This is a genomic window from Nocardia sp. NPDC049707, from assembly GCF_040674855.1.
GTDB lineage: Bacteria > Actinomycetota > Actinomycetes > Mycobacteriales > Mycobacteriaceae > Nocardia.
On sequence record NZ_JBFANN010000018.1, the window covers coordinates 55,588 to 113,258 of the forward strand.

A 57,671-nucleotide genomic window follows, 5' to 3' on the forward strand; every position below is an offset into this window, starting at 1 on the left:
CCCGGTTTCGGCGTGAATGACACATTCGGAATTGCAACGGCGCTTCCACCGACGTTCAGCCCCGGCACCGGCGTCACCATTATTCCGACATTCGGCCCGATCGCTGCCGACATACCTATCGTGATGCCGTTGGAAACATCCACCTGGCAACCGATTTGGTAGCCGAAGGTCACGCTGCCCGCATTGACGGGAGCCTGCCCGTCCCCTGAGATATCGGCCACCGCTTTCAGACTGACGAACCCCTCGCGCGTGAACGGGGTCGCCGCCAGGTTCGGAACCGGGTCGAAGTTTTCCGCCGTCTTGGTGACCCGCAGCACCCAGCCGTCGTCGGTGGTCGTGTCTCGAGACTTGTCCGACAACGTGTCCGCTGCGGCTGGCCCAGCGGTCGAGACGAGAAATGCCGCTGCCGTCAGCGTGCACAGCAGAGCGGCCCTGTTGTAGTTCATCGAGTTCCTAAAGATGTCACGAGGTTGATCATTGAGCAGTTCCCGGTCTGGAACCACACCTGACGCTGCGCAAGGAATAGCGGCCGCGATCCCCGGCTCGGCCCGAATGATCCTGGACCGGACTGGGATTCGTCTACCGCACGGTGAGCATAACGTCGACTCCCGCATGCCCCACCGCCGCGATGACGCGGGGGCGGGCCGAGGGTGCGGCCAATGGGCGGAGATGCGAAGGCGAGGGCTTGCGTTGCCAACGAACATTCCATCCAATCAAGTGAATCATTCACCGCAGTGAACTATTTATGTATAGAACGATATATCGGTGATGGCATAAGAGCAAGCGAACGGGAAGCCCGGACCGCAGCGACCGGGCGGACCGCGAAGACGATTATCGGTACCGGGATTCGAGGCAGGGCTCACAGCGCGCGCAGGCGCGGAGCCAGGTCGCACTGGAACAGGGCGTGGAAGACCAGGTAGTTGAGGCCCGCGTCGATATGGGGCTTGATCTGGCGACCGCCTGATCGGGGTCGCTGGCGACGATCCAGCGCTTGGCGATCTGGTCGATCGGAAGGGCGTCGGCGGCGGCTTCCATTTCGATCGGGTCGGTGATGCTGTGCTTCTGCTCCGGGTGAGCGAGAGTGGGGCCCAGAAGCGGGTGTTCTCCAGCGCCGGTTCGGGATCGTGTCGTAGGAGATCTTGATCTCGATCATCCGATCGACGTCACCTACGGCGCGTCCCGCCTTCGCGGCGCCCTCGGCGAGCGCGGGCATCAGCTTCTCGATATAGAGTCCATGCCCTTGCCGGAGTTGCAGATGAAACCGTTGCCCGCGCGGCCCTCGTAACGCGCGACCAGGGACCGCCAGCCGCGTGGCCAGTGGTCGCATGCATCATGCGGCGGCGGACGCGTTGAACCACGCGGTGAGCAATCCTGGCTGATCAACGGCCACGTCGAGCGACTTTGTCGGGACTTGGTTGGAGTTGCAGCCAGACGGGTAGAAGTTCAAGGCGGTCGAAACCCGCCTCTACCTGGGAAATGGAGCCGCCTGGGGGAATCGAACCCCCGACCTTTTCATTACGAGTGAAGCGCTCTACCGACTGAGCTAAGGCGGCGTGCCTTTCGGCGTCGCGAGTCTATCGTCTCGGTGGTCGGATCGCGAAAACGGGAGGTCATCGCAGTGCGATCGGCAGGCTGGACGGCTGCGTCCGGTCTGAGTCGGCTGCATAACTCGCCAGTTGAGCATTGGGGCGGATCCCCCGACCTTTTCATTACGAGTGATGCGCGCGAAGTGTCGACGGTTGGGAATCGGCTACGCGGATTGGGCGGAGATGAGGGAGGCGACCATGGCGGCGAGGGCGAAGCGGGGTTTGACGTTGAGGTCGAGGGCCTCGCGGCAGGCGAGGACGGCTTCGATGGAGCGGAGCAGTCCCTCGGGGTGGACGCGGTCGGCGAGGTCGTGGATCTGGTCGGACATATCGGGGTGGGTGAGGGTGACACCGGAACCGTTGCGGGCGGCGCCGAAGCGGACGGCGAGCGCGTCGCGGTAGACGCCAGCGACGTCGATAAGGGCGCGGTCGAGGGCATCGCGGCCGGTGCGGGTAGCGCGGGATTTCTGTCTGCGCTCCAAGTCCTTGAGCACACCGGCGGAACCTCGGGTCGCGCCCGCGGCGCCCTTGCCGGTACCGCCAGCGCCGAGTGCGGTCGCCAATTCTTCGCGTTCACGTTCGTCGCGGGCCGCGCTCATCTGTTTGGCCTCGTCGTCGGCGGATTTCACCAATTCGTCCGCGGCCACAAAGGCGGCACCGGGCCGCGAAACCGCGCCAACCAACGCCAACGCCCGCTGCCGACGAGCACGCGCCTCCGCATCGGTGGCCAGCCGTCGAGCCCGGCCGACATGACCGCCACTCACCGATGCCGCCCAGGTTGCGGTCTTCTCATCGAGCTTGTCACGCTCCCGCAGCACATGCGCGATGGCGGGCACCGTGGGCGTCACCAGATGCACGTGCCGACAGCGCGAACGCAGCGTCACAGAGATGTCCTCCGGATCCACCGACGGCGCGCACAGCAGGAATACCGTCCGATCCGGCGGCTCCTCGACCACCTTCAACAGCACGTTGCCCGCCGCCTCGGTCAACCGATCGGCGTCCTCGATCAGCACCACCTGCCATCGACCGGTGCTCGGCCGCCGCGCGGCGATCTGCACGATCTCGCGCATCTCCTTGGTAGAGATACTCAGCCCCTCCGGAATCACCCGCCGCACATCGCCATGCGTGCCGGCCATCGTGGTCGTGCACGCGTGGCACCGACCACATCCGGGCGGACCCTCGTCCGTACACTGCAGCGCGGCCGCAAAGCACAGCGCCGCAACCGATCTCCCCGATCCGGGCGGCCCGGTGAACAGCCACGAATGCGTCATCGCACCATTGCCGGTCCCCCCGCGCGCGGCGACCGCGGCCGCCCGCAATTCGGACTCGACCGCATCCTGCCCAACCAGCCGATCGAAGACACCCGCCACGCCGTACACCCTAGCCGCCTCCACCGACAGCCTCGGCCCGGCTTTCGCGTCCGCGCGGCCATCGGCTGCGCGGGTCCGAGTCAGGCTCGCTGGTAGGTGGTGTTGGCGCCGTCGAGCGCCTCCCGGATGATGTCGGCATGCCCACTATGGTGGGCGATCTCGCGCAGCACGTGCAGCAGCGTGAAGCGCACTGTCCACCAAACGCGGTCGGGCGTCCACGGTGTCGTCGGAGTCGGGATGGACGTGCTCAGATCCGGCTCGCTGCGAATCAGCTTCGCGGTCGCCTCCGCCACCTCGTCCCAGGTGGCCAGCAGTCCCGCAACCGTATCGTCGGGCGCCATCACATATTCGCCCTCGAACTCGTCCAGTTCCTGCTTCGCCGTCTCATCACGCTCGACGATGACCTTTGTCCAGTGCCGCTCACAGTTGACGACATGATGCAACAGTCCACCGAGCGTCAACTCGCTGACCGTGGTGCGCTGCCGCGCCTGCTCCTCATCGATACCCCGCAGCGTGATGCGGAACAGCTCGCGCTGACTGGCAAGTACGAGGATGAGATCTTCACGTTCCTGATCGACGGCCATGGTCGTTCCCTTCCCGGTCGAGCTTCGATACCGGGGCGAGGCCACGGCATCGACGAAACCGTCAAGACTTCTTCGCGGCCGCCTTCTTTGCGGTGGTTTTCTTTGCGGCGGTCTTCTTGGCGGCGGTCTTCTTCGCCGCCGTCGCCTTCTTGGCCGGCGTCTTCTTGGCCGCCGCCTTCTTAGCGGTCTTCTTCACCGGACCACGCGCGCGCCGATCGGCGAGCAGTTCCGACGCCCGCTCATCGGTGATCGAATCGACCTCGTCGCCCTTGCGCAGGCTGGCATTGGTCTCACCATCGGTGACGTAGGGACCGAAGCGCCCGTCCTTGATCACCATCGGCTTACCGGTGGCCGAATCGTTCCCGAGCTCGCGCAGCGCCGCGGTACTGGCGGTCTGGCGTCCACGTCGCTTGGGCTCGGCGTAGATCTTGAGCGCCTCATCCAACGTCACGGTGAAGATCTGATCCTCGTTGAGCAGCGAACGGGAATCGGTACCCTTCTTCAGATACGGGCCGTAGCGCCCGTTCTGCGCGGTGATCTCCTCACCGGAGACCGGATCGGCACCGACAACGCGCGGCAGCGACAACAACTTCAGCGCATCGTCGAGCGTAATCGTGGCCAGATCCATACCTTTGAACAGCGATCCGGTCCGTGGCTTGGGCGCCGCAGCCTTTTTCGCGGTCTTCTTCGCCGGCCCTTCCTCGGCCGCGGGCTCCGGCAGGATCTCGGTGACGTACGGTCCGAAACGTCCTTCCTTGGCGACGATTTCGTGTCCGGTCGCCGGATCGACGCCCAGCGCACGTCCCTCCTGCGGTGTCGAGAAAAGGTTCTCGGCGACCTCGGGGGTCAGCTCATCCGGCGGCAGATCATCGGGCAGGTTCGCCCGCTGCGAAATCGAATCCCCTTCCGGGTCATCGGGATTGGTGACCATGCGCTCCAGATACGGTCCGAACCGGCCGACCCGGACCACAACGTCGCGACCCGCGCCGTCGACGAACAGCTTGATCGAATTGACCTCGCGGGCATCGATATCATCGAGCCGGTCGCCGACCATCCGCTTCAGACCGCCGGAGCGCGCGACCGAACCCTCGACACCGTGATCGCCACCGAAATAGAAGCTGGACAACCAATTTCCGCGCTGCTCACGCCCGCCCGCGATGGCATCGAGGTCGTCCTCCATCGCGGCGGTGAAGTCGAAATCGACCAGCCGACCGAAGTATGCCTCCAGCAGACCGACCACCGCGAAGGCGACCCACGACGGCACCAGCGCACTGCCGCGCTTGTACACATATCCGCGGTCGAGAATCGTCTTGATGATCGACGAATACGTCGAAGGCCGACCGATGCCGAGCTCCTCGAGCGTCTTGATCAACGAGGCTTCGGTATACCGCGCGGGCGGATTCGTGCTGTGCCCATCGGGATTCAGCTCCACCGCGGTAACGCGCTCACCCTCGTCGAGTGCGGGCAGCCGGGATTCGGCGTCATCGGACTGACCGCCCGCCTCCTCGTCGACACTCTCCACGTAGGCCTTGAGGAAGCCCGGGAAGGTGATGGTCCGACCGGAGGCCGAGAACACGCACTCTTCGCCGGTACCCGCGACACCGGTGATCCGCAGCGTCAGCGTGGTGCCCCTGGCATCGGCCATCTGCGAGGCGACCGTGCGCTGCCAGATCAGCTCGTAGAGCCGGAACTCGTCATTATCCAACCGCGCATGCAACTGGCCCGGGGTCGCGAAGGTATCGCCCGCCGGACGGATCGCCTCATGCGCCTCCTGCGCGTTCTTCACCTTGCGGGTGTACTGCCGGGGCGTCGGATGCACATACTCCGTGCCGTACAACTGGGTCGCCTGCGATCTGGCCGCGGCGATCGCCGACTCCGACAGCGTGGTCGAGTCGGTACGCATATAGGTGATGTAGCCGTTCTCGTACAGCCGCTGCGCGACCCGCATGGTGCGCTCGGCATTGAACCGCAGTTTGCGGCCCGCCTCCTGCTGCAACGTCGAGGTCATGAACGGCGCGTACGGCTTGCGCGTATACGGCTTGGCCTCCGCGGAGGAAACGACCAGATCGGCGCCCGCGAGCGCCTCGGCGAGGCGCCGGGCATAGGGCTCGTCGAGGACCACCACGCCATTGCCCTTGAGCTGCCCATCCGGTCCGAAGTCCCGACCGGTGGCAACCCTGGTCCCGTCGACGGTGACCAATCGCGCCCCGAAGGTCCGCGGATTGGTGGCGTCACCGTTGTCCCCGCCGGCATCCAACTTCGCCGCGATATCCCAGTACTCGGCAGAGCGGAATGCCATCCGCTCGCGCTCGCGCTGCACGATCACCCGGGTCGCGACCGACTGCACCCGGCCCGCCGACAATCGCGGCATGACCTTCTTCCACAGCACGGGACTGACCTCGTAGCCGTACAGCCGGTCCAGGATGCGCCGGGTTTCCTGCGCGTCGACCAGATCGTTATCCAGATCGCGGGTATCGGCGGCGGCGGCCAGAATGGCTGGCTCGGTGATCTCGTGGAACACCATGCGTCGCACCGGCACCTTTGGCTTCAACGTCTCCAACAGGTGCCAGGCGATGGCCTCGCCCTCACGGTCGGGGTCGGTGGCGAGGTAGAGCTCATCGGCGTCGGCCAACAAGGTCTTGAGTTCGGAGACCTTGGCCTTCTTATCCGGACTCACCACATAGATGGGCTCGAAATCGTTATCGACATCGACGCCCAGGCGCGCCCAGGACTGGCCCTTGTACTTGGCGGGGACGTCCGCCGCACCGCGCGGCAGGTCCCGGATATGACCGACCGACGCCTCGACCGTGTAATTGCGGCCCAGATAGGGCGCTATTTTGCGGGCCTTGGTCGGGGACTCGACGATCACGAGACGACGCAGGGGACGGCCCTGGTCGGCTGCACCGCGGTCTCGTGTTGCCACCGGCGAATACACCTTTCCTAATCGACCCGCGCGGCGCTTTTTCGCGCTGTGCGCGGCTGGGGCAAGCGGCAGCGACGGGGAGGACGTTGCCATCAGACACGTTTATACCTTGACGCGACGTGTGGCCGAGCGCTTGCGACTCGAACCACAGAGCGTACCTGCGTCGCTGGTGATCAGTATGCAGTGCCTGTCACGACGCAGCCGCACCGCAGCTCCGTCGGTTTTTGTCTTACCCCAGATATAGCTCGTCCCTCACCACCGTTACCGGTGGTGAGGGACGAGCGAATTGTTGCGTCGCTCAGCTGAGCGCGCGAACTCCGGTGGCCTGCGGGCCCTTGGTGCCCTGGCCAACCTCGAACTCGACCTTCTGGTTCTCCTCGAGGGTGCGGAAGCCCGACCCTTGGATCTCGGAGTAGTGGACGAAGACGTCAGCGGAGCCGTCCTCGGGCGCGATGAAGCCGAACCCCTTCTCCGCGTTGAACCACTTCACAGTTCCCTGTGCCATTCTGTTCCTTCTCTTTTCTTACCGGAACGGCGGACAAGTAGGTTCGCCCACCGGGTCCGTTCCGACCGCTGTACTGTTGGTTCCCCCTGCAGGAAAGCACCAAGCACACCGACCGCAACATCGATCCTGCTGACGGTTTGGACTTTGGATCCGTCCCTCGAACACAGAAGCTTGCGACCAGGAACTAGTGAACCATGTCTTCGAGCAATTCAACAGTCGAGTTACCGACAATTTGCAAAAAAGTTGATCTTGCGAATGCGCAGGTGAGGGACACAATGCCAGAATCCAGACTTGCGGTTCGTTTGCTTGCGGATAACCGAGTCAGCATCTGGCAAACAAGCTGTGACCCAGGTCGCTATTTGGTATCGAAATGGCAGGTAGGGCTTCCCAAGCACACACGTTTCACACTTTCTGCGCGTGTCGTGGAGCCCAAGCCGTGAATCCGAACGAACCGGTGACTCGACCACGCATCGGCAACGGCCGAAGCTACGGGGGATCGTTGCTGAATCGTGTCCTGAATGGGGCCGCAGACAACGACCCCCGCCTTACGCATGTCGTCGAGCTCGCCGCGCGGCCCGCGGCCACGACTACCTGGCCCGATTGGGCCGCACCCGATGTCGTTGCCACACTGCGGGCCGCCGGGGTCGAGGCGCCGTGGACACATCAGACCAGGACCGCGGACCTCGCCGCGAGCGGCCGAAACGTTGTCGTCAGCACCGGTACCGCATCCGGGAAGTCGCTCGGCTACCAACTGCCGGTGCTCACCGCATTGCGCGAAGATCCGCTCGCAACCGCCCTTTATCTGGCGCCCACGAAGGCATTGGGTGCTGATCAGCTGCGGGCAATGGCGGAATTGACGCACGAGGGGCCATTGCGGGATGTCCATCCGGCCACGTACGACGGCGACACACCGGCCGAGGTCCGGCAATGGGTGCGTGCGAATTCCCGCTTCATCCTCACCAATCCCGACATGCTGCACGTTGGCATGCTGCGCTCGCATCAGCGCTGGGCCAGGGTGCTGCGCCGACTGCGGTATGTGGTGGTCGACGAATGCCATGCCTACCGCGGCGTGTTCGGCTCGCATGTGGCGCTGGTGCTGCGCAGGTTGCGGCGCATCGCGGCCCATTACGGCGCGGACCCCGTATTCATACTGTGCTCGGCGACCACGGCCGAGCCCGCGGCCGCGGCATCCCGGCTGATCGGCGCGCCCTGCGTCGCGGTCACCGAAGATGGATCGCCACAGGGCTCGCGCACCATCGCGCTGTGGGAGCCGCCATTGTTGACCACGCTGACCGGCGAAAACGGTGCCCCGGTTCGGCGATCCGCGACCTCGGAGGCGGCCAGGATCATGGCCGATCTGGTGGTCGAGGGCGCGCGCACGCTCGCATTCGTCAGGTCGCGACGGGCCGCCGAGCTGACCGCGATCGAGGCCCGCAGACTGCTCGCCGATGTCGATCCGACGCTCGGCGAACGGGTCGCCGCCTATCGCGCGGGTTATCTCGCCGAGGATCGGCGTGAACTGGAGGCGGCGCTGTCGGATGGATCGCTGCTGGGGGCCGCAACGACGAATGCGCTGGAGCTCGGGGTCGATATCGCAGGGCTGGATGCGGTCGTGATCTCGGGTTTTCCAGGCACGGTCGCCTCGTTCTGGCAGCAGGCCGGGCGCGCGGGTCGACGCACACAGGGATCGCTGGTGCTGCTGGTAGCCAGGGACGATCCGCTGGACACCTACCTGGTCCACCACCCGGAGGCGCTGCTGGACAAGCCGATCGAGGCCACCATCACCGATCCACACAATCCCCATGTGTTGGGCCCGCAATTGTTGTGCGCGGCGCTGGAACTGCCACTCACCGACGCTGAGGTCGATGCGCTCGGCGCGCGTGAGGTGCTGACCGATCTCGCAGGTCAGGGGTTGGTTCGCCGCCGGAACCGCGCGGTGCGGGACGGCAGCGCGCGCTGGTTCGCCACGGCTGATGCGCAGCCGCACGATGCCGTCGATGTGCGCGGTGGCATCGGCACACCCATCGCCATCGTGGATGGCGAGACCGGCAGATTGCTCGGCACCGCCGATGCCGGGCGAGCCAGGGCGACGCTACACGAAGGTGCGGTTCACTTGCATCAAGGCGATATCTACCTGGTCGATGAGCTGGATCTCGATGGCGGCGTCGCCTTCGTGCGTGGTACCGATCCTGGCTGGACCACTAGTGCCAGACAGATCACCTCCATCGCCGTCGACGCGGTGGCCGAACAGCGTCGCCACGGCCGGGTGACGACCGCATTGGCGCAGGTCAGTGTCACCAGCCAGGTGATCGGTTATCTGCGGACGCTGCGTACGGGCGAAGTGTTGGACCTGGTCGAGCTGGATATGCCGGAGCAGACGCTGCCGACCCGTGCGGTGCTGTACACGGTGACGCCCGAACTGCTCGCCGCGGCAGGCCTGGATACGCCGCGGGTACCGGGTGCGCTGCACGCCGCCGAACATGCGGCGATCGGCCTATTACCGCTGATCGCGACGTGTGACCGGTGGGATATCGGCGGCGTTTCGACCGCCGAGCATCCCGATACCGGACTGCCGACGGTGTTTGTCTATGACGGGCAGCCGGGTGGTGCCGGGTTCGCCGAACGTGGGTTCGCACAACTGCACCGCTGGTTGTCGGCGACGCTCGCGGTGATCGAGACATGCACCTGCGCGGTTGGGTGCCCGTCCTGCGTACAGTCACCCAAGTGCGGCAATGGCAACCATCCGCTGGACAAGGCGGGTGCGGCCCGCCTGCTCGCTGCGGTTCTCGGCGAATTGGCCACCGGTACGGGCGACTGAACGGCCTGGTGAAGACACCGCGCTCACTTCGTGACAGCGCCGACCTCCGGACGTGATCACTCGTGCACATGGCCAGGTGATCACCAGAGGTTGAAGGCGCAAGTCGGCGTGCCGCACCCGGCGGCGCCGGTTGTATCGGACCACCGAATAAAAAGGATTAGATTCATGTTAACTGAGCTATTGCCACGGGCATCGGCACCCGACATGCGGATTCATTCGATTGCGTTCTGCGGTTTCTCAGCAAAAGAGCCAGCAGCGCATTTATTCGACCATTGCAATTACCGAATTCCGGTGCCGTGAAGTACCACTGGTGAGTGCACGTACGCACCGGTCACACTCCAACTTCTACGGGTCCGGCACGAGCAACTGCCCGAACGGTCTGCTTTCCTAACAGACCCATTGGTATATTTCCTTCAACAGTGACGGTCGCATCCCATTGCACGACTTCACACTGCTGAATCCACACTCCCATCCGACGCGCGATCTCCTGCGCTTCCGCACATCCGACATCGGCTCCACGCGCCAGTTCCCCCGCCGCTGCCAATGCCGCCAAATCCGCCGCAGCCTGCGCCCGATGTCGCGCCACAACGACGACGCCCACCTGAGCGATCAACAGTGTCGCGCCGATCAGCGTCGCCAGCGCCAGACAGGCGAACACGGTCGCGATGCCCTCGTCCCGCCTCTCGCCGACCACATCCGCTCCGAGGGCCCGCCCCGCTCCATGGGGACCGTGCGCACCGTCGGACTGAAGTGCACCGCACCTTTGGCCAACTCGGTTGTGCGCCCGGACTCGCCCCATCACGCGACGCCACCACCCGCCTCCGGAGATACACACGCCGCGCCCGCGGCCGATTCGACCGTCCGGAACCCACCCGATCGTGACACCGCGCCGACATCCACCACCCAGCGCAACGGCACTGCGCCCATCCGCAACTCGGCCGCCGCCGGATGAAAATGCTCGGCACTCGCGGTCCACCCGGTCACGCCGTGCATCGAGACCAGGCTCACACACGCCACGCCAGGGAAACACGCTGCACCCGTATCCAACTCGGCCGCCACCGGACCCGAAGGCTCGACACACACGGTCAGACCGACGGTGGCGCGACATGTCGTTGTCCTTCACTTGTGCTGTGCCCGATAGCACGTCGCGGTCCGTTGGTCGGCCGTTGTGGGTCACGGCTCGGCTCCTGGCTCGCGGGTGGCGACGGCCTCGGCGTGCAGGACCAGTAATGGCAACAGGGGTGACCGGGCGGAGACCGTCGCGACTACTCGGTCACCCTCACTGCGCAGCGAGATGTCGGCGGTCGGCGGAGCTACCCGCCGCGCCGCCGACACCGCATTTGCTTGATCATCGCGGGCAGCCAGCCGGGCCGCTTCGCGAGCGGCGTCGACACAGCGCACCTGCGTCGACGCCGCGAGCAAGGCACCGACGCACAGCACCACCGCAACCACGATGGCCGCGAGCGCGATCGCCGCCTCAACGGTCACCGCACCCCGATCGTCACCGAGATGCGTTGTACCGCAATAGTTTAGTCGACAAACACCCGCCGCTACACCGCGGTGTTCAATGCCTTGTCGATGATCTTCGTCAGCGCGTTCACAATGCTGTCCCCGGTCACCACCCCATAAAGCACGGCCCCGAACGCCGCAGCCGCGATAGTCCCGATCGCATACTCCGCCGTACTCATCCCGTCGTCCGCGACCAGCACGCGCAGCACCCGAGCCCGCACCTCCATGCCAATGGCCCCCAGCCGACTCACCACCCGATCCTGCAACATCCCCATTCGCACCGTTTTCCCCTCTCATTCTCGCCCGCGCGGCCACTCCGCGCCGACTCGCTCTTCGCCACCACCGCCCTGGCACGGCGCTACACCGCGCAACGTCACGGAGCCCAGCATTCGGTAGCTCAGCAATGCCGCAGTCGATAGCGCACCGCGCTGTAGTGTCCGCACCGGCAGCTCTGTCCGAGCGGGCAGCGCCCGGCTCGGTCGCTCGCGGCTCGGGCATTCCCGGCTCTGGCGTTCCCGGCTCGGTCGCTCGCGGCTCGGGCATTCCCGGCTCGGGCGTTCGCAGCTGGGGCATTCCCGGCTCGGGCGTACGCGGCTGGGGCGTTCGCAGCTCGGTCGCTCGCGGCCCGGGCATTCCCGGCTCGGGCATTCCCGGCTCGGGCATTCCCGGCTCGGGCGTTCCCGGCTCGGCCGTTCGCAGCTGGGACATTCCCGGCTCGGTCGTACGCAGCTCGGCCGTTCGCAGCAGGGGCGTTCGCAGCTCGGTCGTACGCGGCTGGGGCGTTCGCGGCTCGGCCGTACGCAGCCGGGGCGTTCCCGACTCGGCCGTACGCAAATCTGTTGCTCGTAATGCGGCACTTCCCTGTCGTGCGGTTCTCACAGCAGTCCATCTCCGAGGACGCGGCCGGCGAGGCCGATTACTACCGGGACAATGCCGAGGCAGACGAAGGCTGGGAGGAAGCAGAGGCCTAGGGGGCCGCCGATCAGGACTCCGGCGCGTTCGGCGCGGGCGGCGGCCGCGTCTTCGACTCCGCTGCGGTGCTGGTCGGCCAGTTCGCCGATGGCGGTGGCGAGTGAGGCGCCGGAGCGGGCGGAGCGCTTGGCCATGCGTGCGAGTGAATCGACCTCCTCGGCGCCCGGTTGGCCTGCGCCGTCGCGGGCCACCTGGTCCCAGGCAGTTGCCGCGTCCGCACCCAGCGCCAGCAGGTCGGCTGCCTTACGCAATGCCGCCCCGAGGGCTGGCGGCGCGCTGGATGCCACCGCGCGGGCCGCAGATGCCATCGGCAACCCGGCTCGTAGGCAGGCGGCCAGCAGGTCGAATACTGAGGCGACAGTCAGCGGATCGATGTTGGTGCCGCGCGGCGACGCCGGGTCGACGGGGTGCGGGCCCACCTCTCGTAGCGTCCGCAATCGCCGATTCACCGCAACTCGTCCAGGCAATACGACCAATGCCATCGCGAGCAAAAGTACTGGCCAACTGGAAATTTCAGCCATTCCCAAACCCCTCCACTCGGGTGTCGAACCGGCAGATTTGTTTCATACGAAGACCTTTCGCGTGATCGCGTCGGTCCACAGCAAACCGATGCACGCCAAGGCCGCGCCGAGTGGCAGCAATACGGTTCCGAGGCCGGGGCTCAGCAGTACGTGTAGCGGAGCGGCACCCATCAGTTGACCGAGGCCGATACCCAAGAGCGGAAGACCCGCCAGGACCGCCGCAGTGGCGCGAGCGCCGGCCAGCGCCGCAGTGGTGCGTGTGCGAAAACGGATGCGCCCCAATAGGTCCGCGCGAGCCGCCGAGAGCAGTTCCGCGAGGGCGAGGCCGTAATGCTCGGCAACCTGCCAGGCGTCCGCGATCCTTCCGAGTTCGGCATCGACGATGGAATCGGGATCGCGCAACCCATCCGCACCGGAGCCGCCGAGTCTGCTGCGTGCCGCACTGACCGCGAAGGCACGTGCGGCCTCCCCTCGGGCCTCCTGCGCGGCAACCTCCGCCGCCGCACTCGGGTGCGCACCCACCCGCAACTCCCCGATCACGGCCTCGAGCGCGTCCAACACGTAGGCGCACTCCACACTGCGCCGCCGATCCCGGCCCGCCCGCCGCACCCGAATACCGATCGTTCCCCCGACCAACAGGGCCGCAACCAAAGGACCGACACCAACAGCCAATGCCCCAACGGCGGCGGCACCGAACACAACGCGAAACACACTGCCCCGCCCGAACTTTCGAACATCATCGGACGTGGTGAACAGCCTGACGAATCGCCGCCGTGAACCCGGCGGGGGTGCCAGCAAAACCCCGACGGCCAGACATACCAATCCCGCGATCATCGGTCGCGCCTTCCGCCAACCAGGCGCCACGACAGCGAAATCCGACCAGCAATTCCTGATGGCACCGATCCCGCGATCATCGGTCGAGTCGTTCGGTGAGGAGGCGGGTGAGGGTGGGGGCGGCGGGGGTGGGGGCTCGGTCGGCGTGCCAGGCGGCGGTTATGGTGACGCGACCTCGAGGGTCGCGGTCTACGATGCCGATTTCGCGGAGGCCGCGGGAGCCGTCGGCTCGGCGGTGGACGTGCAGTACCACCTGGACGGCTGCGGCGAGTTGGCTGTGCAGAGCAGCTCGGTCCATACCACCCAGTGCGGCAAGGGCTTCCAGGCGGGCGGGGACCTCGCGCGGGGAGTTCGCGTGGACGGTGCCCGCGCCGCCGTCGTGGCCGGTGTTCAGGGCGGTCAGGAGGTCGACTACCTCGGCGCCGCGGACTTCGCCGACGACGATTCGGTCGGGGCGCATCCGCAGGGCCTGCCGAACGAGGTCGCGGACGGTTACCGCACCGACGCCCTCGACGTTCGCGGTGCGCGCTACCAGGCGCACGACGTGGGGATGTGGTGGTGCCAGTTCAGCGGCGTCTTCGACGCAGATGATGCGTTCGTCGGCGGCGACCTCGGCTAGTAGGCCGGACAGCAGCGTTGTCTTGCCCGCGCCGGTTCCACCGACCACCAGGAAGGCGAGTCGGGCCCTAATGATTTGCTCCAGTATGAGTTTCGCGTCGGCGGGTACCGCGCCCGTCGCGGCGAGCGCATCCAGTCCCTGTGTCGCCGGACGTAACACGCGTAGCGACAGACAGGTACCGCCGTGTGCTACCGGCGCCAAGACGGCGTGCAGCCGGACTCCGAACGAATCCCCCAGTGCCGCTTGCCTTCCGGACAACCTGCCGTCGACCCAGGGCTGCGCGTCGTCGAGCCGCCGCCCGGCCGACAGCGCCAACCGCTGTGCCAGCCGACGCACCGCCGCCTCATCAGGGAAGACGACCGAGGTTCGCTCCAGCCCACGACCCCGGTCGATCCACACCGCATCCGGTGCGGTCACCAGCACGTCGGCGACCCGAGGATCCTGCAACAGCGGCTCCAACAGCCCGGCCCCGGTCATCTCGGTCTGCAACAGTCGCAATGCCCGCAGCAGATCGGTATCACCGAGCACGCCACCCGCCTCCGCCCGGATTGCCGCCGCCACCTGCGCCGGATCCGGATCCCCCGAAGCACCGGACAACCGGTCGCGCACCCGATCCAACAACTCCGACGTCACCAACGCACTCATCGCAGCCCCTGTCCGGTCGGGGCGCTGAGTACGCCGAGTACGGCGTCCGCGGCGTCGCGGAGCGGGCCGCGACGGAGGGTGAGGCCGCCGCGTTCGAGGCGGGTGGCGAGGCCGGGTTGGGCGCGAACGGCGGCCAAGAGGGGGAGGTCGAGGACCTCGGCGACCTCGCGGCTGCGGAGTCCGCCGGGGGCCGGGCCGCGGACTATCAAGCCCTGATTGGGATTTCGCTTGCCGATATGGGCGGCGACCGATTCGGCGGCGGCTACCGCGCGTAGGCGAGCTGGAACGACCAGAACGACGAGGTCGGCCGCATCGAGTATTTGATCGGCGTGTGGTCCGCGTTCGCCCGAGATGTCGCAGATCACCAAATCGCCTGCGGTACGGCCGGCTTCGATGACGGCGCGGACAGCAGCGGGGCCGATTTCGGCGGGCAAGCGGCCGGCACCGCCGCGGCCGCTGGACAGTACCGCCAGTCCCGGCGCGGCTGCCGGCAGTGCGCTGTGCAGTGCCGCGGCGGACACCCGACCGTCCTCGATGACCAGATCCGGCCAGCGCAGTCCGGCCTCGGTTTCGATGCCGAGCAGCAGGTCGAGACCGCCGCCGAGGGGTGCGCCGTCGACCAGCACCGTGTCACGCCGGAACCGCTCGGCGGCGGATCGCAGTCCGGTCGCCGCAGCCAATGTGGAGGCGCCCGCACCGCCGCTGGCACCCGCGATCGCGACGACAACACCGTCGCCCATGCGGTATTCGCCGTGCTCGGCAAACTTCTCGATAAGCCCGACCGCGGCACCGGGCAGCGCGATGACGCGCTCGGCGCCGACGACTGCGGCGGCCTGCCAATCGGTCAATCCGGGTTCCCCCTCGGTCACCAGCACGATGCCGATCCGCCGGAGATAGCCGGCTCGCGCACAGCTCTCGGCCGCCACAGTGTCCAGAATCACCAGCGGCGCCGCCGCCCAGGCGTGCCGACCAACGGGGAGCTCGCGCTCGTCGAGTTCGCGCTCCGCGGCCGCCGCGACGCGGCGCACCTCATCACACAGCCGAGTGTCGTGGATGAGTACGAGGGCGGGCGGCGGCGCCGGGGCGACTTCGAGGTTCATGCAGGTCAGCGTGCTCGAAGACGAGACCGAGCAGAAGATGCAATATGCCGAATGTGGATAACTCGGGGGGTGTGGATAAATCGGAGAGCCGAAACCGGGCGAATCTGCCCCGGAATAGAGGACGGCCCCAGCCGGGGGGGGAGGAGGCTGGGGCCGTCGGGGTTCAGCCCCGGGGGGTCGGGCTGAACACGCCTGGACTATGTCCAGGTGCCATGAATACTACACCCAAGCCCGGGCCACAACGCAAGTCTGTCGCGGGAGAACTTTATGGCCATGACCGGCCCGGCGCCTCCGGGCAAACCCGCCGAGCGAACCAGACGCCCGACCCGTCCGACGCCGTCGCCGCGGCATGCATATTCTGAACGGGTGACGGCCGATGGCGACCAGACAGAGCTCGAGGACCAGACGGCACGGGACGTGACGGCAACGAAGCGACCGAGCGCCGGCGTGGCCGCATTCTTCGATCTCGACAAAACAGTGATCGCGAAATCGAGCACCCACGTGTTCAGTAAGCCCTTCTACGCGCAGGGTCTGCTGAACCGGCGCGCAGTGCTGGAGAGCAGTTATGCCCACTTCCTGTTCATGCTCTCCGGTGCCGACCACGATCAGATGGAGCGCATGCGCGCGAACCTGACGAACATGGTCGCGGGCTGGGATGTCGAGCAGGTGAAATCCATTGTGGCCGAAACGCTGCACGACCTCGTCGACCCGCTGATCTACGCCGAGGCAGCGGATCTCATTGCCGACCATAAGATCCGGGGACACGATGTAGTGATCGTCTCGGCCTCGGGTGAAGAGATCGTCGGCCCGATCGCCGAGGTGCTCGGCGCCTCGCATACCGCAGCGACCCGGATGGTGGTCGAGGACGGCTGCTACACCGGCGAGGTCGAATTCTATTGCTACGCAACGGGTAAGGTGACCGCGATCGAAAAGCTCGCCGCCGCAGAGGGTTACGACCTCTCGCGGTGTTATGCCTACTCCGATTCCGTGACCGATCTGCCGATGCTGAGCGCGGTGGGGCATCCCACCGCGGTCAACCCGGATCGCAATCTGCGGCGCGAAGCGGTGGCCAAGGGATGGCCGATTCTCACATTCTCCAACCCGGTCTCGCTGTGGGCGCGTTTTCAGAGTCCGTCGTCGACCACCCTTGCCGCGACGGCGGCGGTCGGGCTGAGCGCCGTGGTGGCCGGGGCGATCAGTTATCGGCTGCTGCGCCGTCGACGCTGAGATAGCCGCCCCGGCTCGGACCGCGCAGTGGGCTGTTCACTGGCGACGGATGGCTTGCCTACCGGGTTTGCTGACATAACTAAGAGGCCTTCGCGACCAGGCATTTAACCACGAAACGCCGGTAGACACGCCGATTATTGAATGTTTTCCCAAGCCTTGATGCGAGGGCAGTCACAGGTGTAGAAAGGTAATTACGGAAGGACGGAAGGCCTGGGCGGAGCCGGAAGAGAAGGTTCAGCTCCCCGTCCTATCCTTCCCAGCACGGGCACCAGGTACCCACGCGGAGCGCGCCGCGACAAGGGCAGAAGCGTTGTGGGCCTGCGAGATCCGGGTCTTCGTCGGCGAGGGCCTCGCACAAGTTGCGGGGATGAACCTTCGGAGTTCGGATTATCGCCGAGGCCGCAGAACACAACCCACCCAGCACGCTTGGTAACCCGGTCTCCGTGCTAGCGGGCGGTGCGGTCGTCAACGACAACGCCGCCCGCTTTGATGTGTATCGACACCTATCCGGATGCCGCATCGGCGATCGATGTCGCCTCTCGCGCACCGTCTTCGAAGGCGCCGCAGCACAGGACTACCCAGCCCCCCACCGCATCCGGAGCACCGGAGCCGAATCCGGCCGCCGCATCCAGATACTGCTGACGCCGCCGCAACCAGAACACCTCCGGCACACCGAGGCTGTGCGGGTCCAACCCACTGGACGCGGCCACCAGTCGAGAGGCCGCGCGCGCCACAATGCCGTCGGCCGTGCCGAACGGCCGCAATGCCAACAACTCACCGTGTACGACCGCCGCGATGACCGGTGCGGGCGCCTTGGAGCCGAGCACCGTCTGCGCCAACAGGTCGAGCCGTTCGGCCACACCGTCGTCAGCGCGCGGCCGCCCGAGCAGCGTCTCGTCGGTCACCAGATCGGCCGCGGCCAACAGATGCAGCCGGGCCAGTGCCTGCAACGGTGCGCGCTGCCAGGTGCCGACCAGATTCCGCAGCGCGTCACCGTCGAGCGCCTGCCCGACCCGCAGGGAGCCGGCCAGGATCGGATCCGCGACTCGGCCGTCGGCAGGCAGTTCGGTGCTGCCGCCCTCGATCGCGGCGGATGAGCGCGCGGCACGCACCGCCGCCTCGGCGGCCGTGGTCGGCCAGCCCCGCCGGTTCGCCTTGTGCCGATGCACCGCGGCGAGCGCGTCACGCGCCTTATCGGCGGCTTCGCGCACACCGGGCAGATCGACGAGGGGCTGTAGCGGATCGGTCACTGTACTGATTTTGCCGCGCCCGCACCGCGACCGATCCACGACCCCTGGTCAGCCCGCCAGCAGGTCCCGTCCCGGAATGGCGTCGAGCAGGCGGCGGGTGTACTCCTGCCCGGGATTCTGGAAGACCTCGTCGGTGGTGGCCGCTTCGACGATCTTGCCGGTCTGCATGACCAGAACGTCGTCGGCGATTTGCCGGACGACGGCCAGGTCATGGGTGATGAACAGATAGGACAGCCCCAGCTCGGCTTGTAAATCGTTGAGCAGCTTGAGGATCTGTGCTTGGACGAGAACGTCGAGTGCGGACACTGCCTCGTCGCACACCACGACCTCCGGAGACAGCGCGAGCGCACGGGCCACCGCGACGCGCTGGCGCTGGCCACCGGAGAGTTCATTGGGGTAGCGGCGCATTACCGAGGACGGCAGTGACACCTTGTCCAGCAGGTCGCGCACCGTCGCCTCGCGTTCCTTTGCGGTGCCGATCTTGTGCGTGCGCAGCGGCTCCTCGATGGTGCGGTAGATCGAGTACATCGGATCCAGCGAACCGTAAGGGTCCTGGAAGATCGGCTGCACTCGGCGGCGAAAAGCGAACGCGCCCTTGCTATCCAGCTTGGCCACTTCACGTCCGTCGAAGGTCACCGACCCCGATGTCGGTTCGAGCAGTCCCAGAACCATCTGCGCCACGGTGGATTTGCCCGAACCGGACTCGCCGACAATGGCCGTGGTCGTGCCGCGCTTCAGACGGAACGACACATTGTCAACCGCGACGAAATCCGTCGACTGCCACGGCGTACTGCCCCGAATCTTGAACGCCTTGGTCAGATTCTGCGCGACCACCACGTCATCGGAGACGGCGCCGATTTCGGCATCGGCCGCCGCGACCTCCCCGGCGACCTGTACCGCCTGCTTGCGCACCTCGATACGTTCCCGAACCGAGGACAGCCGCTGCGAGGCGAGTGAGGGCGCCGAATTCACCAGCTTCTTGGTGTACAGATGTTGCGGTTCGCGCAGAATCTGCAGTGCCGGACCAGATTCCACCACCTTGCCCCGATACATCACCACCAGGTGTTCGGCGCGTTCCGCGGCCAGGCCGAGGTCGTGGGTGATGAGCAGGACCGCGGTGCCGAGTTCGCTGGTGAGTCCGTCGAGGTGGTCGAGGATCTGCCGCTGCACCGTCACGTCGAGAGCCGAGGTGGGCTCGTCGGCGATCAGCAGTTTGGGTCGGCAGGCCAATCCGATGGCGATCAGCGCGCGCTGGCGCATGCCGCCGGAGAATTCGTGCGGATACTGGTTGACGCGGCGCGCCGCATCGGACATCCCGGCTTCCTCGAGCAGTTCGATGGCGCGCTGCTTGGCCGCGTTGCCCTTGGCAATGCCATTGGCCTCCAGCGTCTCTCGGATCTGGAACCCGATCTTCCACACCGGATTCAGATTCGACATCGGATCCTGCGGTACCAATCCGATACCGCTGCCGCGGACCGCGACGACCTCCTTCTTCGACGCCTTCGCCAAATCCTTGCCGTCGAATCTGATCGCACCGGAGGTCACCTTTCCGGTGCCGGGGAGCAGATCGATAATGCTGTGCGCGGTTGTGGATTTCCCGGATCCGGATTCGCCGACGATGGCGACGGTCTGGCCCGGATAGACCGTCAGACTGACGTCGCGTACCGCCGGAATCTTCTTGCCCTCGGAGGAAAAGCAGACATTGAGATCCTCGATCTCGAGCAACGGTTTGTCGGACATCGCCGCGGTCACCTCTTCCTCGCCTTTGGATCGAGCGCGTCCCGCAGCGCGTCCCCGAGCAGGATGAAGCTCAGCACGGTGAGTGCCAGAGCGGTTGCGGGATAGAACAAAATCGGCGATCCGCCGCGCAGTTCGTGCTGGTTGGTACTGATATCCGAGCCCCAGGACACGATTGTGCGGGGCAGGCCGACGCCGAGGTACGACAGCGTCGCCTCGGTGACGATGAACCCGCCGAGCCAGATCGTGGTGACCACGATCAGCGGTCCGGCCGCATTCGGCAGCACGTGGCGCAGCAGCGTGCGCATTCGGGATACCCCCAATGCCTTTGCTGCCGTGACATATTCGCTGTTCTTCGCCTCGATCACCGCACTGCGCGCGATACGTGCCGCCTGTGGCCAGGTGAATCCGGCCAGGATCAGGATGACGGTCCAGATCGTGCGTGAATCGAGCAGCTGCATGATGACGATCGCGGCCAGCATCAGCGGAATCGCATAGAAGATCTCCGCGATGCGCGATACCACCGAATCGAGCAGCCCGCCGTAGAAGCCAGCGAGGGCGCCGAGCGTGCCGCCGACGAGCAGGAATACCGTGGTGGCACCCAATCCGGCCATTACGGAAGCCCGTGCGCCGTAAACGGTTCGGGTATAGACATCACAGCCCTGTTTATCGAAACCGAAGGGGTGGCCTGGCCCGCGCGGATCCATGCTGAAATCGCCATTGCAGTACCGAGGATCCTGATCAGAGAACAGGCCGGGCCACAACACCACGATGGCCATGAACACGATCAGCACCGCGGCCACGATGAAGATCGGATTGCGGCGCAACTGCCGCCACGCGTCCTGCCAGATGCTGGTCGGCGAACCGGTATCGACGACCTGATCGGTGGCGAGCACCTCGACTTCATCGGGAGGTGCGACGAAATGCTGCTGCCTGTCCAGAGTTTTCTTCGCGAGCTCAGGCATAGCGGATCCTCGGGTCGAGCGCGGCATAGAGCAGATCGATGATCAGATTCGAGATCAGGAAGATCACGATGAGCACCGTCACGAACGAGACCACCGTCGGCGGCTCACCGCGGGTAATCGCCTGGTACAGGGTCCCACCCACGCCTGGAATGTTGAAGATGCCCTCGGTGACGACCGCGCCGGCGATCAGGTTACCGAGATCGGTGCCGAGAAAGGTGATCACCGGAATCATCGAATTCCGCAGAATATGCACGGTGACCACCCGCGGGCGACTGAGCCCCTTCGCGGTCGCAGTGCGCACATAATCGGCGGACATGTTCTCCGCCACCGAATTTCGGGTCAGCCGCAGCACATAGGCGAACGACAGCGCCCCCAGCACGAAGGCGGGCACGAGCAGTTCACCGACGCTCGCCTTACCGGTGACGGTCACCGGCGCGATACCCCACTTCACACCCAGTATGAACTGGGCCAGGAAGCCGATCACGAAGATCGGCACCGCGATGATGATCAGGCTGACCACCAGCAGCGTCGAGTCGAACAGTTTGCCTTTGCGCAGTCCCGCGATCAGGCCGAAGACGACGCCGAAGACGCCCTCGATGAGCACCGCCATCAATGCCAATTTGATGGTGATCGGGAAGGCGCGGGCGAGTTCGTCGCGCACCGGGCGACCGGAGAAGGCCGTCCCGAAGTCGAGTGTGAAAATGCCCTTCAGATACAGCAGATACTGCACGATGAACGGACGATCCAGGTGATAGCGCGCACGCAATTGGGCCTCCACGGCAGGCGTCATCGGCTTGTCGCCGGCCAGTGCGTGGATCGGATCGCCCGGAAGTAAGAAGACCAGTGCGTAGATGAGCAGCGTCGCCCCGATGAAGACAGGGATCATTTGGAGCAGACGCCGCACGACATACCAGGCCATGTCATCTCCTGGGTGAGCGGCGCGGCCGTGCCGTCACCGGCACGACCGCGCCGAGCGGCTACTTCTCGATGTTCTCGAAGTCGAACAGACCATTCCAGGCCAGTTCGGCCTTCTTCACCTTGTCCGAACGTCCCGCCGCGGCAAGGTAATCGATCACCGGGATATCGGCCATATCCTTGATCAGCAACGCCTGCGCCTGTGCCACGATCTTGTACGACTCCTCCAGCGTCGGCGCGGCCAGCGCGGCGTCGAGCAGGTGGTCGAATTCGGGGCTCTTGTAGTCGACGTTATTGGTCTCGGAGTAGCTGTAGTACTGCGAGGTCAGGAACTGCAGCATGGTCGGATAGTCGCCCTGCCAGCCGTAGCGGAACGCCTTGCCGATCGTCTTCTGGTTCACCAGATCTCGGATGTTCTTGAACGTCGGATATGGCGTGCCGACCGCATCGATACCGAGGGTGTTCTTGACGCTGTTGGCCACGGCTTCGATCCACGCCTGGTGGCCGCCATCGGAGTTGTAGGCGATTTCGTAGCGGCCCGACCACGGCGAAATGGCATCGGCCTGCGCCCAAAGCTTCTTGGCCTCTTCGGGGTTGTACTTCAATACCTCCGAACCGGGCAGGTTGCCGTTGAATCCGGGCAGGGTGCTCGAGGTGAAGTCGCGCGCCGGGATCTTGGTGCCGTTGAAGATGGTGTCGCAGATCTGCTGGCGGTTGATCGCCATCGAGATGGCCCGGCGCCGCAGCAGCCCTTCCTCACCGCCGAAATGCGGGACATTGGCCTGGACGCCGATGTGCTGGTTCTGCGCGGACGGATCCAGGATCGCGCGATCGCCGAGGTCCTTCTTGTAGGAAGTCAGCGCGCTGTCCGGAATCGTGTCGAGGGTATCGAGATTGCCTGCCTGCAGATCCGAGTAGGCGGTATCGAACGATTGGTACATGACAAACCGCAGACCCTTGTTCTTGGGCGGACGTCCGCCCTTGTAGTCCGGGTTGGGCGCCAGCTCGATCTTGACGTTGTGATCCCAGGTCTGGAACTTGTACGGGCCGTTGCCGATCGGGTTCTCACCGAAGGCCTTCATATCCTTGAACGCCGCCTCGGGCAGCGGATAGAACGGTGCGTAGCCGAGTTCGGTCTCGAAGTCGATGGACGGCGACTTCAGCGCGACAGTGAAGGTTCGGTCGTCGACCACTTTCAGCCCCGACATCGTTTGCGCCGCTGGCTTTTCCGCCGACACCTCGTCGAACCCGACGATCGGGGTGAACGCGTAGCTCTGCAACTGACCGTTGGTACCGAGCGCGCCGTAGTTCCAGGCGTCGACGAACGACTTCGCGGTCACCGCAGTGCCGTCGGTGAACTTCCAGTCCGGCTTGATGGTGATCGTGTAGTTCTTGCGGTCGCTCGTCTTGATGGACTCGGCCATCTCGTCGTGCGCAACACCCTTGCCGTCGTAGTACTTCAGACCCGCGAACAGCCGGTCGATGACGCGGCCGCCCATATTCTCGTTGGTATTGGTCGGCACCAACGGATTCTGCGGCTCACCGCCGTTCGTGGTGACGACCTCGGCGTCGGCACTATCGCTCGACGAACATGCGGACAGTCCCAGGCTTGTGGCCAGCAGGACTGCCGCGGTCAACGCTGTAGCTCTGTTGAATCTCAACGCGTTCTCCCGATTTCGAGACAGGCGAAGGGGATCCGCGACGACGCATGGGCAGCTGCCCAGCGCGCCTCGACTCGATCCGCCTTGGAATGTCTGGGACGTTAGCGATTCGAAGCAGCCTTGTCACCGGATTGACAGAGGTTCGTTCCACTTGTTACCAATCCGGCAACATCACCGAAACACGCTAAACATTCAGGAGAAGACAGGAATTCGCCGGAAGTATGCCATCGTTGGGCTTCCGGTGTCTGGAGCTGGTCGACCTATGACGATAGCTACCGAAGGCCCGGCTTGTCAGCGGATCGCGCTCGATACCTGTCGCGGTGACGGGATGAAACCCGTTGCACACATCGGGCGCGGCCAATCCTTACGAGCGACCCGCAAGCAGTCGCTAACGGCGATCGCAGTTGGTTACTGTCGAAATCGACTGCGACTGCCAGCACCACGGGGCTCTACGTGAGGAAGAAGCGAGATGACCGAAACCACCGACCACCGGGACTCGTATCCGCCGAGCGCGGAGTTCGTCGCGGCGGCGAATGCCGACGCGTCGTTGTACCAGCGGGCCGCAGCGGATCGCGATACGTTCTGGGCCGAACAGGCCAATCGACTGCACTGGGAGCAGCCGTGGACGCAGGTGCTCGACTGGAGTGACGCACCCGTCGCCAAGTGGTTCGTCGACGGCAAGCTCAATGTCGCCTACAACTGTGTGGACCGCCATGTGCTCGACGGGCACGGCGATCAGGTCGCCATCCATTGGGAGGGCGAACCGGGTGACTCCCGCGACATCACCTACGCCGAACTCCTCGCCGAAGTTTCCCGCGCCGCAAACTATCTGACCGAACTCGGGCTCGAAGCGGGCGATCGGGTCGCCATCTATATGCCGATGGTTCCCGAGGCGATCGTATCGATGCTGGCCTGCGCCCGACTCGGACTCACGCATTCGGTGGTATTCGCGGGCTTCTCCCCCACCGCGCTGCGCCAGCGCGTCGACGACGCGAGCGCCCGGTTGATCATCACCACCGATGGTCAATGGCGACGCGGTAAGGCCGCCCCACTCAAGGCGGCTGTCGACGAGGCGCTCTCCGCCCATGGCGATGTGCCGTCCGGCCCGAGCGGTCGACACAGTGTCGAGCATGTACTCGTAGTGCGCCGCACCGATATCGACGTGCCGTGGACCGAGGGCCGCGACGTGTGGTGGCACGAGACCGTCGCGCAGGCCTCCCCCGAACACCGGGCGCAGGCCTTCGACGCCGAACATCCGCTGTTCATCCTCTACACCTCCGGCACCACCGGTAAGCCGAAGGGCATCCTGCACACGAGCGGCGGCTATCTCACCCAGGCGTCCTTCACCCACCACACTGTCTTCGACCACAAGGCCGGACAGGACATCTACTGGTGCACCGCCGATATCGGCTGGGTCACCGGGCACAGCTACATCGTCTACGGACCGCTGTCGAACCGGACCACCCAGGTCGTCTACGAGGGCACGCCGAACTTCCCGGATGAGCACCGGCACTGGAATATCGTCGAAAAATACGGCGTCACAATCTATTACACGGCACCGACGCTGGTGCGCACATTCATGAAGTGGGGCAGGCAGATTCCGGCCGCCCATGATCTGTCCAGTATCCGGGTGCTCGGCAGCGTCGGCGAACCGATCAATCCGGAGGCCTGGCGCTGGTACCGCGAGGTGATCGGGGCGAACTCCGCGCCCATCGTGGACACCTGGTGGCAGACCGAGACGGGGGCGATCATGATCTCCCCGCTGCCGGCCGTCACGGCCGCCAAGCCGGGCGCCGCGATGACCCCGCTGCCCGGTATTTCGGCGAAGGTCGTCGATGAGGAGGGCAAGGCGGTCGAGCTCGGGGAGACCGAGGCCAACGGCTATCTGGTGCTCGATCAGCCGTGGCCGTCGATGCTGCGTGGCATCTGGGGCGATATGGACCGCTACCGGGCCACCTACTGGGAGCGCTACGCCGAACAGGGCTGGTACTTCGCCGGTGACGGCGCCAAGCTCGATGCCGACGGCGATCTGTGGGTGCTCGGCCGGGTCGACGATGTGATGAATGTGTCGGGGCATCGCATCTCCACCGCCGAGGTCGAATCCGCACTGGTCGGTCACTCCGGGGTCGCCGAGGCCGCCGTGGTCGGCGCCAGCGATGCGACAACCGGCCAGGGCATCGTCGCATTCGTGATCCTGACTGCCGAGGCCGAGGACACCGGCGACGCGCTGATCGACGAACTGAAGGCGGAGGTGTCACGGGAGATCAGCCCGATCGCCCGGCCGCGCGAGATCCACGTGGTGCCCGAGCTGCCCAAGACCCGTAGCGGCAAGATCATGCGACGACTGCTGCGCGATGTCGCGGAGGGCCGCGACCTGGGCGACACCTCGACCCTGGTCGATCCGCATGTTTTCGAGGCGATTCGGGCCAGTCGCGCCTGAGTCGGCACAGCAGTACGGCCGGTGATGGAAATCGTCCCGGCCGTACCCGTTAGAATTGCGTAAGGTGTGCCGGGAAGCCTGGTCGGCGCGCGGTCGTGTACCTGAAAGCCGGATCGGTGGGATTGCGCGTTCGCGGTCGGAGTCCACCATGGCGGAAGGTTTCCCGTGATCACCCAAGCGCGTTCGGAGCTGACACGCTATCTACGCACTGAAACCGTTGGTGGCGCATTACTTCTGATCGCGGCCGCTGCCGCGTTGCTGTGGGTGAACTCGCCGTGGGGCCAGAGCTATCTCACCGTCACCGAGTACGTCCTGCCGATCAAGGCACTGCATCTGGATCTCACCGTCGCGGAATGGACCAAGGACGGTCTGCTCGCGATCTTCTTCTTCGTCGCCGGACTGGAGCTCAAACGTGAGCTGGTGGTCGGCGAGCTGGCCGACCCCAAGCGGGCCGCACTGCCGATCATCGCCGCGGTCGGCGGCGTCATCACCCCGGCGCTGATCGCCTTCACCGTCGGATTCGGCGTCGACGGGATGGATCGAGGCTGGGCGATTCCGGTGGCAACCGATATCGCGTTCGCGCTGGCCGTCCTGGCCATGACCGGCTCCCGGATCCCGGCGAGCGCACGAGTCTTCCTGCTGAGCCTCGCAGTGGTCGACGATCTGCTCGCCATCATCCTGATCGCGGTGCTGTTCACCACGACGCTGTCGATATTGTGGCTGCTCGCCGCGGCGGCCTGTTTCGCGATGTGGGCGCTGGCCCAGCACAAGCGGATCTCCACACCACTGCTTTATCTGCCACTCGCGCTGGCCTCCTGGTACGCGCTGCACGAGGCGGGTATCCATCCGACCATGGCCGGTGTCGCGCTCGGCTTGCTCACCAGGGTGCGCAAGGACCCGGGCGAGACCGAAGCCCCGGCAATGCGGCTCGAGCATGTGATCCAGCCGATCTCGGCCGGGCTCTGCGTGCCGCTGTTCGCCTTGTTCGCCTCCGGTGTTCCGTTGGACGGCAAGGTTTTCCAGCACCTGTTCAGCGACCGGCTGGCTCTCGCCATAATTCTCGGATTACTACTGGGCAAGACCACCGGAATCTTCGGAATCAGCTGGGTGGCAATCCGATTGGGCATCGCGAAACGTCCGGCCAGCCTGGGTTATCGAGACATGTTCGCCCTCTCGGTGCTCGGCGCGATCGGCTTCACCGTTAGCCTTCTGGTGGCAGAACTCGCGCTGACGAACGTCGGTGACGGATCGGCCGTCGAATTGGCGAAGGCCGCGGTGTTGGTGACGTCAATGGCGGCGTCACTCGCGGGTTCGGCGCTACTGTTGCGGCGTGGCCGTGTCCACCAGGCGCGGCGGGACGCGCGTGCGATAGAACGAGAGATTGAGGCGGAAGCAGTGCCGGGACAGGGAGAAGGGTCGACCAAGTGAGTTTCGCCCAGGACAGAAATGGGACGCAGCGTGGTAACGGGGATGAGTCGCGCAGCGACCGCACTGTCACCTCGATTCCCCTTTCGGACGCCAACCCGGTCGGGTCGGCGAGCTTCGGCACCCTGGTCCGTGATGCCACCGAGCAGATGTCGATGCTGGTGCGGGCCGAGGTCGAGCTGGCCAAGGCCGAGGTAACCGGGGAGATCAAGAAGGGGCTGCAGGGCAGCGTCTATTTCATCCTCGCGCTGACCGTCCTGCTGTTCAGCACCTTCTTCTTTTTCTTCTTCCTCGGCGAGCTGCTCGATGTCTGGCTGGCGCGCTGGGCGGCGTTCCTGATCGTGTTCCTGCTCATGGTCGTCGCGACGGCGGTGCTCGCTCTGCTCGGCTATCTGCGGGTCAAGAAACTGCGGGCGCCGGAGAAGACGATCGATTCGCTCAAGCAGGCGCGCACGGTGCTGCCGAGCGGATTCGGCTCGCATGAGGAGCACTTCTCGCTCGAGCAGCCGTCGAAGTAGCAGCCGCGACGCCGCGGCGGCGTCGACTAGGCGGTGGGCCGGACCCCTACTAGGCTCGGTCGGCGTGTCGTCCAATTCGCTTCCCGATCCGTCCAGCGTCCGTTACGACGGTCCATGGACGCATCGGGACGTGCACGCAAACGGCATTCGCTTCCATGTCGTGGAGGCCGCACCAGACCGTCCGGACGCACCGCTGGTGGTCCTGCTGCACGGATTCGCCGACCTCTGGTGGTCCTGGCGGCATCAGCTGACCGGACTCGCCGAACTCGGCTATCGCGCGGTCGCGGTGGATCTGCGCGGCTACGGCGACAGCGATAAACCGCCGCGCGGCTATGACGGTTGGACGCTGGCCGGTGATGTCGCCGGACTCATTCGTGCCATGGGCTATTCCGAGGCCACGCTGGTCGGACATGCCGACGGTGGACTCGTGTGCTGGACGACCGCGGTGCTGCATCCACGACTGGTGCGCTCGATCGCGGTGGTGAGTTCCCCGCATCCGGCCGCGCTGAAGAGCGCGGTGCTGCGGGATCGGCGTCAGCGGCGCACCTGGCTGCCGAATTTCCTGCGCTATCAGCTGCCGCGCTACGGCGAACATCTGCTGACCACCGGCGACGGCTCGGAGGTCGAACGGCTGCTGCGCCAACGGGTGAGCCGAACCTGGTCGGGCACCGCCGAATTCATCGAAACGGCCGATCGGATGCGCACCGCGATCCAGATTCCGGGGGCGGCGCACTGTGCGCTGGAATACCAGCGCTGGGCCTTCCGCAGCCAGTGGCGTCCGGACGGTCGGCGGTTCATGGCCACCATGCGGGTGCCGATCCGCATTCCGGTGCTCGCCATGCGCGGTGAACTCGACGGCTACATCCTGCCCGCGACCTTCCAGCGCGGCCGGAGGTTGTCACCGCAGCGGCGGCAGGTCGTGATTCCGGGTGCGGGTCATTTTGCGCACCAAGAGAATCCGGAGGCCGTCACAATGGAGTTGGCCAAGCTGCTCGGATAGCCGGTCTCGCGTCCGGCTAGCGGGCAAACCGATCCGACGACGTTTCGAGCGCCATCGAATTCGCCAGCGTCACTTGGCGAATTCGCCCGATATGTAGCCGACCAGGTGCATCGGCCGCGGACCCGATGCACCATGGGTATTCAGCTCAGCACACAGGCTCCGGTCTCGACTGCCGCAACCGCATAGGGGGCAGCATCTAGTTGCTTGCGAACCTCAGCCAGCGTCAGCACATATCCCGTGTCATCGTCGGTTACCGCCGCACCGAACACGATGCCGAGTACCTGTCCCTCCGTATCCACCAGCGGCCCACCCGAATTTCCTGCCCGCACCTGGCCACGAACCGTGTAGACCTCGCGCTCGACGGTGCCGTTGCGATAGATCGTCGGGCCCGTCAAGTCCAGTGTCTCGCGAACTCGGGCAGCACTGGCGGTGTACCGACCGCCACCGGGGTAGCCCAGCACGATAGCGCTGTCTCCGGAGCGCGCTGGCGTAGGCGCGGTGGGGATCACGGGCGCGGTGAGCCCCGGTACCGCGAGCACGGCGACATCCTTGGACGGATCGAACAAGACAACCGTGGCATTCAGTGGCCCGTTGATGGCGTCAACTGTGATGCTGGTGGTCCCCGCGACGACGTGAGCGTTGGTAACGATCCGTTCCGGCGCGATCACGAAGCCCGAGCCCTCGAGCGCCCGCTGGCAGCTCGGCGCCACGCCGCGGATGCGCAGCACACTCTGTTGCAGCGAGGCCGCGACCGGACTGGCGAGCACGCTGGGATCCGGCGGTTCGACCGCCGCGATCGGCGCGCGACCGAACGGACCGATGACATCCGGCAGCCCGGAAGTGTTGAGCAGCTTGGAGAATTCGTTCGGCAGCCGCCGCAGCCAATTGGGCGAGACCTCGTTGACATCGGCGAGCACCTTCGAACCGTTGATGGCCGCGGCGATGGCCGGTTGGGACGAGGTGGCCAGCGGTAGCGCCAGCAGCCACGCGGTGACCAGCACCGCGACCGCCTGCAGTACCGCGCCGACGACGCTGTCCACACTGCGGGTGAACGGATGCCGCATACCGCCGCGCGCGGCCCGCCCGAGCACCATGCCCGCGACCTCACCCACAATGACCAGCAGCACGATCAACAGCACGCCGGTGAGCACCCGGGGTCTGCCCTCGTCGACGTGGATCAGAATGTGCGGCGCGATGAGAATGCCCGCGACCGCGCCGAGTACGACGCCGAGGAAGGCCAGCGCGGAAGCCACCGCACCCTGCCGCCAACCGGAAGAGGCGGCAAGCAGCGCGAGCAGCACCACGGCGATATCGAGCCACGCCGATGAACTCATAACGTCATCCCTACGGCCGCCAGCGCGGACTCTAGATCGCGAACATCGCTGTGGTCCCAAGCCCGTTCCCACCCGGCGGCTCTGCAGATGCCCGCCAGAATGCCGCCGGTCAAGCCCCACACCAGCATTCCGTCCACCTGGAATGCCGGACTCTTATAGCCGAGGCTGCCGCGCACCATGAAGCGATTCGCCGGTTCGAGCAGATCGGCGAGCGGCACCCGCACGACGCGTTCGGTCTCGGTGTGATTGACCACTCGGACCTGCCTCGGGGTGTGCCAAAAGGCGACCACGGGGGTCACATCGAATCGGGACGGGGGCACGAACAGCTTGGGCAGTATCGCAAAGGGTTCGACGCCCTCGCGCGCCAGCCCGGTTTCCTCACAGGCCTCGCGCAGGGCGGTATCGATCGGTCCGGAGTCGCCGGGATCGACGGCTCCGCCGGGAAAGGCGACCTGACCGCGGTGCTGGCGCATGGTGGACGCGCGCTGGGTGAGCAGCACATCCGCATCGGCGGGCAGCCCGCCCTGCGCCTCGGTATCGGTTTCGGGCGAACCGCTGAACAGCACGAGCACGGCCGCCTGCCGCGGCGTGGTGTGCACGGTCGTGGCCCGCCGGATCGCGCGCGCCAAGGACAGCGTGTCGCTGGAATCGGTATTCGGGTCCGCCGCTCGGCGCAGCCACTGCGGGATGCTGTCCGGCATGGGGATCTCGGTCATGCCACAACTCCCAAACTGCTCGCGACCGTATCGGCGATATCGTCGACGCCGTTGAAGGCGCGCACCACCACCTCGGCGACCGAACCATCCGCACGCAACAGCACCGATACCGGCAGCACCGCGGGCGCACCGACCGCGGTACGCACCTTGGCGCGCGGGTCGAGGACGCCGGGCAATGTCACCTTCAGGTCGGTCAGCAGCGCGAGCGCCCTCGCCTCATCCGGATCGCTGTGCACGGTCAGCACCGTAATCGCGTTCGCGGCCCGTCGCGCGTACTCCTGCACATCCGGCAACTCCTTGGCGCACGGTCCACACCAGTACGCCCACAGATTCAGCAGTGCCGGTTTGCCCGCGAGCGCGGCCGCCAGATCGACCGGTTTGCCGTCGGATAGACAGGTCGGCGCGAGTCCGGCAAGCGGCCCGCGTCCCACCGCATCCGCGGCGGGCGCCGGACAATTCGCGAGCCCGGCGGCCGTGCGCGCCTCGACCGAGGCGCTCGCGAGGGAATTCGCCGAATGGTCGCCGCTCGTCGCGGTGTCGTCGTTGTCGCGGGGCCATAGTGCGACCGCCAAGGCCACCACGGTGATCAACCCTGCCAGCGCCAAACGCGCCGCGACAGGTATTCGTCTCACCGGCCCACCAGCTCGAGCAGATGCTCTGCCTCGGGGCCCTTCACCAGCTTGGCCGCGGTTTCCGGATCGGTCGGCCCGACCCCGAACGATGGGCAATCCTTGGCCAGAATGCAGACACCGCATGCGGGTTTGCGGGCATGGCAGACCCGGCGCCCGTGGAAAATCACGCGATGGGACAGCATTGTCCATTCCTTGCGTTCGATCAGCTCGCCGATGGCGTGTTCGACCTTCACCGGATCTTCCTCGGTGGTCCAGGCCCAGCGGCGCACCAGCCGACCGAAATGGGTATCGACCGTAATGCCGGGCACCCCGAAGGCATTGCCGAGGATGACGTTGGCAGTCTTGCGGCCGATGCCGGGCAATTTCACCAGTTCGTCGAGGGTGTGAGGCAATTCACCATCGAAGCGTTCGATCAGCGCCTGCCCGAGGCCGATCAGCGAACTGGTCTTATTGCGGAAGAACCCGGTCGGCCGAATGTATTCCTCCAGCTCGGCGCGGTTTGCCTCGGCATAGGCGCGGGCGTCCGGATACTTGGCAAAGAGCGCGGGTGTGGTCATATTCACCCGCTCATCGGTGCACTGCGCGGAAAGTATTGTCGCAACCGCCAATTCGAGCGGTGTAGTGAAATCCAGCTCACAGTGCGCGTCCGGAAAAGCTACCGCCAGAATGCGGTTCATCCGGCGGGCCCTTCGGGTCAGGCCGAGCGGGGTTTCCGCTTGTCGCGCTCGGGATTTGCGCTTGGAAACGGGGACCGCGGCGGGTTGCGCATCGGTCGCCTCGGGGGCAGGCGCAGGCCCGCTCGCGGCAGCTATGGAGGGGGAGACACGCACGCGTCCACCATACGGAACCCGCCCACAACGGTGCCCTCCTAGATCTCTTGCCGTGTTCCATCTGAGACCTAGACCGTGTTTACTGCTCGTCATGCAAGGACTCGCTGTGGTGCTCTTCCCAGTGGTGCTGATGCTGTTTGCACTGGGCATGGAGCGGGTCGAGAATCGGCTCCGCAACCTTCTCGAACCTGACGAAGAGGTTCAGCAGTACCTGGACAAGGCAAGCAACGCGGAAGTAAAGGAGCTGACCAAGCTCGGACTGCCCGCCGCGGTGGCACGGATGCGCAGGCGCCGTTCCCGTGGCGAAGAATTGGATGTCGCTCGCGCGAGCTGAATCCCCTATCAATCGCCGCCTGGTATGCCGCGCAATCCACTCGTTACGTGGTGACTGTCACTACGCTGCCGTAATGCCGCGTAGACTGCGCTGTTGGCCGATTCGCTTCGGTCCAGGACAGAGCCATTTCCCATAAGGAGCACATTCGTGGACGAGGCCCTCGCCAGAGCAGGCATCTTCCAAGGCGTAGAGCCCACCGCGGTGGCGGCTCTAGCCAAACAACTCCAGCCCGTGGACTTTCCGCGTGGGCATGTCATCTTCAACGAGGGCGAGCCCGGCGACCGGTTGTACATCATCACCTCCGGAAAGGTGAAAATCGGACGGCGTTCCCCGGACGGCAGGGAAAACCTGCTGACCATCATGGGTCCGTCGGATATGTTCGGCGAGCTGTCGATCTTCGACCCGGGTCCGCGCACCTCGACCGCTACCACCGTGACCGAGGTCCGTGCGGTCACCATGGACCGTGACGCACTCAAGTCCTGGATCGACCAGCGGCCCGAGATCGCCGAGCAACTGCTCCGCGTCCTCGCTCGCCGATTGCGCCGCACCAACAACAACCTGGCCGACCTGATCTTCACCGACGTCCCCGGCCGGGTCGCCAAGGCGTTGCTGCAGCTCGCGCAGCGGTTCGGTACCCAGGAGGCCGGTGCGCTGCGGGTCACCCACGACCTCACGCAGGAAGAGATCGCGCAGCTGGTCGGCGCCTCCCGCGAGACCGTGAACAAGGCACTCGCCGACTTCGCGCACCGCGGCTGGCTCCGGCTGGAGGGCAAGAGCGTGCTGATCTCCGACTCCGAGCGCCTGGCCCGCCGCGCACGCTGACGCTCGAAACCTATCGGCGACCGGACACCCGGCCGCCGAATAGACGCGTCGCGGCGGATGGACGCCGCAAAACCGGAACGCAAAAGCGCGCTGAGTTCATTTATCAGATGAACTCAGCGCGCTTCGGTGTGCCTGCGATGTAGTCAGTTCTGCTCGGCGCGCAGATACTCCAACTGCGCCTGCACCGAACTGCGCGCGGCCGGCCACAGCCGCTTGTCGACATCGGCGTAGACCTTGCGCACCACCGACATCGCACCGGCATTCGGCCCGAGTACACGCAATGCCTCCCGCACCTGATCCAGCCGCTCCTGACGGTGCGCGATGTAGTACCGCGCGATCGGTTCCAGATCGGGATGATCCGGACCGTGTGCCGGCAGCAGCGCGCGTCCTGCACCCACCTCGACCAGCCTGTCCAGCGATGCCAGGTAATCGGCCAGGGCGCCATCGCTGGCATCGAGCACGGTGGTGCCGAAACCGAGGATGGTGTCACCGGTCAGCACCGCATCGTCGAGGACGAAACTCACCGAATCCTTGGTGTGGCCGGGGGTGTCCAGGACGGTGATCCGCAGCCCGGCGGCCTCGATCACCTCGCCGTCGACCAGCGGCGCAGCGGAACCGCGCAGGAAATCGGCGGTTGCGGCCCGCACCGGCGTACCCGTCAACTCGACCAAGCGGTCGATACCACCGGTGTGGTCATGATGCCGGTGGGTGATCAGGGTGAGCGCGATATTGCCGTCGGTGACGCGGGCGATCGCCTCGCTGTGCGCCTTATCCTTCGGTCCCGGATCGACCACGACGTAATCCGATTGTCCCGGCGCGCGCAGCAGCCAGGTATTGGTGCCCTCCAGCGTCATCTGGCCGGGATTGTCCGCGAGTACGACCGCCGCGGTCGGCGTGACCTGCCGCAGCTGGCCGTATGCGGGGTGGGTGAGCGTCATCGGAAACCCCAGTCGATCGAAATCCTAGCCGTAGCGACTGTTTGCAGGTCGCTCGAAATGGTCTACTTCGAACCTGTTTAGCGCACTTCGGCGATCAATTCGACCTCGACGGGGGTGTTGCGGGGCAGTTCGGCGACGCCGACCGCCGAACGCGCGTGCACGCCCGCATCACCGAAGACCGCACCGAGCAATTCCGAGGCACCATTGATGACCTGCGGCTGATCGGTGAATCCCGGTGCGGAAGCGACGAATCCGACGACCTTGACAATGCGCACCACCGCGTCGAGCCCGACCAGATCGTGCACCGCGGCGATCGCGTTCAACGCGCACAACCTGGCCGCCTCGTTGGCCTGTTCGAGCGAGACCTCGGCGCCGACCTTGCCGGTCACCGAGAGCTGCCCGTCCACGAACGGCAGCTGGCCGGAGGTGTAGACGAGCGAACCGGTGCGGATCGCCGGAATGTAGGCGGCGACCGGGGCGACGACCGGCGGCAGGGTCAGGCCGAGCTGGGCGAGGTTCTTCTCCCACTGGGTCATAAGTGCAAGTCCCTTCGATTATTTGGGGCGCTTGAGGTAGGCGACGTGCTGTTCGCCGGTCGGACCGGGTAGCACGGTCACCAGCTCCCAGCCATCGGCGCCCCACTGGTCCAGGATCTGCTTGGTCGCATGCGTCAACAGCGGAACGGTGGCGTACTCCCACACCTTCGAATCACTCATGACTGTAACTTTGGCAGCGCCTTCGGCGCTGCGTGTTCGCGGCCCCCTGCTGTCTCGCGACTGACCCTTTCGAGCGACCTGCAAGCAGTCGCTAGCGGCGCCGTCGAGACTCGCGACTTCGTCGCATGCGCTTCGACGACTCGGACGCGAGACGGGCCGCGAACAGTCGCTCGTAAGACTCGCTCCGTTGTGGTCGGTGCGGGTGGGGCGTTCGGCGCTTGATGTGTACGGACGGGGCGGTGGAGTCCGGGCGGTGGAGGTCCGCGCTTGCGGCGTATGTGCTTCGATGACTCGGCCGAGTCGATGGCCGCGCCTTCGCGTGGACGCGAGACAGGCCGCAGGCGTCGCTGGTAAGGCTCGCTCGGTCGTGGCCGATTAGCAGGAACTGATCTTGCGGCCCGCTACGCCCTTCCGTCTGAGACGGAATCCCTGGAAAATGAGGCACTGACCATATTGCTGGGGCGCGTCCACATAACGGGTTATAGGCTCGCGATCGTGGGAGTACCAACAGCAGTGCCCATTTCGGCGGAGCCGGGGCCGGAAACGGGTTGGCCGGAGCGCGCGGATAACGCCCGCTTGCACTATGTCTCGGGCAAGGGAGGAACCGGTAAGTCGACGGTCGCCGCCGCGCTGGCACTCGCACTGGCCGCCGGCGGGCGGCGGGTACTGTTGGTCGAGGTGGAGAGCAGGCAGTCCATTGCCCAGCTGTTCGATCTGCCGCCGCTGCCGCCCACCGAAACCAGGATCGCCACCGCGGACGGCGGCGGTGAAGTGGTCGCGCTCGCACTCGATATCGAGCACGCCTTCCTCGAATACCTCGATATGTTCTACAACTTGGGCTTCGCCGGGCGGGCGATGCGCCGGGTCGGCGCCGTCGAATTCGTCACCACGATCGCACCCGGTCTGCGCGATGTCATACTGACCGGCAAGATCAAGGAATGCGCGGTCCGGGTGGATAAGCAGGGCAAGCCCGTATTCGATGAAATTGTTGTCGACGCACCGCCGACCGGACGGATCGCCAGCTTCCTCGATGTCACCCAGGCCATGGCCGAGGTGGCCAAGGGCGGACCGATCGCCTCGCAGGCCGAGGGCGTCTCGAACCTGCTGCACTCCGATCAGACGATGATCCACCTGGTCACCCTGTTGGAGGCGCTGCCGGTTCAGGAGACCGCTGACGCCGTCGCCGAACTCACCGCCAATGACCTGCGGATCGGCACCGTCATTGTGAACCGGGCGACCAAGGGCCAACTCCCCCCGGAGGTGCGAAATATGGCCGCACAGGGCGATATCGATCGCGACGCCATTCTCACTGGACTCACCGAGGCCGGAATTTCCCTGTCGGACCAGGACTTCCAGGGCCTGATCACCGAAACCGTCGAGCATTCGGCCACTTTGCGGGCACAGGACGAAAGCGCCGCCGAACTCGCGAAAGTGGATGTATCGCGGATGTATCTGCCCGCGCTCGCCGACGGCATGGATCTCGGTGGCATTTATGAACTTGCCGAATATCTGAGCAAGCAGGGGGTCCGGTGAGTAATCCGAATGTGGCCCCACCACTGGATATTTCGAGCATCATCGCCGACCGCAATGCGCGGGTGGTGGTCTGCTGCGGCTCGGGCGGCGTCGGTAAGACGACTACCGCGGCGGCAATCGGGTTACGCGCGGCCGAGCAGGGCCGCAAGGTTGTAGTGCTCACCATCGACCCGGCACGTCGGCTGGCCCAGTCACTCGGCGTCGCCGATCTGGACAACACCCCGCAGCGGGTGGCCCTCGGCCCGGAGGCCAAGGGCGAATTGCACGCGATGATGCTCAATATGCGGCGCACCTTCGACGATATGGTGCTCGAGCACACCAGTCCGGAGAAGGCGGAGCAGATTTTCGCCAACCCCTTCTATCAGACGGTCGCCTCCTCCTTCGGCGGCACACAGGAATACATGGCGATGGAGAAGCTCGGCCAGTTGGCCGGGCGCAAGGAGTGGGACCTGATCGTGGTCGACACTCCCCCGTCCCGCAATGCCCTCGACTTCCTCGATGCGCCGAAGCGGCTCGGAAACTTCCTGAACGGCAGGATGATCCGGGTCATCATGGCTCCCGGTCGCGGTGTCACCCGGTTGGTGACCGGTGCGATGAGCCTGGCGGTGCGCGCGGTATCGACCATTGTCGGCGGCCAGATGCTCAAGGACGCATCGAATTTCCTGCAGTCGCTGGAGTCGCTGTTCGGTGGTTTCCAGGATCGCGCGGACCGCACCTACGCGATGCTGTCCAAGCCGGGCACGCACTTTCTGGTGGTCGCGGCCCCCGAACAGGATGCTCTACGCGAGGCGTCCTTCTTCGTCGACCGTCTCTCGACCGAACGCATGCCGCTGGCCGGACTGGTCTTGAACCGGACCCACCCGGTACTCAGCTCCCTGAGCGCCGATCACGCGCAGACCGCGGCCGATCAGCTGGCCGAATCCGATCCGCTGACCGCCGCGGTGCTGCGCATCCACGCCAAGCGGGTCGCCACCGCGAAACGCGAAGAGCATCTGCTGCACCGGTTCACCGGTGCGCATCCGCGGGTGCCGATCGCCTCGGTGACCGCGCTGCCCTTCGAGGTCTCGGATCTGGAGGCGTTGCGTGCCGTTGGCGCACAACTCACCGGTGCGCACCCGGTCGAGATGACCGTGTGAGGCGTGATCGGCGGCGAAATCGACCGTGCCACCGCGTCATGCTGATGTTGGATTGATATAAACCCGTTAACGAAACCGAGCCCGCAATGGCGGGCTCGGTTTCATTCCAGGGTTAGATTGCGATCTGATGTTGACGCTGAGCTTGGAAAAAGTCCGCCCAGGACGTCACCTCCGGGTGCTGCTTGAGCAGCGCACGACGCTGCCGTTCGGTCATTCCACCCCACACGCCGAATTCGACTCGATTGTCGAGCGCGTCGGCCCCACACTGCATCAACACCGGGCAGTGCCTGCAGATCGTCGCCGCCTTGCGCTGCGCCGCGCCGCGGACGAACAGTTGATCAGGGTCTACTTCCTTGCATCGGGCCTGGGCAACCCAGGCGATCCTTGCTTCGGCCTGCTCCACGTCCAATCGAGCGATGGGGGTTGTCATGTGCATTTGGTGTGCCCCTTTGCAGTCCGAACACCGGGTCAACGGCGCTCCAGAATCGCGTGTCAGTGTCGCAGCAACCCAAACCCCGCCGCGAACTACACCACATTCCACTTTGAGTGTTAGCTCTATCACACTGGGTTCTCAATCTAGGTAAAGGTATGGCCTCTGCGCAAGACCGTCCCGAGACTTTTTGGTACGTCCGTCCCTGCGACCGTGATCTAGAACCGGGCGGTCGACTCGACCCATGGCTCGCCCCTCCGCGACACGCCGGAATCCGTCGTGCGACACGCCCAATGGAACATTCGAACTCCAATATCCGAGCAACTCGCAAACACACCCGAGAGCGCCGGATCGGCACCCCGTAGTCTGGGTCCGTGCCGATCACACATACGCTCGCGAGGCTGGCCGGCAGCTGTGCGCTGGCCGCCGTGCTCGTCGCCGGGTTGTTGTTCCCTCTCGCAGGCGGTTTCGGGTTCGTCTCCAACCGCGCCGCCGATGCCGTCGACAATGTGTCCGCGGAGTTGGTGGAGGGCACTGTCCCGGCCGTCTCGACCATGGTCGACGCGAACGGAACGCCCATCGCCTGGCTATACGAGCAGCGCCGCTTCGAGGTCCCCAGCGACAAGATCTCCAACGATATGAAGTTGGCGATCGTCTCCATCGAGGACCGGCGCTTCGCTGACCACGCGGGTGTGGACTGGACAGGCACCATGCGCGCGTTCGTCACCAATACGAGCAGCGGCGAGGTCCAACAGGGTGCGTCCACCCTCGATCAGCAGTATGTGAAGAACTTCCAACTGCTGGTTGTCGCGAAGACCGATGCCGAGCGCCGGGCCGCCATCGAGACCACCCCCGCGCGCAAGCTGCGCGAGATCCGGATGGCGCTCACCCTGGACCGGGAGTTGACCAAGGACGAGATCCTCACCCGATACCTGAATCTCGTCCCGTTCGGTAACTCCTCCTATGGAATTCAGGATGCGGCGCAGACCTACTTCGGCGTCGACGCCGCGAATCTGAATGTGCCGCAGTCAGCGATGCTCGCTGGCATCGTGCAGTCCAGCTCGAAGCTGAATCCCTACACCAATCCCGAGGGTGTAACGCAGCGGCGCAATACCGTGCTGGACACGCTGATCCAGAACATCCCCAGCCGCGCCGAGGAATTCCGCAAGGCCAAGTCCGAACCGCTCGGTGTGCTCCCCGAGCCCAAAGGCCTGCCGCGCGGCTGCATCGCCGCCAACGACCGCGGCTTCTTCTGCGACTACGCGCTGCAGTATCTGGCCGATGCCGGTATCAGCCGCGAGCAGATCAATACCGGTGGCTACACGATCAGGACGACACTCGATCCGGCGCTGCAGGATTCGGTGAAACGCTCGGTCACCGAGGCCGCGAACCCTAACCTCGACGACATCGCGCAAGTGATGTCGGTGGTCGGCCCCGGCCATGATTCGCATCCGGTGCTCGCGATGGCCAGTAGCCGCACCTACGGACTGAACCGCAACGCCAACGAAACGGTGCAGCCGCAGCCGTATTCGATGGTTGGTGACGGCGCCGGCTCGATTTTCAAGATCTTTACCACGGCCGCGGCCATGGAAAAGGGCCTCGGTATCGAGGCCCAACTCGATGTGCCCGGACGGTTCGAGGCAAAGGGCATGGGTAACGGTGGTGCGCGCGGCTGTCCGCCCGCCACCTACTGCGTGCAGAACGCGGGTAACTACAAGTCGCCGATGTCGGTGACCGAGGCGCTGGCCACCTCGCCGAATACCGCGTTCGTCAAGCTGATCCAGGCCGTCGGGGTCACCCCGACCGTCGATATGGCGGTGCGCCTCGGAATGCGCTCCTACACCGAGGCGGGCACCTCGGGCCACGGCAACCAGAGCCTGGCGGACATGATCAAGGAGCAGAACCTCGGCTCGTTCACCCTCGGGCCGGTCGCGATCAACCCGCTCGAGTTGTCGAATGTGGCCGCCACCCTGGGTTCCGGGGGCAAGTGGTGCCCGCCGTCGCCGATCAAGGAAGTGCTCGACCGCAACAACAAGCCGGTGCCGCTCACACAGCAGGCGTGTGAACAGGTCGTCGATCCGGGGCTGGCGAACACCCTGGCCAATGCGATGAGCAAGGACGACATCAGTGGTACCGCGGCCGGCGCGGCGCAGGCGACCGGCTGGAACCAGCCGCTGTCGGCCAAGACGGGAACCACCGAGAGCCACCGCTCCTCGGCGTTCCTCGGCTTCACCAACTCGATGGCCGCCGCCGCCTATGTCTACGGCGACAGCCCGACACCCGGTGAGATCTGCTCGTTCCCGCTACGCGGCTGTGGCGACGGCAATCTCTTCGGTGGTAATGAACCCGCTCGCACTTGGTTCAACGCGATCAAACCGGTGCTCGGGAACTTCCCGCCACCCGCACTGCCACCACTGGACGACAAGTATGTGCGCGGATCCAATCAGGCCCAGGTCCCCGATGTCACGGGCATGACGCAAGGTCAGGCCACCGCCGCGCTGACGGCCGCGGGCTTCCAGGTCTCGTCGGTGAACGGCGTCGGCGCTCCGCCGAAGGGGACGGTGCTGGGGGCCGCGCCGAATGGTTCGGCGATTCCCGGGTCGGTGATCACGATCTATATCAGCGATGGGACGGAACGGGCGCCGGCACCGGCACCCGGACCTGCGCCGGTGCCCGGACTTCCGGTTCCAGGCATTCCCGGCATTCCGGGATTCCCTAGTATTCCGGGATTCCCAGTACCTCGATAAACCAGCACCTCGATAACCAGCACCTCGACAATACGAAAGCCGCCGACCCGGATCCCGGATCGGCGGCTTTCGCCTATCGGTGGCTACAGGCGCGACTTCACGGCAGCCGAGATCCGGGAGCCATCGGCCTTACCGGCGGCGATCGCGGTGGCGACCTTCATGACCTGGCCCATCTGCCGCATGCCCGGCCGCTCACCGAGTTCCTGGGCGACCTGCGCGATGGCGGTATCGGCGACATCGGCGACCTCGGCGTCGGTCAGCTGCGTCGGCAGATATTCATCAATGATGCGCGCCTCGGCATGTTCGTTGGCGGCCAGTTCGCCACGCCCGGCCTGGGCGTAGACCTCGGCCGACTCGCTGCGCTTCTTCGCCTCTTTCTGCAGCACGGCAATGACCTCGGCGTCGGAGAGCTCACGTGCCTGCGAGCCCGCGACCTCCGCGGTCTGGATGGCGGCCAGCAGCATCCTGAGGGTGGCGAGGCGCAGCTTGTCCTTGGCTTTCATTGCGGCGGTCATATCCGCACGCAGCTGCGATTTGAGTTCCGACATGTGCCACACGGTAGCCGTTTCCCCGTTCCCGGCCCACTACATTCGGCGCTCGACCCGAATTCAGCACACTCGCCCGAGCGACTGCTTGCAGGTCGCCCGAAACAACCAGCCGACCGCTTGTGCGGAAACACACTCGGCGTTCCGCACCAGGGTCACCTATGCTGGGCAAATGCCCGTAATCTCGACCTCCGCCATCCGACGAACCGCGTTGGGAGCCGCCGGGGCCGCGGTGGCCGGTATCGGCTACGCCTCGCTGATCGAACGAAACGCCTTCGTACTGCGTGAGGCCACGATGCCCGTCCTACAGCCGGGCTCGTCGTCACTACGGGTACTGCATATCAGCGATCTGCACATGATGCCTGGCCAGAAGCTCAAGCAGCAGTGGCTGCGGGAGCTGGATCGGCTGGAGCCGGATCTGGTCGTCAATACCGGGGACAATCTTTCGCACCAGAAATCGGTGCCCGCGGTGGTCCAGGCCCTCGGCGGATTGCTTTCCCGCCCAGGCCTTTTCGTTTTCGGCAGCAATGACTATTTCGCGCCGGTACCGAAGAATCCGGCGAAATACTTCAAGAAGGATCACCGCCGGGTGTACGGCGCGCCGCTGCCGTGGAAGGACCTACGCGCGGCATTCACCGAGCGCGGCTGGCTGGATCTGACCCACGTCCGCCGTGACGTCGAGGTCGCGGGCATTCGAATCGCGAGCGCGGGCGTCGACGATCCGCATCTGCAGCGCGACCGGTACGACACCATCGCGGGTGCGCCCAATCCGCTCGCCGTGCTGAGCATCGGCCTGACCCACTCCCCCGAACCCCGGGTGCTGGACCGTTTCGCCGAGGACGGTTACGACCTGGTCATGGCCGGACATACGCACGGCGGTCAGCTGTGCCTGCCCGGATACGGTGCGCTGGTCACCAACTGCGGTATCGACCGCTCGCGGGTGAGGGGCTCGTCCAAGTGGGGCGCACACACCCAACTGCACGTCTCCGCTGGTCTGGGCACCTCGCCGTGGGCGCCGTACCGTTTCTGCTGCCGCCCCGAGGCGACGCTGCTGACCCTGGTCGCCGCACCGCCGATGCGTCCCAATACCGATAGCGGACAGGGCGTTTCACCCTCGGAAGCCATCGCACGCTGAGGTCCGCTAAGGTCCTTTGCCGAGACTGACGTCAGGCAGGGGATAGCGTGAGCGAACGCCAGCGAGCGAACCATCGACACAGCGTGCAATCGCGCACGACGGAGCCGAGCGCCAGCGAGGCAGAGTCGTGAGTGATTTCGACGACCGGCGCGAACCCGGTGCGCCGTATCAGCGACAGCATTCAGGCGCCGAGCAATTCGGCCCTGCGCTGGGACAACCCGGATCCGGGCGGCCCGATCCCGGTCAGTCGCAGGCCGACGCATCGCACAGCACATTCGGCGCACCGGTCCAGCTCGATCCGGCCGCACTGTCGCCATTCGGCCCCGAACCCACGGCCGCACCGTGGAACGGCGGCAGCGCGCCGGCGTGGCAGCCCGAGCGGCAATCGGCAAGTGCCCCTGGTCAATTCGATCCGACACGGCAGTGGACGCCGCAGCCGCAGCAACCCGTGTCGTCATGGCAGCCGGGCTCGACGACGCAATTCCAGCCCGGCGCAACACCGTCCGGACCACCTGGCGGGCCGCACGCACCGCATGGCGGTGGCTTGAATGCGCTCTTCGGTGACCGACTCGCATCGGACTTGGCCGCAGCGTCGAGCGTGAACCGACCGAGTCGCGGTCGGCGCATCGCATGGATCGCCGCCGCGGTCGCGGTGGTCGTGGTCGCGGGCGGAGCGGCGGCGGCGATCCTCACGGCCAGCCACGGATCGGATGACACCACAGCACAGAATCCGGCTCCGTCGATGGTGAGCGCACTCACCCCCACGGTTTCGCACACCTCGACCCAGCCGACCACCACCAAGCACGCCCCAGCCAATCATGAGACCCCGGTCGTCCCCGGTTACCAGGTTGTGGTGGCCTCGGACCTCGGGGCGGCCTATGACGTACCCGCCGACTGGACGGTGGCCCCCGACGGCAAGATCGGCGGCTTCGGGGAACCGCCCAATGCCGTCACCGGTAAGGGGCTGGCCACCGACGGGAAGAGCTACTGCCCCGGCTCGACCCGCACCGTGGCCTTCCTGACCGGTTCCCCGGACACCGATTCGGCAACCGCGGCAACCGAACTCGGCACCAGGACCGCCCAGATCGCCTACAGCAACTCACCGGGCGGTACACCCGGCGCCGCACAGCCGCTCAGCTCGCTCGACGGATCCCAGCAGGGCATGTTCGTGGAAACCAAGGGCACCGCGACCAAGGCCAATCCAGGCTGCGCGACCGAGTACTCGGTCTACACCTTCGCCGCCCCCACCGATAACGGCAATTTCGTCATGGTGATCGCGGCCGACACCGGCGTACCCAATGCCATCGATGCGGTAACCGCCCAGCGGATCTTCACCAGCATTCGACCTCATGAAGGGTGATTGACCTGCGGGTTTAACGTCTGGACGTGAGCTGTTGTAAGCTACTCCAGGTTCGCTTCACGGGGTGTGGCGCAGCTTGGTAGCGCGCTTCGTTCGGGACGAAGAGGTCGCAGGTTCAAATCCTGTCACCCCGACTCGTGGTTGAGACGAATAGTTCCGCCCTCGGCCCGCACAGGCCGGGGGCGGAGCTGTTTACGCTGGTTTGCCCGGCGGTCCGGGGTGGGCCACCATACCGCGCAGGCAATGACCGCTAGTAGCCCGCAGACCAAGGCGAGCAAGCCAACGATCACGAAAGCATCCATCCATACCTCCCGAGACTCCTCGTAGGTGCGCCCGGCGTCGCGATGGATCGGCATCGACCGGCGGCCACGAAGGGCGGTCGGCGGATCGCTCCGCAGACTCCGCTACCGCGTGCCCGGCTGTCATCAGCTGGCGCGGCAATGTGTCCTGCGGTGGTGCGGCGACGTGGCCAAGTGTTTGCTGTCTGCTCCCCTCACTGTGCACCGGCGGTGCGAAGTTCCGGTAGGCGGCGCGCCGAAGGAATGCGCGACCGTTCCGATATGTCCCCGGTCGTCCCAAATGGGCGGTGAGCAGACTCTTACCGCTTGCTATCGTGCGGTCATCTCGACGAAACGCGAGGTCCATAGCGTATGCACGGCTGGCCACACTGGCTGATGCCGCGGGACATCCCGCTGGCCTGGATCAATGTCGAGGTACTGCCTGCGGATCAGGGCCATTTGAGGCCGGTCGCGAATGCCTGCAACTCTTTCGAGGTGGTAGAGCTGATCAATCCCGAATCGCCGACGACGCGTCTTTCCAGATGAAACCTCAGCCGCCCACGTGATCACCTGTACCTCTTGCGAGTTGCCGGCTGCCTTGTGTCCCTTATCCTTTGGGATTCTCACCACTGGAAATCCGGCCCCGATGCCGCATACTGCCCGCCGGGCACTGGGCAAAATCGTTGGTGAGGAACGGATTCGGGATGGTCGCAGACGTTGCGCGGATGGCTCGCATGGCGAAGGGGCGGATCGATCACGCCCTCGAGCGCGGGGGCCGCCAGGTTCGGGAAGCCTATCTCGGCACGGGCGGGGAGTTGAAGAACGTCGCCAACATGGAGCACCTCGCCCGCAACAGTTTCATCCTCGATGCCGAGGGGTTCGGCCGTATGGGGGTACCACCGTTCAGGATCGAGCGCGCCGGAGTCGACGATGTGCCGGGCATCGTGCACGCACAGTTGGAAGCGGTCCGCTTCGCCTACCGGGATCTGCCGGTCGCGAAGGGCAAGGAGGGCGTGCCCGCACTTTACCGGGATATGGCAGGGCGCAAACCGCAGGAGTACGAACGGGCCATATCCAGTGATACCGATATATTTCTGATACACCGAACCAGTGACAACAGGGTCGGCGGATTCTCCTGGTTGAAAAAGGGCGAGAATGACAAAGTCGAATGGATCGCCTGGCATCTGTTGGAAGAGTTCCGCGGCACAGGCCTATCCAACGCCCTGCTGCGCCGCACGCTACTCGAGGCCGGCGACGTCGACGTCTACATGCAGACGACAGTCGGCACGAAGGCGCAGAAAGCCTTCGATGGGCTCGGGGCCGAGCGGCTCGGAAAACCGACCGGTACGCCACCGCCGATGGAACAGGCCGGTATCGACGGCCCCCAGCAGGCTTATGTCCTGAAGCGCGCAACCCGGCGGGGCCTGTTGAATAGTGGACGACTGGGCCCTCCAATCGATTAGGCCGTCCGTCACGGGATTCGCATCGGGGTTTCGTTGTGTCGTTTGCAAAGGAGGTCAAGCCCCCGTCCTTGCCTCCGAGCGGATCGGAAGGGTCGCACCGTAAGCAGATGATCGCGGACTCGGCTCGTGCTCAGCTGTCCGTAAACCAGCCGAGCGGGCGCGCGGGCGATGACGCTACCCGGCTGGGCACCATTGGCCCGGACGGTGACGGTGGCGACAGCACCGAAGATGATCTCGGGCGACTGCGCGGTCGGCTCAGCCTGTGCGAGTGTCGGCCCGCAGGTAGCTGTAGACGGTCTCACGGCTGATCCCGATTCCTTGGCCAGCACCGACTTCCGCTCACCCGCCGCGGGCGCTCTCGCGCAGCCGGTCGGCTTGGGCGTCGATGCAAGCGGGTTTGCGGCCGGTGTAGACGTCGCGAGTCTTGGCCGCGGCGATGCTTCGCGCTGGCGTTCCGAGATCAGTCACGATCCAACTCGGCGAAGGCCCCCGAGTTCTCTTGTCGCCCAGGGCTTTGAAGGTCGCCGGGAGCGCCATCCCGGCCCGGATCTCGGCGGGTTCGAGCATCCGGAAGGTGCACTCGTCGAGCAGCTGCGCCGGGTCGACACCGCCCAGCTCGGACCGGTCGCGAGGTCACCGAGGTCCCCATCGGATATCCCACCCGGTTGGACCAGGCCGTGATGGAAACCGGCGGCGGGAGAACGTGTCCAAGGGCTGGTCGATGCCGCCCGCGGACGGACTTCTTTGCTGCCGCCTCGCAGAGTGGTCAAGAACGGCGGAATCGCCGAACCCAGCTCACGGCTCAATGCCGTGGCTATGGCTGCGATCGGTCGACAGTGGTCGATGAGATGGTGGCGGACCTCCGCATGTTGCAATGTAGCTCCTGCTCAATTGTCTTACACATTTGTACTAGACAAACGTGTAACCAGTCTGTTAGACATATGTGCAAGACATTCGAGCCAGTGAGGAACAGATCATGAGCAACACCGTCCCCGCCACCATCTGCCCGCGGGTCCTCGTCTGTGGCGGCGGCATCGGCGGCAATGCCGTTGCCCTGCAACTGCTCCGGGCCGGGATCCGGGCCACTGTGGTCGAGCGGGCGGCCGCGCCCCGGCCCGGCGGACAGGCGGTGGATCTGCGCGGTCCGAGCGTCGAGGTGGCGGAGCGGATGGGGCTCATGCCGGGCATCCGCAAAACCCAATTGGACGAGCACGGCATGGTTTTCGTGGACAGCGAGGGCAAGGAACTGCTGCGCATGCCCGCGGAGGTCTTCGAGGGCAAGGGCACGGTCGCCGAGATCGAGCTCACCCGCGGCGACCTGAACCAGGTGCTGCTCGATCTGCTCGCGGCGGCGGGCGGCGTGGACTACCGCTACGGCGAATGGGTTACCGAGATCAACCAGGACGGCGCGGGCGCGGATGTCACCTTCGCCTCCGGCGGCACCGAACGGTTCGACATCGTGATCGGCGCGGACGGACTGCATTCCTCGACCCGGCGCCTGGTCTTCGGCCCGGAGGAGGAGTTCTCCACCTACCTCGGCGGCTATATGTCCTTCTTCACGCTGCCGACCCCCGAGTACGCGAAGCCGCATTGGTTCGCGATGAATTCACTGGTCGGTGCGACCGGTGTCGGACTGCGCCCGGATGCCGATCCGGCCACCAGCAAGGCGCTGGTCGTCATCCGGGGCGCCGCGAATCCGGCGCTGCGTCGTGATGTCGCGGCACAGCAGCAGCTCATCCGCGAGCGATTGGCCGACGGCGGCACCATCGCAGACACCGTCAGCGCTGCCATGGCCAACGCTGACGACTTCTACTTCGACGAACTGGCCCGCATCGACGTCCCGAACTGGTCCAAAGGCCGGGTGGTGCTGCTCGGCGACGCGGGCTACTGCGGGTCCCCAGTCACCGGACAGGGCACTGCGATGGCACTGGTCGGCGCGTACGTCCTCGCCGGTGAAATCGCTGCGCACGCAACCGATCCCGATAAGGCGCTGGCCCGCTACGAAGAGGTGCTGCGGCCGTTCGTCGCCACCGCACAGGAACTGCCGCCCGGCGGCCTGCGGTCGATGACGCCCGATTCCCGCTTCGGCATCCGCGCGGGTCTGCTCGTCAGCAAGCTGATGACGACCAAGATCATGAAGCCGCTCATGATGAAGATGCTCACCAAGACCGAGAGCTACGAGCTGCCCGACTACTCGCTCCAGACGGTCGACTGACCGCTCGCGGCCCAGCCGGGCCGGTCACCCCTCGTGAACCGGCCCGGCTACATACACCCTTGGATGGGATCGTAGGCGTGCACCGAATGGTTACCTTCGGCAGCGGCGACTACGTGCGCCGGTCAGCTCCGGGAAGAGCCGTCCGCGGTGGTTGCCCCCGATAAAGCGCCAGCCGGGACGGTCACCCCTCGTGGACCGGCCCGGCTGGCGCTACCCCCGTGATGCGACCTGTTACCCCTCGTGAACAGGTCGAGTCCGGTTCCCCACCCTCGGTGGTGGCTGGTGTTGCGGTGTTGACACAAACAATGCCGCCGTGGGCTTGTTAGGCACTTAAGAAGACCTTGCAGAAACAAAACCGCAGGTAGCCGCATTATTTTCGGAAGTTCCTCCGGAGTTTGCGGCGCGTCGGCGCGAATCGGCGGATGATGGAGGAGGAGGGCGACAAGGAGAATGGAGCGGCGATGGAAACCTTGGTTGTCTGGGTACTGGCCTGCCTGCTCTACTGGTGGGGACTGCTGTAGTTCCGAGCCCTGGGGCCCGTAGATTCCAGCCCCCAAACGAAAAACAGCTCCGCCCCCGACCGAAATGGTCGGGGGCGGAGCTGTTTTCGGACCTGAGCTGTCAGGCGTCCAGTCCGGCGCGGACACCTATCTCGACGCGCTTGCCGAGTTCTGCGTCCACGTTCTTCCAGTAGTCGAAGACTCGGGACAGCACCGGCTCGCGCACACCGCCGAGCACATGACCGACGATATTGTCCACCAGGCGATCTCGCTGCTCGTCGTCGAAGACCTCACGGACCAAGGTACCCGCCTGGGTGAAGTCGCCGTCCTCGGCGTGCTCGAGATAGCCCGCACGCAGCATGGTCGGGTCGAACTCCCAGCTGCCGCCATCGGGCGCCTGTTCGGGGTCGGCATGCGGGCCGCCGAACGAATTCGGTGCATAGACAGGCGTATTCGCGTCGTTGTAGTCGTATCGCATCGGCCCCTCCTTGGAATAGGAGTTCACCTGCGCCGCCCGCGCGCGGTTCGGCGGCAGCTGCGCATAGTTGGTGCCGATGCGGTAGCGGTGCGCGTCCGCGTAGGCGAACACCCGGCCGAGCAGCATCTTGTCGGGCGAAAAGCCGATGCCGGCAACGACATTCGAGGGTTCGAAGGCGGCCTGCTCGATATCGACGAAGTAGTTGGCCGGATTGCGGTTCAGGGTCCACTTGCCGACCTCGATCAGCGGGTAATCCCGATGTGACCACACCTTGGTCAGGTCGAACGGGTTGAAGCGGTAGCCCTCGGCCTCGGCGACCGGCATGACCTGCACGTACAGCGTCCAGCTCGGGAACTCGCCGCGCTCGATCGCCTCGTACAGGTCGCGGCGGTGGTAGTCGGCGTCCGCACCGGCGAGGCGATCGGCCTCGGCCTGGGACAGATAGTCGATGCCCTGATCGGTCTTGAAGTGGTACTTCACCCAGAAGCGCTCGCCCGCGGCATTGACCCACTGGTAGGTGTGCGAGCCGTAGCCGTTCATATGCCGGTAGGTCTTCGGGATGCCGCGGTCGCCCATCAGCCAGGTGACCTGGTGGGCGGTCTCCGGACGCAGGGTCCAGAAGTCCCACTGCATGTTGTGATCGCGCAGTCCGCTGCCGGGCAGGCGCTTCTGCGAGCGGATGAAATCCGGGAACTTGATCGGATCCTTGATAAAGAAGATCGGGGTGTTGTTGCCGACGAGGTCGTAGTTGCCGTCCTCGGTGTAGAACTTCACCGCGAAACCCCGCGGGTCGCGCCAGGTGTCGGGGCTGCCCTGTTCGCCCGCGACGGTGGAGAACCGCGCCAGCGATTCGGTCCGCGCGCCCGGCTGGAAGAGCTTGGCCTTGGTGTAGCCACTCACGTCATTGGTGACCACCAGCTCGCCGTACGCGCCCGCGCCCTTGGCGTGCACGATCCGCTCCGGCACCCGCTCCCGGTTGAACTGGGCGAGCTTTTCGATGAGGTAGTGGTCGTGTAGCAGGATCGGGCCCTGCGTGCCCGCGGTGAGCGATTCGTTATCGCTCGGTACCGGCGTTCCGGTGTTGGTGGTTGTCGGGTTGGACATCGGCAGCCTCCTTGACTGAATGGCTACATCCCGCTTCGGGATGTACGGCAGGTCGGGCACAGACCCCAGAAGACGACTTCGGCCTCGTCGATCACGAACCCGTGTGCGTCCTCGGGTTCCAGGCAGGGGGCTGAGCCAACGACACAGTCGATATCGACGACCGTGTCGCAGCTTCGGCACACCAGATGGTGGTGGTTGTCCCCGGCCCTGGTCTCGTACAGCGCAGGCGAACCGGCGGGTTCGATGCGCCTTAGGAGTCCGGCGTTCACGCAGGCCCGGAGCACGTCATAGACGGCCTGCGTGGATACCGAGCCGAGGGTTTCGCGGACGGTGGCGGCGACCCGATCAGCATCCGAATGCGGTCGGGCCGCGACCGCAGCCAGCACCGCGACCCGCGGGGCCGTAACCCGCAGGCCGGCGGTGCGCAACTGCTCGCGCGGGTCGGTGATGTTGGTGTGCATACGTCTGATAGTTACGCCTATTCTGGAATTAGTCAAGAAAACAATGTGGTGTGCGGATGTGTGATGGTGGTCACCGAAGGCTGATGTTCAATTCGCACTCGGTGCGTCGATGAGCTGCGCCTGCCGTTGGCGGATTGTGGGACGGCGGACCGGTTCAGTGTGGGGATGCGGTGGCGGTCACGGCGGTCAGCTGGACCACCCCCTTCGATTCGCACCCGACCCACCCATGACTTACGCCCGCGCCCCGCGGGTTAGCGGGATCGGTTCGGTGCGCGGATGAGGCGACTGGTCACGCGGGTGCTGTCCCGCGCCCGTTTGATTCGCGCCCGGCCAATGAAGACTTTGCGCGGGCGCCAAGCGGAGTGCGAGTTGACATCCCGCGGCACGTCGACTCAGCCGTTCCTGTTTTCAGGAGCGGAATTTCTTGGCTCGCATGTACTTGGCGAGTTCGTCGTAGGCGCCGTCGCCGTTGGCGAATTCGACTACATTGCGGGCAGATTCGAACCAGGGGCCCGCGCTCGGCTTGATCTGGCTCAGCGCGACCTCGATATCGGCCATGCCGACCGGGCGCATGGTGCTGGTGCTGATCGAATCGGCCATCGCCAATTGTGTTGCCGAGGTGCAGATATGGGCCAGATCGGCACCGGAGAAGCCGTCGGTGCGCCGCACGATGGCCGGAAGATCGATGCCCATGACAGGACGATCCCTCAGGTGGTACTGCAGGATCGCCCGGCGCGCTTCCGGATCCGGCAGCCCGACCAGGATCATGCGGTCGAACCGGCCGGGGCGGCGCAGGGCGACATCGAGATCCCACGGGTGGTTGGTGGCGCCGAGGATGTAGACGCCATCATTGCTGCGCGTTGCCGAATCCATTTCATTGAGTAGCTGATTCACCACATTGCGCATCCAGGAGGAACCCGACATCTGACTACGCTTGTGCCCGAGAGCATCCACCTCGTCGAGGAACAGCACACAGGGCGCATTACGGCGGGCCAGCTCGAAGACCTCGTGCAGATTGCGCTCGCCGGAACCGTGATAGATATCGAGGATGTCGGCGATCTCGATCGGATAGAAATTCGCGCCGAGTTCACCGGCAACCGCCGAGGCGATGAAGGTCTTACCGCAACCGGGCGGGCCGTAGAGCAGCAGCCCACCACGTGCGGAAGTACCAAAAGCCTCGGCGAATCCGGGATTACGGATCGGCCCGAGCAGCGTGAGTTCGAGCTGACGCTTCACATCCTGCATGCCACCGACATCAGCTAACTCGAGGGTGGGCTTTTCGAACACACCGACATCCGAGTCGGTCACGAACTCGCGCGAGCCCTCATTGACGAACGCGGGCGCGATGATGTCACCGAGCTGTTCTTCTGCAGCCGCCCAATCATATTGCTGCGGTTGATCTTTCGCCTTGTCAGGCGATGGCTCGCCCGGAGTCGACTTGGCCTGCGTCGGCTCGCTGGGCGTGGACTCGGTTGGCGTGAACTCGGTTGGCGTGAACTCGCTTGGTTTCAGCTGGCTGGGCGTGGGCTGGCCTGGCGCCGACTTACTCAGGCTCGACTCGCCCGGCGTGGGCTGGCCCGGCATCTGCTGACTCGACGTGGATTGGCCCGGCATCGACTGACTCGACGTCTGCTCGCTCGGCATCGGCTGTCCCGGCATTGGCTGGCCAGGTGTCGGCTGACTCGGCGCGGCGGGGGTTGCCGCAGCACCTGCGAGCGCAATCGTGCACTGCTGCAACAACTCCAGGACACGGGCGTGTCCCGGTTCCTGAGTAAGTGCGGTCGCGCAGTTGGCCAGTGCCTCGGCATAGCGGGTACGGTCGATCAGCAGCTCTATCACCCGCACGCGCAGCGCAAGCACCTCTGGACTGCGCTCCAGTGCGGCCAGCATTTCGGTCAATACCAGATCATCGGACACGCCGATCCCCCTCTTCACCTCGTGAGCTCGTTGATTCTAGATTGCGGTACGCGAGTCCGTACCAGCCCGAATCGCCACCCACGGGTAGCCGACGCGAGTCCACGGCCAGCACGCCTGTCAGCTTCTTGCGCGGCGGCGAGTCGGCCGACCGCGGGCAGGTTTCCGGCCTGCTCGATACCTGAAGGCAGCAGGTTCGTGCGCTGTCGGGCATGGCTCCTCTCACCCCGCGCGGTGCCTGGAGGTTGCCAACTGCCTCGACCAGGGGACTTTCGTTGTGTGCGTCACATTCGAATTCGTGGAATAGATCCGGGGGACGGGTGGTTGATCACCTCTGTCGGCGTCCGGACAGCCCCGGGCCTCACCCCATTTGTCGCTTCGAGCGACCACTCGCCGAGAGGCGCTTGTGGGACGTCGGCACTCGAGTCGTGACGTTGGCGTGGCGTCCGGCGACTCAGCGCCGCCAGGTTTACCGACCTGGCGGCGTTTTGTCTGCGGTCGCCACGCAGTGCTGACTGGACTCGCGGTCCTCGGCTCGGGCGCGGGATGGTTCGTGGTACGCACGCGCCGCTCCGGTGTCCCCCGGGAAGAATCTCGGAATGTCGGACGTCGTGCGCCACGCCCGGTTGATAATCGGCTGAGGCGTGTCCAGCCTGTTGCCCGGTCTGACGCGGTTGGGCGCGATAGCCTCGTGCGCATGGGGCGCATCTACGGATTCCTGGCCGGAATCGCGGCGGTATCGCTGGTTGTGGGGAGCGTTTTCGTGGGGGGTGCGCAGGCCGCGCCCACCGAGCAGTTGTCGTGTGGAGTGTCGTCCGGGCGGGAGCCGGAACGAGCGTCGCCGGAACAGGTTGGACTGGATTCGGGACTGCTCGCGGATGCCTTGGCGTTCGCGAGTGGGCGTAATCGGTTGAATGTGCAGGTGTTCCGGCACAACTGCCTGATCGGCGAGGGACCGACGAACGACCAGACCGGAAATGTCGCTTGGAATATCTGGAGTGCGACGAAGAGCGTTGTCTCGCTGCTCGCCGGAATAGCCTGGGATCAGGGGAAACTCGATATCGAAGCGCCGATCGACCGGTATCTGCCGCCCGGACTCGGCGATGCGCAGCATCGATCGATCACCGTCGAGAATCTGCTGACCGAATCGTCCGGCATGACAGTGGGTGTGCTCACCGAGGGTGCCACGGGGGTGATTCCACTCGATCCGAATAGTGCCGTGCAGGCGCTCGGGGTGCCGTTGGACAATCCGCCGGGCGCGGCATTCAGCTACAGCCAGCGCAATGTCGATCTGCTCGCGTATGTCATCGAATTGGCCATCGGGGAACGGTTGCAGCAGTTCGCGCAGCGTGAGCTTTTCGATCCGCTCGGCATCGAACGCGGCGATTATTACTGGGCGCGCGATCGTGCCGGGCACACCTACGGATACGCCCATCTGATGATCCCGCCGAACGATTTCGCGAAACTCGGGCTGCTGGTGACCAATAATGGGCGCTGGGGCGCGCAGCAGATCGTCTCGCAGACGTATCTGCACAAGGCACGTCAACCTTCACCGACGAACGAGTGCTACGGGTATCTGTTCTGGCTCGGGCCGGGATGCGCCGAGTCCGCCGACTTCATGCCCGCCGACGTCTACATGATGTCGGGACTCGGCATGCAGAACGTTTTCATCGTGCCGAGCCTGGATTTGACGGTGGTGTGGACCGGATTCTTCGGAAATCTCAGCAACGAGGGCATTTCGGGAATTGTGCAGAACACCGCGGAATTGCCGCACGAATTCTTCCGGCGGTTGTTCGCGGCCTTCGAGGATCATCCGGTGCCCGATCCGGGTCCCTTTGTCGAGCCGCCGCTGCGTCTGGATCCGCGCCGGTTCGTGGATACGAATCTGCTGCTCGCGGTCTTCGGCACCGGACCCGCGGCATATCCGGGCTGCAATGTCTTCAGCTGCCTGAACTATCCGTTGGCGCCGCCGTTCGCCGATACCGCACCCGGCTGCGCCATCCTGGCCTGCCTCGGTCCGGATCCGCGCGCGCCTGGCATCCGCTGAATCACCCCGCCGAAGAACGGGATATCGACGGCGTGCGACCCTTCGGGGCCAGTTGCCGGAGGCCCCCGTTCGAGGCGATGGCGACCGAGGGTGCGGATCGACGATCCGCACCCTCGCCAAGGCCGCCGCAGCAGCTCACGCTCGGAGGATGTATCGCCCGCGTTCCGCAGAATTCTGTACCGGGTTCGCAAGCCGAGCCGCCCTGAGCGGACGGGAATCCTCGCTGCCGCAAAGGATTGAGCACGTCGCACAGCGAGCCGTCCTGCACGAAGGAATCCGCGCTGTCGCAGAGGATTGGGGGCGTCGCAGGGGGGGTGACTACCTCGCACACGGTGGCGGTTGCGCGAGGTGGGGATGGCGTCAGGTCAAGGGGGTGAGCCAGTCGTGGTGGGTGTCGGTGTGGAGAGCGGCGGTGTGGCGTTTGCGGAGGGATTGGGTCAGGGGGCCGGGGTGGCCGGTGGCGATGGGGCGGCCGTCGACTTCGGTGACCGGGGAGATACCAGAGGAGGTACCGGTGACGAAGACTTCGTCAGCTATGTAGACCTCGGTGAGGTCGATGGTGCGTTCGACGATCGGGATGCCGTCTTCGGCGGCGAGGGTGAGGATGGTGCGGCGGTTGATGCCGTCGAGGATGTCGCAGGAGACATCGGGGGTGATCAGGGTGCCGTTGCGGACGAGGAAGATATTGGCGGCACTGAGTTCGCAGACGTGTCCGTTGCCGTCGAGGAAGATGCAGTCGTCGTAGCCGCTGTCGATGGCGTCCTGTTTGGCGAGTACCGAATTGACGTACGCACCATTGACTTTCGCACGTGAGGGAATCGCGTTGTCCGGAATGCGCCGCCACGGGCTGGATTTCAGACGCATACCGTCCTGCGGGACGATCGGCACCGCGTCGTAGACGAAGATGCTGACCTGGATCGCACAGCCGCGAACCCGGGTACCCGGAATCGATTCGACGACATGCACTGTCGCGCGGACGAATACGTCCTCGGTCGGCGCATTGGCCGCGACCAAGTCGATGATCGCCGTGCGAAAGCGCGCGAAGTCCCATTCGGCGGCGAAACGGTCGATGCCGATGATCTTGCAGGATTCTTCGAGTCGCCGGAAATGGTCGTCGAGCCGAAAAGCGGTGCGTGCCGATCCATCCACATGCACCGGGAAAACTGTGTACACACTGAGCCCGTACAGCACCGCCGATGATGCGACACCGACCGACGCCGCCCGCGCGTCAACGATCTGGTCCCCGAAATATACCTGTGGATAAGGATTCGCCATCGGCGCAGGCTAGCAGTCGGCACACAGGCGGGGCGAAGGTTTTTCGGACCGCCCGGGTGCTGGTCAGTTCTCCGCGAGTCGGGCGAAACGCGCCGTATCCATATAGTCGCGGAACAGCGTGACCTTGCCGTCGCGGACTCGAATGACATTGACGGAGGTGCGAACTCGGGCCCGCGCGGCGCCGGGCACCGTCATATCGACCTCGTTCTCCACAAGAACCACCTCGGGATCGGCTGTTTCGTACACCTGTGGATAGATCCCGTGCACCTCGATACCGGAAATCCCGGACCAGCGCTGCGCGAGATGCGCCCGGATCTCCTCGTGCCCGACCAGCCGGGTCGGCATTCCGGGGATAACGAAGGGGATCTCGAATACCGCATCCGGGGCGAGCAGTTGGACGAATGCGTCGGCATTGCGAGCGGGCAGCTCCCGGAACATGCGTTCGACCAGCTCACGAGGGCTTTCCACCGAAGTATCCACCATGAATACACCTGCTTCAGTTAATCGGAACGTTGACCCCGCTTATCATTCGGAACGATGGCCCCGTTTGTCAATACCTCCAGTAAACTCGGCCCGTGGCCGACGGAACCTAAGACCACAGCATCGGCGGTCGCGACGGAACCCAGCACCAGCGAGGAGCTGTGTCCGAGACAAACGAAGACACAACGCAACCAGCCGCGGGGAATCAAGCGCCAGCAAGGAACAGCCGTGACCAAGGCAAACGAAGACACAACGCCATCAGCCGCAACCGAACCCAGCACCAGCAAGGAACAGCCGTGACCAAGGCAAACGAAGACGCAACGCCATCAGCCGCGGGGGAATCGAGCGCCCGCGAGGTATGGCTGTGACCGATCGCGTGGAACCGCGTCCGCTGCGCGCGGACGCGCGCCGCAATCGCGACCGCGTGCTCGCCGCTGCCCAAGAGGCCTTTGCCGCCGAGGGCATTTCGGTGCCGCTCGATGAAATCGCGCGCCGCGCGGGCGTCGGGGCGGGCACCGTTTACCGTCACTTCCCCACCAAGGAAGCGCTTTTCGAGGCCGCGATCACGGACCGCGTCGAGCGCATGATCGCCTACGCCCGCGAACTAGCCACCGCCGCCGACCCGGGCAAAGCCTTCTTCGACTTCCTCGATTGCATGGCCACCGAGGGCACGGTCAAACGCGACCTCGCCGAAGCCGTCGGTGTCGACTCCCCCGAACACCGCAAACCCGCCAACGATCTACGCGTCGCCATCACCCAATTGCTCACCCGCGCACAACAATCCGGTGCGGTACGACGCGATATCGATATCGATGACCTGATGCGCGTCGTGAAGGGCACCTTCCTGGCCGCCAACAGCACCAACACCACCGCCGACCAACGCCGCCGCGCCTTCGCGATCGTGTTCGACGGACTGCGCGCCCACTGACGAGTCAGCGCCGAACTCGCTGGTTAAGCGAAATGCCCAGCGCGATGCGGCATTACGCGGGCTTTCGTTGGTTGCGATCCAGCCGGTACTTCAAAGTGGTCTGGTGATTCGGAAAGCGTTGTCTGCGTTCGCACGTCGGCGACCAGGTGTGGCGCGGTCTCCGGTAGATGGTTCAGCGACGAAGAACCTGGATACC

The 57,671-nt window shown here is 65.3% G+C and carries 50 protein-coding genes, 2 tRNA genes and 1 pseudogene (1 of these 53 running past the window's edge); 18 read left to right on the forward strand and 35 right to left on the reverse strand.

What is annotated here, in order from left to right:
• The 7 genes and pseudogenes from AB0J29_RS17955 to AB0J29_RS17985 form a co-directional block, all read right to left on the reverse strand.
• On the reverse strand, window positions 1-503 hold the 5' portion of the coding sequence (locus tag AB0J29_RS17955; RefSeq protein ID WP_364786792.1) for an MspA family porin. Its footprint begins 193 nt before the window's first position; the window shows 503 of its 696 coding nt (coding positions 1-503); its start codon is at window positions 501-503; its stop codon lies beyond the left edge, outside the window.
• A 356-nt stretch (window positions 504-859) separates the two neighbouring features.
• A pseudogene (locus AB0J29_RS17960) lies at window positions 860-1,296 on the reverse strand (LLM class flavin-dependent oxidoreductase); the annotation flags it as partial.
• 181 nt (window positions 1,297-1,477) lie between these two features.
• A tRNA-Thr gene (locus AB0J29_RS17965) sits at window positions 1,478-1,553 on the reverse strand.
• Between the two features lie 197 nt (window positions 1,554-1,750).
• Entirely contained in the window at window positions 1,751-2,956 is a 1,206-nt protein-coding gene (locus AB0J29_RS17970; protein WP_364786795.1) for a DNA polymerase III subunit delta', read from the reverse strand.
• A gap of 80 nt (window positions 2,957-3,036) precedes the next feature.
• Window positions 3,037-3,540, reverse strand: coding sequence for a DinB family protein (locus tag AB0J29_RS17975; RefSeq protein WP_364786798.1), 504 nt, complete (start codon window positions 3,538-3,540; stop codon window positions 3,037-3,039).
• 61 nt (window positions 3,541-3,601) lie between these two features.
• Window positions 3,602-6,409: a type I DNA topoisomerase gene (topA, locus tag AB0J29_RS17980; protein ID WP_364786928.1), complete on the reverse strand. Its 2,808-nt coding sequence runs from the start codon at window positions 6,407-6,409 to the stop codon at window positions 3,602-3,604.
• A 352-nt stretch (window positions 6,410-6,761) separates the two neighbouring features.
• Window positions 6,762-6,968: a cold-shock protein gene (locus AB0J29_RS17985; RefSeq protein WP_011206895.1), complete on the reverse strand. Its 207-nt coding sequence runs from the start codon at window positions 6,966-6,968 to the stop codon at window positions 6,762-6,764.
• Between the two features lie 499 nt (window positions 6,969-7,467).
• Between AB0J29_RS17985 and AB0J29_RS17990 the strand changes: the two genes are divergently transcribed.
• Window positions 7,468-9,786, forward strand: coding sequence for a DEAD/DEAH box helicase (locus AB0J29_RS17990; RefSeq protein WP_364786931.1), 2,319 nt, complete (start codon window positions 7,468-7,470; stop codon window positions 9,784-9,786).
• A gap of 331 nt (window positions 9,787-10,117) precedes the next feature.
• Here the strand turns inward: AB0J29_RS17990 and AB0J29_RS17995 are convergent, their stop codons facing one another.
• From AB0J29_RS17995 to ssd, 8 genes are all read right to left on the reverse strand, one after another.
• Entirely contained in the window at window positions 10,118-10,480 is a 363-nt protein-coding gene (locus AB0J29_RS17995; protein ID WP_364786800.1) for an Rv3654c family TadE-like protein, read from the reverse strand.
• Between the two features lie 104 nt (window positions 10,481-10,584).
• Entirely contained in the window at window positions 10,585-10,779 is a 195-nt protein-coding gene (locus tag AB0J29_RS18000; RefSeq protein ID WP_364786803.1) for a hypothetical protein, read from the reverse strand.
• 180 nt (window positions 10,780-10,959) lie between these two features.
• The gene (locus AB0J29_RS18005; protein WP_364786806.1) at window positions 10,960-11,274 is read right to left on the reverse strand and encodes a TadE family type IV pilus minor pilin; all 315 of its coding nucleotides are present in this window, start codon (window positions 11,272-11,274) and stop codon (window positions 10,960-10,962) included.
• 62 nt (window positions 11,275-11,336) lie between these two features.
• Complete coding sequence (locus AB0J29_RS18010) at window positions 11,337-11,522, reverse strand: DUF4244 domain-containing protein (protein WP_040686072.1); 186 nt, start codon at window positions 11,520-11,522, stop codon at window positions 11,337-11,339.
• A gap of 648 nt (window positions 11,523-12,170) precedes the next feature.
• Window positions 12,171-12,788 (reverse strand): type II secretion system F family protein, encoded by a 618-nt coding sequence (locus AB0J29_RS18015; protein ID WP_364786809.1) that lies wholly within the window; start codon window positions 12,786-12,788, stop codon window positions 12,171-12,173.
• A gap of 42 nt (window positions 12,789-12,830) precedes the next feature.
• On the reverse strand, window positions 12,831-13,622 hold the full coding sequence (locus tag AB0J29_RS18020; protein ID WP_364786812.1) for a type II secretion system F family protein: 792 nt from the start codon (window positions 13,620-13,622) through the stop codon (window positions 12,831-12,833).
• 76 nt (window positions 13,623-13,698) lie between these two features.
• Window positions 13,699-14,886: a TadA family conjugal transfer-associated ATPase gene (locus AB0J29_RS18025; RefSeq protein WP_364786815.1), complete on the reverse strand. Its 1,188-nt coding sequence runs from the start codon at window positions 14,884-14,886 to the stop codon at window positions 13,699-13,701.
• Window positions 14,883-15,986: a septum site-determining protein Ssd gene (ssd, locus tag AB0J29_RS18030; RefSeq protein ID WP_364786818.1), complete on the reverse strand. Its 1,104-nt coding sequence runs from the start codon at window positions 15,984-15,986 to the stop codon at window positions 14,883-14,885. The genes AB0J29_RS18025 and ssd overlap by 4 nt, the downstream gene beginning before the upstream one ends.
• Before the next feature lie 417 nt (window positions 15,987-16,403).
• Between ssd and AB0J29_RS18035 the strand changes: the two genes are divergently transcribed.
• A complete protein-coding gene (locus AB0J29_RS18035; protein ID WP_364786934.1) occupies window positions 16,404-17,213 on the forward strand; it encodes an HAD-IB family hydrolase in 810 nt (269 codons plus the stop codon).
• A 503-nt stretch (window positions 17,214-17,716) separates the two neighbouring features.
• Here AB0J29_RS18035 and AB0J29_RS18040 read toward each other — a convergent pair.
• The 5 genes from AB0J29_RS18040 to AB0J29_RS18060 are packed head-to-tail and all read right to left on the reverse strand — an operon-like array spanning window position 17,717 to window position 23,717.
• A complete protein-coding gene (locus tag AB0J29_RS18040) occupies window positions 17,717-18,463 on the reverse strand; it encodes an oxidoreductase (protein WP_364786821.1) in 747 nt (248 codons plus the stop codon).
• 48 nt (window positions 18,464-18,511) lie between these two features.
• On the reverse strand, window positions 18,512-20,203 hold the full coding sequence (locus tag AB0J29_RS18045) for an ABC transporter ATP-binding protein (RefSeq protein WP_364786824.1): 1,692 nt from the start codon (window positions 20,201-20,203) through the stop codon (window positions 18,512-18,514).
• Window positions 20,204-20,211: 8 nt separating this feature from the next.
• Entirely contained in the window at window positions 20,212-21,165 is a 954-nt protein-coding gene (locus AB0J29_RS18050) for an ABC transporter permease (RefSeq protein WP_364786827.1), read from the reverse strand.
• Complete coding sequence (locus tag AB0J29_RS18055; protein WP_364786830.1) at window positions 21,158-22,084, reverse strand: ABC transporter permease; 927 nt, start codon at window positions 22,082-22,084, stop codon at window positions 21,158-21,160. Before AB0J29_RS18055 ends, AB0J29_RS18050 begins: the two co-directional genes overlap by 8 nt.
• Window positions 22,085-22,142: 58 nt before the next feature.
• Window positions 22,143-23,717, reverse strand: a complete 1,575-nt coding sequence (locus AB0J29_RS18060) for an ABC transporter substrate-binding protein (RefSeq protein ID WP_364786833.1) — start codon at window positions 23,715-23,717, stop codon at window positions 22,143-22,145.
• A gap of 493 nt (window positions 23,718-24,210) precedes the next feature.
• Here AB0J29_RS18060 and acs point away from each other — a divergent pair, with 493 nt between their 5' ends.
• The 4 genes from acs to AB0J29_RS18080 all read left to right on the forward strand — a co-directional run bounded on the left by acs (window position 24,211) and on the right by AB0J29_RS18080 (window position 29,124).
• Entirely contained in the window at window positions 24,211-26,181 is a 1,971-nt protein-coding gene (acs, locus tag AB0J29_RS18065) for an acetate--CoA ligase (protein ID WP_364786836.1), read from the forward strand.
• 168 nt (window positions 26,182-26,349) lie between these two features.
• On the forward strand, window positions 26,350-27,609 hold the full coding sequence (nhaA, locus tag AB0J29_RS18070) for a Na+/H+ antiporter NhaA (RefSeq protein WP_364786937.1): 1,260 nt from the start codon (window positions 26,350-26,352) through the stop codon (window positions 27,607-27,609).
• Window positions 27,610-27,683: 74 nt separating this feature from the next.
• Window positions 27,684-28,124, forward strand: a complete 441-nt coding sequence (locus AB0J29_RS18075) for a phage holin family protein (RefSeq protein WP_364786940.1) — start codon at window positions 27,684-27,686, stop codon at window positions 28,122-28,124.
• 64 nt (window positions 28,125-28,188) lie between these two features.
• Complete coding sequence (locus tag AB0J29_RS18080; protein WP_364786839.1) at window positions 28,189-29,124, forward strand: alpha/beta hydrolase; 936 nt, start codon at window positions 28,189-28,191, stop codon at window positions 29,122-29,124.
• A gap of 140 nt (window positions 29,125-29,264) precedes the next feature.
• Here the strand turns inward: AB0J29_RS18080 and AB0J29_RS18085 are convergent, their stop codons facing one another.
• The 4 genes from AB0J29_RS18085 to nth are packed head-to-tail and all read right to left on the reverse strand — an operon-like array spanning window position 29,265 to window position 32,504.
• Window positions 29,265-30,458, reverse strand: coding sequence for a MarP family serine protease (locus AB0J29_RS18085; protein ID WP_364786841.1), 1,194 nt, complete (start codon window positions 30,456-30,458; stop codon window positions 29,265-29,267).
• Window positions 30,455-31,174 carry a CoA pyrophosphatase gene (locus AB0J29_RS18090; protein WP_364786843.1) on the reverse strand — a complete coding sequence of 240 codons (720 nt, stop codon included), beginning with the start codon at window positions 31,172-31,174 and terminating at the stop codon, window positions 30,455-30,457. Before AB0J29_RS18090 ends, AB0J29_RS18085 begins: the two co-directional genes overlap by 4 nt.
• A complete protein-coding gene (locus AB0J29_RS18095) occupies window positions 31,171-31,797 on the reverse strand; it encodes a TlpA disulfide reductase family protein (RefSeq protein ID WP_364786943.1) in 627 nt (208 codons plus the stop codon). Before AB0J29_RS18095 ends, AB0J29_RS18090 begins: the two co-directional genes overlap by 4 nt.
• Window positions 31,798-31,802: 5 nt before the next feature.
• A complete protein-coding gene (gene nth, locus AB0J29_RS18100) occupies window positions 31,803-32,504 on the reverse strand; it encodes an endonuclease III (RefSeq protein ID WP_364786946.1) in 702 nt (233 codons plus the stop codon).
• A 223-nt stretch (window positions 32,505-32,727) separates the two neighbouring features.
• Here nth and AB0J29_RS18105 point away from each other — a divergent pair, with 223 nt between their 5' ends.
• Window positions 32,728-32,970 (forward strand): hypothetical protein, encoded by a 243-nt coding sequence (locus AB0J29_RS18105; protein ID WP_364497978.1) that lies wholly within the window; start codon window positions 32,728-32,730, stop codon window positions 32,968-32,970.
• Window positions 32,971-33,117: 147 nt separating this feature from the next.
• Window positions 33,118-33,792, forward strand: a complete 675-nt coding sequence (locus AB0J29_RS18110; RefSeq protein ID WP_011206875.1) for a Crp/Fnr family transcriptional regulator — start codon at window positions 33,118-33,120, stop codon at window positions 33,790-33,792.
• 143 nt (window positions 33,793-33,935) lie between these two features.
• On the opposite strand, the gene AB0J29_RS18115 is transcribed toward AB0J29_RS18110, so the two are convergent.
• The 3 genes from AB0J29_RS18115 to AB0J29_RS18125 all read right to left on the reverse strand — a co-directional run bounded on the left by AB0J29_RS18115 (window position 33,936) and on the right by AB0J29_RS18125 (window position 35,446).
• Complete coding sequence (locus tag AB0J29_RS18115; RefSeq protein ID WP_364786846.1) at window positions 33,936-34,730, reverse strand: MBL fold metallo-hydrolase; 795 nt, start codon at window positions 34,728-34,730, stop codon at window positions 33,936-33,938.
• A 77-nt stretch (window positions 34,731-34,807) separates the two neighbouring features.
• A complete protein-coding gene (locus AB0J29_RS18120; protein ID WP_364786849.1) occupies window positions 34,808-35,266 on the reverse strand; it encodes a RidA family protein in 459 nt (152 codons plus the stop codon).
• Between the two features lie 18 nt (window positions 35,267-35,284).
• Window positions 35,285-35,446, reverse strand: coding sequence for a DUF4177 domain-containing protein (locus AB0J29_RS18125; protein WP_085998464.1), 162 nt, complete (start codon window positions 35,444-35,446; stop codon window positions 35,285-35,287).
• A gap of 513 nt (window positions 35,447-35,959) precedes the next feature.
• Between AB0J29_RS18125 and AB0J29_RS18130 the strand changes: the two genes are divergently transcribed.
• Together AB0J29_RS18130 and AB0J29_RS18135 are read left to right on the forward strand one after the other, a co-directional pair.
• The gene (locus AB0J29_RS18130) at window positions 35,960-36,979 is read left to right on the forward strand and encodes an ArsA-related P-loop ATPase (protein ID WP_364786949.1); all 1,020 of its coding nucleotides are present in this window, start codon (window positions 35,960-35,962) and stop codon (window positions 36,977-36,979) included.
• Window positions 36,976-38,115, forward strand: a complete 1,140-nt coding sequence (locus AB0J29_RS18135; protein ID WP_364786852.1) for an ArsA family ATPase — start codon at window positions 36,976-36,978, stop codon at window positions 38,113-38,115. The genes AB0J29_RS18130 and AB0J29_RS18135 overlap by 4 nt, the downstream gene beginning before the upstream one ends.
• Before the next feature lie 112 nt (window positions 38,116-38,227).
• Here the strand turns inward: AB0J29_RS18135 and AB0J29_RS18140 are convergent, their stop codons facing one another.
• The gene (locus AB0J29_RS18140; protein WP_040686051.1) at window positions 38,228-38,551 is read right to left on the reverse strand and encodes a WhiB family transcriptional regulator; all 324 of its coding nucleotides are present in this window, start codon (window positions 38,549-38,551) and stop codon (window positions 38,228-38,230) included.
• 368 nt (window positions 38,552-38,919) lie between these two features.
• Between AB0J29_RS18140 and AB0J29_RS18145 the strand changes: the two genes are divergently transcribed.
• Window positions 38,920-41,292, forward strand: a complete 2,373-nt coding sequence (locus tag AB0J29_RS18145; RefSeq protein WP_364786855.1) for a penicillin-binding protein — start codon at window positions 38,920-38,922, stop codon at window positions 41,290-41,292.
• Window positions 41,293-41,375: 83 nt separating this feature from the next.
• On the opposite strand, the gene AB0J29_RS18150 is transcribed toward AB0J29_RS18145, so the two are convergent.
• Complete coding sequence (locus AB0J29_RS18150; protein ID WP_364786858.1) at window positions 41,376-41,840, reverse strand: GatB/YqeY domain-containing protein; 465 nt, start codon at window positions 41,838-41,840, stop codon at window positions 41,376-41,378.
• Between the two features lie 169 nt (window positions 41,841-42,009).
• Between AB0J29_RS18150 and AB0J29_RS18155 the strand changes: the two genes are divergently transcribed.
• The 4 genes from AB0J29_RS18155 to AB0J29_RS18170 all read left to right on the forward strand — a co-directional run bounded on the left by AB0J29_RS18155 (window position 42,010) and on the right by AB0J29_RS18170 (window position 46,073).
• On the forward strand, window positions 42,010-42,972 hold the full coding sequence (locus AB0J29_RS18155; RefSeq protein WP_364786860.1) for a metallophosphoesterase: 963 nt from the start codon (window positions 42,010-42,012) through the stop codon (window positions 42,970-42,972).
• 127 nt (window positions 42,973-43,099) lie between these two features.
• The gene (locus tag AB0J29_RS18160; RefSeq protein ID WP_364786863.1) at window positions 43,100-44,332 is read left to right on the forward strand and encodes a hypothetical protein; all 1,233 of its coding nucleotides are present in this window, start codon (window positions 43,100-43,102) and stop codon (window positions 44,330-44,332) included.
• 60 nt (window positions 44,333-44,392) lie between these two features.
• Window positions 44,393-44,466 (forward strand) — tRNA-Pro (locus tag AB0J29_RS18165).
• Between the two features lie 878 nt (window positions 44,467-45,344).
• Entirely contained in the window at window positions 45,345-46,073 is a 729-nt protein-coding gene (locus AB0J29_RS18170; protein ID WP_364786866.1) for a hypothetical protein, read from the forward strand.
• 339 nt (window positions 46,074-46,412) lie between these two features.
• Here the strand turns inward: AB0J29_RS18170 and AB0J29_RS18175 are convergent, their stop codons facing one another.
• Window positions 46,413-46,541 carry a hypothetical protein gene (locus AB0J29_RS18175; RefSeq protein ID WP_364786869.1) on the reverse strand — a complete coding sequence of 43 codons (129 nt, stop codon included), beginning with the start codon at window positions 46,539-46,541 and terminating at the stop codon, window positions 46,413-46,415.
• A 508-nt stretch (window positions 46,542-47,049) separates the two neighbouring features.
• Here AB0J29_RS18175 and AB0J29_RS18180 point away from each other — a divergent pair.
• Window positions 47,050-48,288 (forward strand): FAD-dependent monooxygenase, encoded by a 1,239-nt coding sequence (locus AB0J29_RS18180; protein WP_364786872.1) that lies wholly within the window; start codon window positions 47,050-47,052, stop codon window positions 48,286-48,288.
• 621 nt (window positions 48,289-48,909) lie between these two features.
• Here the strand turns inward: AB0J29_RS18180 and AB0J29_RS18185 are convergent.
• The 3 genes from AB0J29_RS18185 to AB0J29_RS18195 all read right to left on the reverse strand — a co-directional run bounded on the left by AB0J29_RS18185 (window position 48,910) and on the right by AB0J29_RS18195 (window position 52,748).
• Window positions 48,910-50,370: a catalase gene (locus AB0J29_RS18185; protein ID WP_364786875.1), complete on the reverse strand. Its 1,461-nt coding sequence runs from the start codon at window positions 50,368-50,370 to the stop codon at window positions 48,910-48,912.
• A gap of 23 nt (window positions 50,371-50,393) precedes the next feature.
• Window positions 50,394-50,831 (reverse strand): transcriptional repressor, encoded by a 438-nt coding sequence (locus tag AB0J29_RS18190; RefSeq protein WP_364786878.1) that lies wholly within the window; start codon window positions 50,829-50,831, stop codon window positions 50,394-50,396.
• A 408-nt stretch (window positions 50,832-51,239) separates the two neighbouring features.
• On the reverse strand, window positions 51,240-52,748 hold the full coding sequence (locus AB0J29_RS18195; RefSeq protein ID WP_364786881.1) for an AAA family ATPase: 1,509 nt from the start codon (window positions 52,746-52,748) through the stop codon (window positions 51,240-51,242).
• A 694-nt stretch (window positions 52,749-53,442) separates the two neighbouring features.
• On the opposite strand from AB0J29_RS18195, the gene AB0J29_RS18200 reads away from it, so the two are divergent.
• Window positions 53,443-54,792 carry a serine hydrolase gene (locus AB0J29_RS18200; RefSeq protein WP_364786884.1) on the forward strand — a complete coding sequence of 450 codons (1,350 nt, stop codon included), beginning with the start codon at window positions 53,443-53,445 and terminating at the stop codon, window positions 54,790-54,792.
• Between the two features lie 360 nt (window positions 54,793-55,152).
• Here AB0J29_RS18200 and AB0J29_RS18205 read toward each other — a convergent pair whose 3' ends face one another.
• Window positions 55,153-56,067 carry an aminotransferase class IV gene (locus AB0J29_RS18205; protein WP_364786887.1) on the reverse strand — a complete coding sequence of 305 codons (915 nt, stop codon included), beginning with the start codon at window positions 56,065-56,067 and terminating at the stop codon, window positions 55,153-55,155.
• Between the two features lie 63 nt (window positions 56,068-56,130).
• Complete coding sequence (locus AB0J29_RS18210; RefSeq protein WP_364786889.1) at window positions 56,131-56,550, reverse strand: nuclear transport factor 2 family protein; 420 nt, start codon at window positions 56,548-56,550, stop codon at window positions 56,131-56,133.
• A 361-nt stretch (window positions 56,551-56,911) separates the two neighbouring features.
• Between AB0J29_RS18210 and AB0J29_RS18215 the strand changes: the two genes are divergently transcribed.
• Complete coding sequence (locus AB0J29_RS18215) at window positions 56,912-57,475, forward strand: helix-turn-helix domain-containing protein (RefSeq protein ID WP_364786892.1); 564 nt, start codon at window positions 56,912-56,914, stop codon at window positions 57,473-57,475.
• The last annotated feature ends 196 nt before the right edge of the window (window positions 57,476-57,671 follow it).

Coding starts and splice junctions, on each gene's coding strand:
- AB0J29_RS17975 (WP_364786798.1), bottom strand. CDS start 3,540: ATGGCCGTCGATCAGGAACGTGAAGATCTCATCCTCGTACTTGCCAGT.
- AB0J29_RS17985 (WP_011206895.1), bottom strand. CDS start 6,968: ATGGCACAGGGAACTGTGAAGTGGTTCAACGCGGAGAAGGGGTTCGGC.
- AB0J29_RS18000 (WP_364786803.1), bottom strand. CDS start 10,779: ATGCACGGCGTGACCGGGTGGACCGCGAGTGCCGAGCATTTTCATCCG.
- AB0J29_RS18010 (WP_040686072.1), bottom strand. CDS start 11,522: ATGGAGGTGCGGGCTCGGGTGCTGCGCGTGCTGGTCGCGGACGACGGG.
- AB0J29_RS18015 (WP_364786809.1), bottom strand. CDS start 12,788: ATGGCTGAAATTTCCAGTTGGCCAGTACTTTTGCTCGCGATGGCATTG.
- AB0J29_RS18020 (WP_364786812.1), bottom strand. CDS start 13,622: ATGATCGCGGGATTGGTATGTCTGGCCGTCGGGGTTTTGCTGGCACCC.
- AB0J29_RS18025 (WP_364786815.1), bottom strand. CDS start 14,886: ATGAGTGCGTTGGTGACGTCGGAGTTGTTGGATCGGGTGCGCGACCGG.
- ssd (WP_364786818.1), bottom strand. CDS start 15,986: ATGAACCTCGAAGTCGCCCCGGCGCCGCCGCCCGCCCTCGTACTCATC.
- AB0J29_RS18045 (WP_364786824.1), bottom strand. CDS start 20,203: ATGTCCGACAAACCGTTGCTCGAGATCGAGGATCTCAATGTCTGCTTT.
- AB0J29_RS18050 (WP_364786827.1), bottom strand. CDS start 21,165: ATGCCTGAGCTCGCGAAGAAAACTCTGGACAGGCAGCAGCATTTCGTC.
- AB0J29_RS18055 (WP_364786830.1), bottom strand. CDS start 22,084: ATGGCCTGGTATGTCGTGCGGCGTCTGCTCCAAATGATCCCTGTCTTC.
- acs (WP_364786836.1), top strand. CDS start 24,211: ATGACCGAAACCACCGACCACCGGGACTCGTATCCGCCGAGCGCGGAG.
- AB0J29_RS18085 (WP_364786841.1), bottom strand. CDS start 30,458: ATGAGTTCATCGGCGTGGCTCGATATCGCCGTGGTGCTGCTCGCGCTG.
- AB0J29_RS18090 (WP_364786843.1), bottom strand. CDS start 31,174: ATGACCGAGATCCCCATGCCGGACAGCATCCCGCAGTGGCTGCGCCGA.
- AB0J29_RS18105 (WP_364497978.1), top strand. CDS start 32,728: ATGCAAGGACTCGCTGTGGTGCTCTTCCCAGTGGTGCTGATGCTGTTT.
- AB0J29_RS18115 (WP_364786846.1), bottom strand. CDS start 34,730: ATGACGCTCACCCACCCCGCATACGGCCAGCTGCGGCAGGTCACGCCG.
- AB0J29_RS18120 (WP_364786849.1), bottom strand. CDS start 35,266: ATGACCCAGTGGGAGAAGAACCTCGCCCAGCTCGGCCTGACCCTGCCG.
- AB0J29_RS18125 (WP_085998464.1), bottom strand. CDS start 35,446: ATGAGTGATTCGAAGGTGTGGGAGTACGCCACCGTTCCGCTGTTGACG.
- AB0J29_RS18140 (WP_040686051.1), bottom strand. CDS start 38,551: ATGCACATGACAACCCCCATCGCTCGATTGGACGTGGAGCAGGCCGAA.
- AB0J29_RS18150 (WP_364786858.1), bottom strand. CDS start 41,840: ATGTCGGAACTCAAATCGCAGCTGCGTGCGGATATGACCGCCGCAATG.
- AB0J29_RS18155 (WP_364786860.1), top strand. CDS start 42,010: ATGCCCGTAATCTCGACCTCCGCCATCCGACGAACCGCGTTGGGAGCC.
- AB0J29_RS18170 (WP_364786866.1), top strand. CDS start 45,345: ATGGCGAAGGGGCGGATCGATCACGCCCTCGAGCGCGGGGGCCGCCAG.
- AB0J29_RS18180 (WP_364786872.1), top strand. CDS start 47,050: ATGAGCAACACCGTCCCCGCCACCATCTGCCCGCGGGTCCTCGTCTGT.
- AB0J29_RS18185 (WP_364786875.1), bottom strand. CDS start 50,370: ATGTCCAACCCGACAACCACCAACACCGGAACGCCGGTACCGAGCGAT.
- AB0J29_RS18190 (WP_364786878.1), bottom strand. CDS start 50,831: ATGCACACCAACATCACCGACCCGCGCGAGCAGTTGCGCACCGCCGGC.
- AB0J29_RS18200 (WP_364786884.1), top strand. CDS start 53,443: ATGGGGCGCATCTACGGATTCCTGGCCGGAATCGCGGCGGTATCGCTG.
- AB0J29_RS18205 (WP_364786887.1), bottom strand. CDS start 56,067: ATGGCGAATCCTTATCCACAGGTATATTTCGGGGACCAGATCGTTGAC.
- AB0J29_RS18210 (WP_364786889.1), bottom strand. CDS start 56,550: ATGGTGGATACTTCGGTGGAAAGCCCTCGTGAGCTGGTCGAACGCATG.